General features: G+C 35.8%; 55 protein-coding genes (2 of these 55 running past the window's edge). 19 read left to right on the top strand and 36 right to left on the bottom strand.

From position 1 onward, the window contains the following. The 3 genes from argD to J3U66_RS01030 form a co-directional block, all read left to right on the top strand. Positions 1–132: the final stretch of a bifunctional acetylornithine/succinyldiaminopimelate transaminase gene (gene argD / locus J3U66_RS01040; RefSeq protein WP_323849493.1), read on the top strand. It extends 1,083 nt beyond the left edge of the window; 132 of the gene's 1,215 nt are visible here — the last part of the coding sequence; its start codon lies off the left edge, out of view; the stop codon is at positions 130–132. 67 nt (positions 133–199) lie between these two features. Beyond that, complete coding sequence (yihA, locus tag J3U66_RS01035; RefSeq protein ID WP_065798425.1) at positions 200–811, top strand: ribosome biogenesis GTP-binding protein YihA/YsxC; 612 nt, start codon at positions 200–202, stop codon at positions 809–811. A 12-nt stretch (positions 812–823) separates the two neighbouring features. Then, on the top strand, positions 824–1,810 hold the full coding sequence (locus tag J3U66_RS01030) for a serine/threonine protein kinase (protein ID WP_267347606.1): 987 nt from the start codon (positions 824–826) through the stop codon (positions 1,808–1,810). A gap of 74 nt (positions 1,811–1,884) precedes the next feature. On the opposite strand, the gene J3U66_RS01025 is transcribed toward J3U66_RS01030, so the two are convergent. Further along, positions 1,885–2,181, bottom strand: a complete 297-nt coding sequence (locus J3U66_RS01025; RefSeq protein ID WP_065633856.1) for a GIY-YIG nuclease family protein — start codon at positions 2,179–2,181, stop codon at positions 1,885–1,887. A gap of 185 nt (positions 2,182–2,366) precedes the next feature. Between J3U66_RS01025 and J3U66_RS01020 the strand changes: the two genes are divergently transcribed. Continuing rightward, positions 2,367–3,071 (top strand): lipopolysaccharide core heptose(II) kinase RfaY, encoded by a 705-nt coding sequence (locus J3U66_RS01020; protein ID WP_065633857.1) that lies wholly within the window; start codon positions 2,367–2,369, stop codon positions 3,069–3,071. Between the two features lie 200 nt (positions 3,072–3,271). Continuing rightward, positions 3,272–3,859, top strand: a complete 588-nt coding sequence (locus tag J3U66_RS01015) for a hypothetical protein (RefSeq protein WP_267343947.1) — start codon at positions 3,272–3,274, stop codon at positions 3,857–3,859. 175 nt (positions 3,860–4,034) lie between these two features. Here J3U66_RS01015 and J3U66_RS01010 read toward each other — a convergent pair whose 3' ends face one another. Next, positions 4,035–4,694: an alpha/beta fold hydrolase gene (locus J3U66_RS01010; RefSeq protein ID WP_267347604.1), complete on the bottom strand. Its 660-nt coding sequence runs from the start codon at positions 4,692–4,694 to the stop codon at positions 4,035–4,037. Between the two features lie 223 nt (positions 4,695–4,917). On the opposite strand from J3U66_RS01010, the gene J3U66_RS01005 reads away from it, so the two are divergent. From J3U66_RS01005 to J3U66_RS00965, 9 genes are all read left to right on the top strand, one after another. After that, on the top strand, positions 4,918–5,970 hold the full coding sequence (locus tag J3U66_RS01005; protein ID WP_323849532.1) for an ABC transporter substrate-binding protein: 1,053 nt from the start codon (positions 4,918–4,920) through the stop codon (positions 5,968–5,970). Between the two features lie 9 nt (positions 5,971–5,979). Beyond that, positions 5,980–6,993 (top strand): FecCD family ABC transporter permease, encoded by a 1,014-nt coding sequence (locus tag J3U66_RS01000; protein ID WP_267347603.1) that lies wholly within the window; start codon positions 5,980–5,982, stop codon positions 6,991–6,993. 1 nt (position 6,994) lies between these two features. Then, on the top strand, positions 6,995–7,759 hold the full coding sequence (locus J3U66_RS00995; RefSeq protein ID WP_267333534.1) for an ABC transporter ATP-binding protein: 765 nt from the start codon (positions 6,995–6,997) through the stop codon (positions 7,757–7,759). Further along, positions 7,746–8,501 (top strand): molybdate ABC transporter substrate-binding protein, encoded by a 756-nt coding sequence (modA, locus tag J3U66_RS00990; protein WP_267347601.1) that lies wholly within the window; start codon positions 7,746–7,748, stop codon positions 8,499–8,501. Before J3U66_RS00995 ends, modA begins: the two co-directional genes overlap by 14 nt. Positions 8,502–8,597: 96 nt before the next feature. Continuing rightward, entirely contained in the window at positions 8,598–9,917 is a 1,320-nt protein-coding gene (locus J3U66_RS00985) for a 2-hydroxycarboxylate transporter family protein (protein ID WP_267333536.1), read from the top strand. A gap of 125 nt (positions 9,918–10,042) precedes the next feature. Continuing rightward, positions 10,043–11,203: an NAD(P)-dependent malic enzyme gene (locus J3U66_RS00980; RefSeq protein ID WP_267333537.1), complete on the top strand. Its 1,161-nt coding sequence runs from the start codon at positions 10,043–10,045 to the stop codon at positions 11,201–11,203. Between the two features lie 125 nt (positions 11,204–11,328). Beyond that, on the top strand, positions 11,329–12,948 hold the full coding sequence (dcuS, locus tag J3U66_RS00975; protein ID WP_267333538.1) for a DcuS/MalK family sensor histidine kinase: 1,620 nt from the start codon (positions 11,329–11,331) through the stop codon (positions 12,946–12,948). Then, complete coding sequence (locus J3U66_RS00970) at positions 12,948–13,619, top strand: response regulator (protein ID WP_267333539.1); 672 nt, start codon at positions 12,948–12,950, stop codon at positions 13,617–13,619. Before dcuS ends, J3U66_RS00970 begins: the two co-directional genes overlap by 1 nt. Before the next feature lie 122 nt (positions 13,620–13,741). After that, entirely contained in the window at positions 13,742–16,195 is a 2,454-nt protein-coding gene (locus J3U66_RS00965; RefSeq protein ID WP_267347600.1) for an autotransporter outer membrane beta-barrel domain-containing protein, read from the top strand. Positions 16,196–16,277: 82 nt separating this feature from the next. Here J3U66_RS00965 and yfbR read toward each other — a convergent pair whose 3' ends face one another. The 21 genes from yfbR to J3U66_RS00860 form a co-directional block, all read right to left on the bottom strand. Then, positions 16,278–16,865, bottom strand: coding sequence for a 5'-deoxynucleotidase (gene yfbR / locus J3U66_RS00960; RefSeq protein ID WP_065633868.1), 588 nt, complete (start codon positions 16,863–16,865; stop codon positions 16,278–16,280). Positions 16,866–16,952: 87 nt separating this feature from the next. Beyond that, complete coding sequence (gene lpxC, locus J3U66_RS00955) at positions 16,953–17,867, bottom strand: UDP-3-O-acyl-N-acetylglucosamine deacetylase (protein WP_267347598.1); 915 nt, start codon at positions 17,865–17,867, stop codon at positions 16,953–16,955. Positions 17,868–17,932: 65 nt separating this feature from the next. Further along, positions 17,933–19,060, bottom strand: coding sequence for a cell division protein FtsZ (ftsZ, locus tag J3U66_RS00950; protein ID WP_416379582.1), 1,128 nt, complete (start codon positions 19,058–19,060; stop codon positions 17,933–17,935). A 93-nt stretch (positions 19,061–19,153) separates the two neighbouring features. Next, entirely contained in the window at positions 19,154–20,407 is a 1,254-nt protein-coding gene (gene ftsA / locus J3U66_RS00945) for a cell division protein FtsA (protein WP_267333542.1), read from the bottom strand. Between the two features lie 21 nt (positions 20,408–20,428). Beyond that, positions 20,429–21,262: an FtsQ-type POTRA domain-containing protein gene (locus J3U66_RS00940; RefSeq protein WP_267347596.1), complete on the bottom strand. Its 834-nt coding sequence runs from the start codon at positions 21,260–21,262 to the stop codon at positions 20,429–20,431. Between the two features lie 13 nt (positions 21,263–21,275). Further along, a complete protein-coding gene (locus J3U66_RS00935) occupies positions 21,276–22,184 on the bottom strand; it encodes a D-alanine--D-alanine ligase (RefSeq protein ID WP_065633873.1) in 909 nt (302 codons plus the stop codon). Between the two features lie 5 nt (positions 22,185–22,189). Beyond that, the gene (gene murC / locus J3U66_RS00930) at positions 22,190–23,635 is read right to left on the bottom strand and encodes a UDP-N-acetylmuramate--L-alanine ligase (protein WP_416379699.1); all 1,446 of its coding nucleotides are present in this window, start codon (positions 23,633–23,635) and stop codon (positions 22,190–22,192) included. 168 nt (positions 23,636–23,803) lie between these two features. Further along, a complete protein-coding gene (gene murG / locus J3U66_RS00925; protein ID WP_267343955.1) occupies positions 23,804–24,856 on the bottom strand; it encodes an undecaprenyldiphospho-muramoylpentapeptide beta-N-acetylglucosaminyltransferase in 1,053 nt (350 codons plus the stop codon). After that, complete coding sequence (gene ftsW, locus J3U66_RS00920) at positions 24,856–26,007, bottom strand: cell division protein FtsW (RefSeq protein ID WP_267333545.1); 1,152 nt, start codon at positions 26,005–26,007, stop codon at positions 24,856–24,858. The genes murG and ftsW overlap by 1 nt, the downstream gene beginning before the upstream one ends. Next, the gene (gene murD, locus J3U66_RS00915; protein ID WP_267347594.1) at positions 26,004–27,338 is read right to left on the bottom strand and encodes a UDP-N-acetylmuramoyl-L-alanine--D-glutamate ligase; all 1,335 of its coding nucleotides are present in this window, start codon (positions 27,336–27,338) and stop codon (positions 26,004–26,006) included. The genes ftsW and murD overlap by 4 nt, the downstream gene beginning before the upstream one ends. Before the next feature lie 22 nt (positions 27,339–27,360). Then, positions 27,361–28,443: a phospho-N-acetylmuramoyl-pentapeptide-transferase gene (mraY, locus tag J3U66_RS00910; RefSeq protein ID WP_267333547.1), complete on the bottom strand. Its 1,083-nt coding sequence runs from the start codon at positions 28,441–28,443 to the stop codon at positions 27,361–27,363. 15 nt (positions 28,444–28,458) lie between these two features. Further along, positions 28,459–29,820 carry a UDP-N-acetylmuramoyl-tripeptide--D-alanyl-D-alanine ligase gene (gene murF, locus J3U66_RS00905; protein WP_267333548.1) on the bottom strand — a complete coding sequence of 454 codons (1,362 nt, stop codon included), beginning with the start codon at positions 29,818–29,820 and terminating at the stop codon, positions 28,459–28,461. After that, complete coding sequence (murE, locus tag J3U66_RS00900; RefSeq protein WP_267347593.1) at positions 29,817–31,370, bottom strand: UDP-N-acetylmuramoyl-L-alanyl-D-glutamate--2,6-diaminopimelate ligase; 1,554 nt, start codon at positions 31,368–31,370, stop codon at positions 29,817–29,819. Before murE ends, murF begins: the two co-directional genes overlap by 4 nt. Before the next feature lie 13 nt (positions 31,371–31,383). Next, complete coding sequence (gene ftsI, locus J3U66_RS00895) at positions 31,384–33,159, bottom strand: peptidoglycan glycosyltransferase FtsI (RefSeq protein ID WP_267333550.1); 1,776 nt, start codon at positions 33,157–33,159, stop codon at positions 31,384–31,386. After that, a complete protein-coding gene (gene ftsL / locus J3U66_RS00890) occupies positions 33,159–33,536 on the bottom strand; it encodes a cell division protein FtsL (RefSeq protein ID WP_065633882.1) in 378 nt (125 codons plus the stop codon). Before ftsL ends, ftsI begins: the two co-directional genes overlap by 1 nt. Next, a complete protein-coding gene (gene rsmH / locus J3U66_RS00885) occupies positions 33,526–34,464 on the bottom strand; it encodes a 16S rRNA (cytosine(1402)-N(4))-methyltransferase RsmH (protein WP_267347591.1) in 939 nt (312 codons plus the stop codon). Before rsmH ends, ftsL begins: the two co-directional genes overlap by 11 nt. A 23-nt stretch (positions 34,465–34,487) precedes the next feature. Next, positions 34,488–34,934, bottom strand: coding sequence for a division/cell wall cluster transcriptional repressor MraZ (gene mraZ / locus J3U66_RS00880; protein WP_267333552.1), 447 nt, complete (start codon positions 34,932–34,934; stop codon positions 34,488–34,490). Between the two features lie 394 nt (positions 34,935–35,328). Then, the gene (gene pgl / locus J3U66_RS00875; protein WP_267333553.1) at positions 35,329–36,027 is read right to left on the bottom strand and encodes a 6-phosphogluconolactonase; all 699 of its coding nucleotides are present in this window, start codon (positions 36,025–36,027) and stop codon (positions 35,329–35,331) included. Positions 36,028–36,041: 14 nt separating this feature from the next. Next, on the bottom strand, positions 36,042–37,502 hold the full coding sequence (gene zwf / locus J3U66_RS00870; RefSeq protein WP_267333554.1) for a glucose-6-phosphate dehydrogenase: 1,461 nt from the start codon (positions 37,500–37,502) through the stop codon (positions 36,042–36,044). A gap of 182 nt (positions 37,503–37,684) precedes the next feature. Then, a complete protein-coding gene (gene rplY, locus J3U66_RS00865) occupies positions 37,685–37,969 on the bottom strand; it encodes a 50S ribosomal protein L25 (RefSeq protein WP_267333555.1) in 285 nt (94 codons plus the stop codon). A gap of 183 nt (positions 37,970–38,152) precedes the next feature. Further along, positions 38,153–39,028 carry a D-hexose-6-phosphate mutarotase gene (locus tag J3U66_RS00860; protein WP_267333556.1) on the bottom strand — a complete coding sequence of 292 codons (876 nt, stop codon included), beginning with the start codon at positions 39,026–39,028 and terminating at the stop codon, positions 38,153–38,155. 196 nt (positions 39,029–39,224) lie between these two features. Here J3U66_RS00860 and hemW point away from each other — a divergent pair, with 196 nt between their 5' ends. After that, positions 39,225–40,358, top strand: a complete 1,134-nt coding sequence (gene hemW, locus J3U66_RS00855) for a radical SAM family heme chaperone HemW (RefSeq protein ID WP_267347589.1) — start codon at positions 39,225–39,227, stop codon at positions 40,356–40,358. 231 nt (positions 40,359–40,589) lie between these two features. Here hemW and J3U66_RS00850 read toward each other — a convergent pair whose 3' ends face one another. Together J3U66_RS00850 and J3U66_RS00845 are read right to left on the bottom strand one after the other, a co-directional pair. After that, positions 40,590–41,552, bottom strand: a complete 963-nt coding sequence (locus J3U66_RS00850) for a sugar kinase (RefSeq protein ID WP_267347588.1) — start codon at positions 41,550–41,552, stop codon at positions 40,590–40,592. Position 41,553: 1 nt separating this feature from the next. Further along, positions 41,554–42,381 carry a DeoR/GlpR family DNA-binding transcription regulator gene (locus tag J3U66_RS00845; protein WP_267333559.1) on the bottom strand — a complete coding sequence of 276 codons (828 nt, stop codon included), beginning with the start codon at positions 42,379–42,381 and terminating at the stop codon, positions 41,554–41,556. Positions 42,382–42,721: 340 nt separating this feature from the next. Between J3U66_RS00845 and J3U66_RS00840 the strand changes: the two genes are divergently transcribed. The 4 genes from J3U66_RS00840 to J3U66_RS00825 are packed head-to-tail and all read left to right on the top strand — an operon-like array spanning position 42,722 to position 46,437. After that, positions 42,722–43,576, top strand: a complete 855-nt coding sequence (locus tag J3U66_RS00840) for a tagatose bisphosphate family class II aldolase (RefSeq protein WP_267347586.1) — start codon at positions 42,722–42,724, stop codon at positions 43,574–43,576. A gap of 12 nt (positions 43,577–43,588) precedes the next feature. Further along, positions 43,589–44,509, top strand: a complete 921-nt coding sequence (gene pfkB / locus J3U66_RS00835) for a 1-phosphofructokinase (RefSeq protein ID WP_416379583.1) — start codon at positions 43,589–43,591, stop codon at positions 44,507–44,509. Between the two features lie 13 nt (positions 44,510–44,522). Beyond that, positions 44,523–45,941 carry a PTS fructose transporter subunit IIC gene (locus J3U66_RS00830; RefSeq protein ID WP_267333562.1) on the top strand — a complete coding sequence of 473 codons (1,419 nt, stop codon included), beginning with the start codon at positions 44,523–44,525 and terminating at the stop codon, positions 45,939–45,941. A 55-nt stretch (positions 45,942–45,996) separates the two neighbouring features. Then, a complete protein-coding gene (locus J3U66_RS00825) occupies positions 45,997–46,437 on the top strand; it encodes a PTS sugar transporter subunit IIA (RefSeq protein WP_267347584.1) in 441 nt (146 codons plus the stop codon). A 116-nt stretch (positions 46,438–46,553) separates the two neighbouring features. On the opposite strand, the gene J3U66_RS00820 is transcribed toward J3U66_RS00825, so the two are convergent. The 11 genes from J3U66_RS00820 to J3U66_RS00770 all read right to left on the bottom strand — a co-directional run. Beyond that, on the bottom strand, positions 46,554–47,027 hold the full coding sequence (locus tag J3U66_RS00820; protein WP_267347582.1) for a hypothetical protein: 474 nt from the start codon (positions 47,025–47,027) through the stop codon (positions 46,554–46,556). A gap of 42 nt (positions 47,028–47,069) precedes the next feature. Further along, complete coding sequence (gene ribD / locus J3U66_RS00815) at positions 47,070–48,197, bottom strand: bifunctional diaminohydroxyphosphoribosylaminopyrimidine deaminase/5-amino-6-(5-phosphoribosylamino)uracil reductase RibD (RefSeq protein ID WP_267347581.1); 1,128 nt, start codon at positions 48,195–48,197, stop codon at positions 47,070–47,072. 8 nt (positions 48,198–48,205) lie between these two features. After that, entirely contained in the window at positions 48,206–48,658 is a 453-nt protein-coding gene (gene nrdR / locus J3U66_RS00810) for a transcriptional regulator NrdR (protein WP_065633897.1), read from the bottom strand. A gap of 238 nt (positions 48,659–48,896) precedes the next feature. Next, a complete protein-coding gene (gene thrC / locus J3U66_RS00805) occupies positions 48,897–50,186 on the bottom strand; it encodes a threonine synthase (protein WP_267333566.1) in 1,290 nt (429 codons plus the stop codon). A 96-nt stretch (positions 50,187–50,282) separates the two neighbouring features. Continuing rightward, the gene (thrB, locus tag J3U66_RS00800) at positions 50,283–51,221 is read right to left on the bottom strand and encodes a homoserine kinase (protein WP_065633899.1); all 939 of its coding nucleotides are present in this window, start codon (positions 51,219–51,221) and stop codon (positions 50,283–50,285) included. Then, positions 51,222–53,678 carry a bifunctional aspartate kinase/homoserine dehydrogenase I gene (thrA, locus tag J3U66_RS00795; protein ID WP_267347580.1) on the bottom strand — a complete coding sequence of 819 codons (2,457 nt, stop codon included), beginning with the start codon at positions 53,676–53,678 and terminating at the stop codon, positions 51,222–51,224. Positions 53,679–54,024: 346 nt separating this feature from the next. Then, positions 54,025–54,354: a hypothetical protein gene (locus tag J3U66_RS00790; RefSeq protein ID WP_065633901.1), complete on the bottom strand. Its 330-nt coding sequence runs from the start codon at positions 54,352–54,354 to the stop codon at positions 54,025–54,027. 140 nt (positions 54,355–54,494) lie between these two features. Next, positions 54,495–55,250, bottom strand: a complete 756-nt coding sequence (locus J3U66_RS00785; RefSeq protein ID WP_267347578.1) for an SDR family oxidoreductase — start codon at positions 55,248–55,250, stop codon at positions 54,495–54,497. 183 nt (positions 55,251–55,433) lie between these two features. Then, complete coding sequence (gene uspA / locus J3U66_RS00780; protein ID WP_267333569.1) at positions 55,434–55,886, bottom strand: universal stress protein UspA; 453 nt, start codon at positions 55,884–55,886, stop codon at positions 55,434–55,436. 65 nt (positions 55,887–55,951) lie between these two features. Beyond that, positions 55,952–57,466 (bottom strand): inorganic phosphate transporter PitA, encoded by a 1,515-nt coding sequence (gene pitA, locus J3U66_RS00775; protein WP_267333570.1) that lies wholly within the window; start codon positions 57,464–57,466, stop codon positions 55,952–55,954. A 68-nt stretch (positions 57,467–57,534) separates the two neighbouring features. Further along, positions 57,535–57,671, bottom strand: the 3' portion of a protein-coding gene (locus J3U66_RS00770) for a bile acid:sodium symporter family protein (protein WP_267333571.1). It continues 835 nt past the right edge of the window; 137 of the gene's 972 nt are visible here — the last part of the coding sequence; the start codon falls outside the window, past its right edge; its stop codon occupies positions 57,535–57,537.

Here is a 57,671-nt window from a genome sequence, read left to right as displayed (position 1 = left end):
TTTAACGTTATGATTTTAAATGCGGGCACCAATGTACTAAGATTTACACCTTCACTAATCATCTCTGAAAATGAAATACAAGAAGGCATGATGCGCTTTGCTAAAGCCGTCGAAAAGGTTGTCAACGCTTAAGTTTTTCTATACAGTAACGGCATTTTAATCAATTAGGTGCCGTTATGCACTTAAAGGATACTTTGTTATGACCGATATTCGCCCTTTAAATTACGCAAAAACACACTTTATTCTAAGTGCGCCAGATATATCACACCTACCAAGTGATAGTGGCGTTGAAGTTGCTTTTGCCGGTAGATCTAACGCAGGTAAATCCAGTGCGCTCAACACGCTAACTAATCAAAAAACGTTAGCCAGAACCAGTAAAACACCAGGCAGAACCCAATTAATTAATCTTTTTGAAGTAGAAGAAAATTGTCGTTTGGTCGATTTACCAGGCTATGGTTATGCACAAGTGCCTGAAGCAATAAAACGAAAATGGCAAAAATCACTGGGTGAATATCTACAAAAACGAGAAAGCCTAAAAGGGTTAGTCATACTGATGGATATCAGACATCCACTCAAAGATCTCGATCAACAGATGATTGATTGGGCTGTATCGGTTGAAATTCCGGTGATGTTATTGCTAACTAAAGCCGATAAGCTTGCGTCTGGCGCGTTAAAAAAACAAGTCAATATGGTTAAAGAGGCAATCCTACCTTTTCAAGGTGATATTACTGTTGCGCCTTTTTCATCACCTAAACGAATTGGATTAGATGCATTAAAGCAAAAACTAGATCAATGGTTTAATCAACAGTAAGGAAACCATTTGATGAGTCAATTAGATTTTTCATTTCAATCATTATCACCGGAATTGATCATCGATAGTTTGGCAACTATTGGTATTGAGGTTGACTCAGGCTTAACAGCACTCAATAGTTACGAAAATCGCGTCTACCAATTTATGGATGAACAACGTGCTCGCTATGTAGTAAAGTTTTATCGACCCAATCGTTGGAATCGGCAGCAGATCCTTGAAGAGCATGAATTTACTAAGCAACTAGTTGACGCAGAAATTCCAGCTATTGCACCATTAACACTCAATGGCTGTACATTACATGAAAATCAGAACTATTTGTTTGCTGTTTTTCCTAGCGTGGGTGGTCGGCAATATGAACTGGATAATATTAACCAAATGGAATCGGTTGCCACCTTACTTGCACGGATTCATCAAATTGGCGCAAAACAACGGTTTTTACATCGTCCAACTATCGGATTAGACGAGTATTTATATCACCCGAAAGAAATCCTATTATCAAGTAATTTAGTCCCCAATAAAGTACGATTAGAACTTAATGAAACGTTGTCTACATTAACCCAAACCATCGAACAGCATTGGCATAACGATTGGCAACCTATTCGTATTCACGCCGATTGTCATCCTGGTAATATTTTATGGCGTGATAATGCTATGTTTGTTGATTTTGATGATGCGCGAAACGGACCAGCAATTCAAGATATGTGGATGCTACTTTATGGAACCACGCAAGAACAACGGCTACAATTAGATACCTTAGTTGAAATCTATCAAGAATTTTATAATTTCGACACTGCACAGCTTAAATTAATCGAGCCATTAAGAGCAATGCGTATGGTGCATCATCTAGCTTGGATTATAATGCGATGGCAAGATCCCGCTTTTCCACCCGCGTTTACATGGATAACAGATGAGGATTTTTGGCATCAACAATTAGCAACATTTAGACAGCAAATTACTGCTATCCAATCACCCGCAATTCAATTGCTATCGGTTAGATAAATAAATTAGGTAAATAAAATAGGTAAATAAAATAGACAAACTAAAATTAAAAAACAGCTAGTGTAACTGTAATGTTAAAGTCCTAACTTCTCTAATAACACCTCTAAACTAGGCTGAAGTTGAACTAATTGTTCTTTTTTGGGTTTGGAAAGTTGTTTAATACGATACTCAAGCCTTAAAGCTGTTGATCTATCACCTACACAAACTTGATACACAATGGCAAGATCTTGATGACCTTTTAAATGCTTTGCGCCCTTACCGCTTTGGTGTTGATGTAAACGTCGGCTCGTATCGGTTGTGATACCGGTGTACAATGATTGTTTAGCGGTTCTAATAATATATAAAAACCACATAACTGATTTACTATTCATAGTTCTCTCAACGTGATAAATTCATTTATCTTTTATAGTTTATCATTATTAATTCATTATATGCATGTGCCTATTTGCGTGAATTTTGTTAGAATAGTCACTTAGGTAAGATTACTACTTCTTTTACTTTATTTAACTTACTGTTCTAGATAGTCCCCATGTTATATATTTTGAGGCGTTAAAATTTGAATAACTTTGCAAAAATTATTGAAGTTGAACGTGGCGATATGAAATTCGCTTATGTTGATAATGATGAAATTAATTATTTAGACCTTTTTGACCAATTTCTGGCAGAAGAAGGGCATCGCGAACTCCTCGACCCCAGTGATAAACTAGAGCGATATACTTATTTGATCAATCACAATCAAAGCAAATTTATCTTCAAAATTGATGGTGGGATCGAACATCGTTTAGAGCGTAAGCTTATTGCCAAAATTACGGGCGATTTTTATTTCAACCTTATTCGAAAGTTGGCAAAAATATCATTAGATAAATGTGATATTGCTTATGAGCTTTATTTGGTTGCTTTTGACAAAAAAACACAGCGCCATTATATGATTTTCAATTTTATTGAAGGCCGCTCATTAAAATGGGAAGAAATGGAGCAGTATGGCGATCAAATAAAAGACTGTATTGAAAAATTACACAGTTATAATTTAGTCTCTAATGACGTACATGGTGGAAATTTTATTTTAACACCTGACGGCAAAATTAAAGCGATTGATTTAACTAATTCTGGTTTTATTTGGTTAACGAAAGCGAATGATGCTATTGAATTAAAAGAACGCTTCAATATCAAAATCAAAGTCCCTGTTTTAGCAATGGCAATTAAAAAATTTACCCATGGCTTTAAAAAATTATCACGAAAAATACGTGGTAAAAAAGATTAAATTAACCAGATGAGAGAAGGTCAAACTTCTCTCTTAATTTAGTAATACATACTGTTGCCTTTGAAGACTTAATTAGTAAAAATTAGCCCTCCATCTAGTTTATAGATTATCATTTTATTCGTTTTTCAAACCATAGAAACACTAGCAAATCTATGTATAACCAGCTAGAATTAATCAGTTAATTCTAATAAGGGTGTGGTATGAAAAAGTTAATTGGTATTGTGACAATATTTACGATGCTAACAGGGTGTACATCTCAAAAGATGATGTCAATTTATCAAACGCAAGGTGTAGAAATCGGTCAAAATTCATCTGGTGTTGATATAGTGAATAAATATACTACCTCACGCCCTATTACTGCCCTTCACTCCTCTTTAGCACTGTGTATAGCTCAAGAACTTGATAATAGCCCTGTGGTATTAACCAGTGATAACTATTTTGGTTCACGCTGGTGGTCATACTATAACATGCCAGTTCAACAACAGGCCGTCACAGTCAGTGGTGGTGATACAATTAAATTAGTTGAAGGAAATAGTGTTGTCGCTAACGCAGTTACAGACTACGAATATTATATTAAGTATTTTGTTAGTTATACCCTGACAACAACGCGCAATCAAAATGATATCCGTTATCTGTTTAGTAATATTAAACAAGCCCAGCAATTTACTGGTTCAGTGGCCAATGACGGTTTTGAAAACGTAAAAACACTTGAAAGCGCGCATCCAAACTTAGTTATTGATGCATTAAACAAAGAAGTTGATAAAATTCAAGCTTGCTTACTGCGATAATACAAAATTAAGCAATATTCTTAATCTTGTAAGATGTGTTTTAAAGATTATACCTTTCAACATATTTTGTAACAAAAATAACTAGTCATTATTCGATATTGACTAGTTTTATTCAAGTAAACATTGACTTACTATTTTTTAAAACGTCCAATCATCTATTTTAACTAATGAGATCTTAATCTATTTCAAAAAATTTAACCAAATCAGGATATAACATATCATTATTAATGATATAGCTACCATGATCATGGTTTGTCATAATTTTCAATTGCGAGTTAGGTATATTGTCAGCAACTTCAACAAACATTGCAGGATTATAAATATCATTTTCTGCACCAATAATTAAAGTTGGGATCGTAATTTTCGTTAACGAACTTACTTCGATATTAGGTTGTTCAAGCATCATTTTAAATAATGGATCGTTTGTTTGTTCATAGTGCTGTAGTACGTATTGATAGCTTTGTTGCGTAAAATCAGATGGTTTTAAATTCACCCCCAATAATGCCATTTTTTTAATCATTTCTTTACCGCGTAAAGCTAACAATAATGCAATAATGGCGCCATCACTAAAACCTATAATATTAACGGATTTAAGATGTAATTTGTTAATTAACGCCTCAATATCATCAGCCATAACGTTATAATCATAAACATCAGTCTTATCACTGCGTCCATGATTACGACTATCCACTGCATAAATAGTATAATGTGATGTTAATTTGGCGATGAGTGGTAAAAAAACTTGATGATCTTCACCATTACCGTGCAACAGCATCAAAGGCTCACCTTTACCCGTTTTTAGATAGTAAAGGTTTACTCCGTTAACACATAGCATAATTCACCTTAATGACAGTTAGTTGATGTCAAAACAGTATAATTTTGATTTAATTTTTCACCTATCTAAACATAAATAATTTTCATAAACCACTCTAACCGGTCATTAATAAATATTAATTGTTAATAGACTAAAATTTCGCTATATTTAAAATTACATAACGAATATAATTTCAAATTAATTAATTATTAATTAACACATTATATGTCTATTAGGATGAACGATGGAAATTTATAAAAAGTTTTTACTACTAGTTGGATTGTTTTTATCACAATGCTTAATTTTTACTTGTGAAGCTAAACAAGTGACTGATCAACTTAACCGTACTGTTCAAATCCCTGATAAAGTGGAAAGAGTAGTCGTTTTGCAACATCAAACATTAAATCTAATTGTACAACTAAACCGTCAACAAACCCTTGTGGGTGTTTTGTCTTCTTGGCAAAAATTATTAGGAAAAGACTTTGTCAGATTTGCTCCAACTTTGTCTAACCTACCGACACCGGGCGATCTAACTTCGGTTAATATCGAAAGTTTACTTGCTCTCAAACCACAAGTTGTCTTTGTCACAAACTACATGCCCAAAGCAGTTATCGATCAAATTGAAAAACTCAACATTCCAGTTATTGCTATCTCGTTACGCAAAGATATAGCCTCACAGGCAGATAAAATAAATCCCATTATGGTTGATGAAGAGACAACTTACAATGAAGGATTAAAACAAGCAATACGCCTAATTGGTGACGTGCTTGATGCTAACAATGAAGCCGAGGACTTAATCAACTATTCTTTTGAGCATCGAAAAATTGTCACAGATCGATTACAACGTATAGCACCTGAAAAACGCATACGCGTTTATATGGCTAATCCAGATCTCACCACCTATGGTTCGGGCAAATATACTGGATTAATGATGGAACATGCAGGTGCCATTAATGTTGCTGCAGCAACGATTCAAGGCTTTAAACAAGTTTCGATAGAAAATGTCATACAATGGAATCCACAAGTAATCTTTGTGCAAGATCGATATCCACAAGTCGTTCAAACAATTTTATCCGATGATTTATGGAAAAATATTGATGCCGTTAAACAAAATAAAGTCTATTTAATGCCTGAATACGCAAAAGCATGGGGATACCCTATGCCTGAAGCTTTAGCCATCGGTGAGCTTTGGATGGCAAAAAAACTTTACCCAGATTTGTTTAAAGATATCGATATGCAAAAACAAGCCAATGATTATTACTGGCGATTTTATCGCGTCAACTATCATGGGGAATAACAATATAATATGATCAGCTTTTCCTATCACCATTTACATGTTGGCCTGATTATATTAACCATAATATTAATAGTTGTTTCATTAATTATTGGACACTATTCAATATCTGTTAGCCAAGTTATCCATGTATTGCTTTCATTGCCAACATCACAAATAGATCAAACAATGGTGGTTGATAATCAAGTCATTTGGCAAGTAAGATTACCACGAATTTTATTAGCTTTTCTTGCCGGTGCAGGATTAGCAATTTGCGGCGCCGTATTACAAGGGTTATTTTATAACCCGCTTGTTGATCCTCATGTCATTGGCGTAACATCAGGCGCGGCTTTTGGTGGGACTTTAGCCATTTTGTTAAATTTTTCAACCTTTGGACTGATGGTTTCAGCTTTTTCATTTGGGCTATTAATACTAGTTTTAATCTTATTATTAACTCACGTTATTAAACAAAACAATGTGCTAGTTCTAGTATTAGTTGGATTAATATTAAGTGGTTTTTTTAACGCACTGGTGAGTTTAATACAATACTTGGCCGATAGTGAAGAAACACTCCCCAATATTGTATTTTGGTTATTAGGTAGTTTTGCCACCGCTAATTGGGATAAATTAATGACATTAGCCATTCCAATTGTTATTGCTAGCTATTTACTAATCCGGCTAAGTTGGCGAATAAATATTTTATCATTAGGGGATAGTGAAGCTAAAAATTTAGGTATATCAATTCTTTTTTCTCGATGGTTAATTTTAATTTTGTGTACCTTAATTATTTCTATGCAAGTGGCAGTAAGTGGTTGTATTGGCTGGGTAGGATTAATCATTCCTCATGCCGCGCGATTATTGGTCGGTAGTAATCATCAACGACTACTGCCGATAACATTCTGGTTAGGTGGTGCTTTTATGATTATTGTTGATGATATTGCACGAACCCTCAGCACGGCTGAAATACCACTCGGTATTATTACAGCGCTGGTTGGTGCGCCTTGTTTTGTTTTGTTATTACGACATCAAATTTTACAGAAATCCTAAAATGACATCAGCGATTATAACAACACATAACTTAATTTGTGGTTATCAACAGAGTAAACCCTTAACTACTGCGATAAATATTACAATTCATACCAATGATATTATCGCTATTCTTGGCGTGAATGGCCGAGGAAAAAGTACTTTGCTTAATACGTTAATGGGAACGCTTAAGCCTTTAAGTGGCACTATTAACAATCCTCATTGTTGCAGCTTTGTCCCACAAAATTTTATGCCTAATATAGATTATAAAGTATGGGAAATTGTGGTAATGGGAAGTGCTAAAAAATGGGGATTATTTGGAAAACCCGATCGACACCTTTTGCAGTTAGTTGAAGATAAGTTAGCCCAATTTGGATTAGCACATTATAGTCATCACCTATTTTCACAGCTTTCTGGCGGTCAAAAACAGTTAGTGCTTATTGCCCGTGCATTAATGAGTGAATCGAAAATTTTATTACTCGATGAGCCAACAAGTGCATTAGATTTACATAATCAACATAAAGTGTTAAACATTCTGTCCTCATTAGTACAGAAACAAAATTTAACTATTGTGTTTACAACGCATGATCCAGCTCATGCAATGAGTTTAGCTAACAAAGTATTATTACTTGATGAAACAGGTTACCAATATGGTCTTACCCAAACGTTGTTAACCGAGACACAATTAACCCAGTTATATAACATCACAATGAAAAAAATAGTTTTTTCTGACTGCCAAACCATCATTCCCCTTTACACAATGGGTAATCATTATGACAACACTTAATATTTATGCAGCGGGAAGTTTACGTATTGCATTTCCTGCATTAGCCGAACTATTCAAACAAAGCTTTTCAACCGAAATTCATATAAAATTTGGACCGGCTGGATTACTATGTGAAAAACTATTGCAGAAAACGCCTGACGATAATATTCATTTATTTGCATCGGCTAACACGTTGCATCCTAAAACACTCATAGATCACGGAAAGGCTATATCTGATTATGTTTTTGCCCATAATCGCTTATGTGTCACTGTCAGAAATGAATCAAAATGGACATCAAGCGATATCATCAAATTATTATTACATCCTGAAACACGTATTGGGATGTCTACTCCGCAAAAAGATCCTTCTGGGGATTATACTTATCAGCTATTTGATAACATAGGTGCCAGCTATGCGGGTATGAATGAACAATTAAAACACCGCGCCAAACAATTAGTCGGGGGATCACTAGAGAGCAATATCCCTAAAGCGATGCATCCGGCTGAATATTTTTTATTAAACAATACCGTTGACGCCTATATCGGTTATGCTAATTATGCACAAACAATTTTACAAAATCCGAAATTAGCTATGATTAATTTGCCTGACAAGTTTAATCCTGCTATAGATTACAGTATTGCCTTACTTAAACCAGCTCATAAAATGGCGAAGTTATTTATTGGTTTTTTACTTAGTGAAAACGGTCAAAACTGCTTGATGGCTAACGGCTTTGGTAAAATAACGAACATAAAAACAAATTAACTACTTACATTAATTACAAAACGAGTTAGATAAGTTTCATATTCTTCTGATTTCGAACTGTATAACTATACTACTGTTATTTAGAGAAATAATAAAATGACAGAAAGGAGAGATACAGTTATGGGCATGATGCAGAAAATACAAGAAAATAAAATTTATATTGGTTCGTTACCCTTACCAATTTTTATTGTGTGCTCAATTATTGTTATCATTGCAGCCCAGTTAAACATGTTACCTAAAACATTAATTGGTGGTTTTGCGGTGATTTTACCCCTTGGATGGTGTTTAGGCACTATTGGGCAAAATATTCCCTTTTTTAAAAAATTTGGTGCACCAGCTATACTTTCCTTAATTGTGCCTTCAATCCTTGTATATTATGGCGTTTTTGATGAAAACACATTAGCCGCCACAAAAATGTTAATGAAGGATTCTAATTTCCTGCTGTTTTATATTGCGAGTTTAGTTTGTGGTAGTATTCTTGGTATGCATCGAGTCATTTTGATTCAAGGTTTTATTCGTATGATGATTCCTATGCTGCTTGGCATGTGCATCGCAGCTGTTGTAGGCGTTGCAGTTGCTGTCGCTTTTGGTGATACATGGGAACATGCATTTTTCTACACAGTATCCCCTGTGATGGCAGGCGGAATCGGTGAAGGTGTGTTACAGCTATCTAATGCTTATAGTAATATCCTTAATCAAAATTATGATTCCTTTGTGAGTGCATTAATCCCAGCAACCGTTGTAGGTAACTTTTTTGCTATTACTTTCACCGCTATTATGAGTCGAATCGGTGAGTTAAAACCACAGTTAAGTGGTCATGGTCAGTTAGTCAAAATTGAATTTGATGGACTTGCCGACGCATTAAAAGAAGATAAAACACCATTAGATGCTAGAGCCATGAGCGGTGCGATAATGATTTTAGCTACCTTATTTATTTTCGGTATGATTTTAGAAAAGATAACTCACTTCCCTGGACCAGTTTTAATGATCATTGCTACTGCAATAGTGAAATACTTCCGTTTGCTACCTGAAAGTGTAGAACGGGGTAGCCAGCAATGGTATAAGTTTATTTCTGGCAATTTTACCTTCCCATTAATGGCAGGATTAGGGTTGTTGTATATTGATTTAGGTAGTGTAGTCAATGTATTAACCGTGCCTTATTTTATAACCATCATTTCGGTTGTATTAACTGTTTCGATGACCGGTTTTGTATGTAGTTTCTTCCTAAAAATGTACCCTGTTGAAGCCTCGATTATTTCATCTTGTCAAAGTGGTATGGGGGGAACAGGCGATGTTGCGATACTTTCAACCGCTAATCGAATGAATCTAATGCCTTTTGCGCAAGTCGCAACGCGATTAGGAGGCGCATTAATGGTGATATGCACAACAGCACTATTAAGATATTTACATATGTAGTCGCAAAAAAGATGAGTTAAAATAATTAATAATTATCATGTTACATGATTAGGTTAACAGTTTAGATATCCAATTATCTAACCTCTTATAAAAAATTGATTGAGTATAATTAAAAAGGAATAATTATGACAACAGTGCAAGAAAAAGCCTTAGCTATCAGTAAACAAATGCATGGCAAATTTGAAATAAATGCTAAAGTCCCGGTTAACTCTATGTCGGATTTGAGTGTGGCTTATACCCCTGGAGTTGCTGCAGTGTGTACTGAAATTGCTAAAAATCCTGAATCAGTTTATGAGTATACCAGCAAACGCAATCTGGTTGCGGTTATAACTGATGGTTCAGCGGTATTAGGGCTAGGAAATATAGGGCCTGAAGCAGCAATACCCGTCATGGAAGGCAAAGCGATATTATTCAAAAAATTTGCTAATGTTGATGCCATTCCATTATCACTCAATACGCAAGATCCTGATGAGTTAGTTAAGCATATTGCAGCATTAGCCCCATCTTTTGGCGGAATTAATCTTGAAGATATTAGCGCGCCAAGATGTTTTGAGATTGAGAAAAGATTGCAAGAAATATTAGATATCCCTGTTTTCCATGATGATCAACACGGCACAGCTATTGTTGTTTTAGCCGCGTTATATAATGCTTTAAAAGTGGCGGGTAAAACAATTGAATCGGCCAAAGTTGTTATTAACGGCGGTGGAGCTGCTGGTTTAGCTATTGCCGATATGCTTTTAGCGGCAGGTGTTACCGATCTAAAAATCGTCGATAAAATTGGCATTTTATCTGAAGATGATCAAAGCCTACCACCTCATCATTTAGCGATAGCCAAAAGAACAAATAAATCAAAACAAAAAGGTACACTTGAAGATGCAGTAAAAAATGCCGATGTTTTTATTGGCGTATCTGCACCTGGGGTTTTAAAAGCCGATTGGGTCAAAACCATGGCAGAAAAATCAATTATTTTTGCAATGGCAAATCCGACACCCGAAATTTTTCCTGATGAAGCAAAAGCCGCTGGCGCTTACATTGTCGGAACAGGGCGCAGTGATTATCCAAATCAAATTAATAATGTACTGGCTTTTCCAGGCATCTTTAGAGGTGCACTTGACGCGAGAGCCAAAAATATTACATTAGCCATGCAGTTAGCGGCAGCTAAAGGTTTAGCCAACATTATTACACCCGATAAATTATCTGTAGAGTGTATATTACCCAACGCTTTTGAACCTAATGTCGCCAAAGTCGTGGCCGAAAGTGTGAAAAATGCGGCTAAAAGTGAATAAGTAATAGAGGATCAATAACTAAACTTAACAATCAAAACCTACTATCAAAATAATTGGGTAGTAGGTTTTTACCATTAATAAGTTAATATAATCAGTCTATTAATGATTTAGCATGAATGATGAATATGAAGTATCTTTTTAATCGATTAACACTAAAAATTAAATTAATTAGCTTAATTTGTTTGGTATTTATACTATCGGTTATTGCCCAAAATATTTATATTGTACATGTTGTTAATGACGAATATTTAATGCATTCACGTCAAGGGGTTGAAAATATTGCTAATATCATCTCAACATCCGATGACATCATCCATAAAATGCAAACCCCAACACCAGAACATTTAGCCTCCATTCAAACTATTGCTGAACAAGCACGGATAATGACTCAAGTCGATTTTGTGGTTATTTTTAATATGCAAAGCATACGCCTTTCCCATCCAGATAAAAACAAAATTGGGCAACTTATTGTTGGCGGCGATGAGCAACCGGCATTAAAAGGCGAATCCTATTCATCCATTGCTAAAGGAACCCTAGGCGATTCAGTGCGTGCTTTTAGACCTATTTTCAATCAATTACACCAGCAAATTGGGGGGGTTCTAGTTGGACAAACGCTAAAAAAAATTAATCATTCAGCAGCCAAAACCAGTCAACCTATTTGGTTATCATTAGTCGCATCATTAATCATCGCCATTATCTTAGCGTCTTTACTTTCCCGAAACATAAAAAAAATATTATATGGACTCGAACCATTAGAGATGGCTCACTTATTTGAAGAACGAAATGCAATTATACGAACAGTTAAAGAAGGTATTGTGGTTGTTAATCGTGAAGGGCTGATAACCCAAATCAACGACGAAGCGAGAAGAATATTACGTTTACCAGATAGCAAAGATAATATTATCGGCTATCCAATTGCAAAGATTATTCCTAATACTCGATTGTGTGATGTCATGATGACAGGTATTCCTGAATATGATTGTGAACAAAACATCAATGGCGTTGTTATTTTAACTAACCGAACACCATTATTTGTAAAAGAATCACTTGTTGGCGCGATTGCCTCATTTAGGGATATGACAGAAGTACGACAATTAGCCGAAAACCTAACGGGGGTGAATCGTTATGCTGATGCATTACGTTCACAATCTCATGAATTTAATAATAAATTACATGTTATCTATGGGTTAGCCTTTAATGATAATAAACAAGAGTTAATCGATTATCTTGAAGAGATAATAGGTAACAAACAAGCCGAATCTAAGCTAATTAGTCAAACAATAAAAGATCCTATTATTGCGGGATTTTTAAATAGCAAATTTAGTCGAGCTCGTGAGCTCGGTATATCATTATCTTTAAATGTTAAAGGTGAATTAAAACTCATCCCGAATATCTCTGTGACCCACAGTTTAATTACCATTCTTGGCAATCTCATCGATAATGGATTAGATGCTATTCAATTTTTAGATGATAAACAGATCATTATTAATTTAGTGATAAGTCATGAAATTTTTGAAATTGAAGTCATTGATAATGGTGAAGGTATTGCACAAGAAGATATACAATATATCTTTAACAAAGGCTATTCAACCAAAGGAGATAACCGAGGTATAGGACTTTATTTAGTATTAGCTAGTCTTGATGAACTTGGTGGGCATATTCAATTGTGTGATCCAATTAATAAAAAAGGGGCTTGTTTTAAAGTATCATTACCACTTTGTGAACTTTATAGAGAGAAAGAGTAATGGTTGATGTATTGATTGTTGAAGACGATCCAATGGTGGCGGAGTTAAATAAAAAATACCTACAAAGGATGACAGGATTTCATTTAATTGCCAATGTGAGTAATGGCGAACAAGCACTCCATTTTATTCATGACAATCATATAGATCTTATTTTACTCGATGTCTTTATGCCTAAACTTAATGGGCTTGAGTTGTTACAACATATTCGTATCAGTTATCCACAAATTGATATTATTATGGTGACAGCGGCATGTAATACCAGTGATATCCAAACAGCATTACGTTTGGGCGTAATTGATTATATTGTCAAACCATTTACCTTTGAACGTTTAAGAACTGCACTTATTTCATATCAAGAACGAGTACGTTTATTGTCGTCATCAAAAATACTTAATCAACATCAATTAGACGATCGTATTTTTGCCAAACCATCGATAAACCATAAAGAGTTACCCAAAGGAATTGATAGCCAAACATTAAAAAAAGTCCGTGAAACTATTATTCACTATAATCATGAATTTTCGATGAGCGATATTGTCGAGTTAATACCATTATCGCGCATATCATTAAAAAAATATCTTGATTACTTAGAAGAGCGTGAAGAGCTTGAAAGTCATTTGACCTACTTATCCATTGGTAGACCAGTAAAACGTTATACTTATCAGAATTAATTTGTGATTATTTTTAATTAACATATTGATTATAAAATAATAACAGTCAAGAAATAAAAATTATTGATTATTATTATTGATGGTTTATTATCCTCATTTTTAAAAGGATTTTTGAATAAACCATGAAACTCAAATCAATTTCTTTATTAATCATCACAGTATTTAGTGCCAATCAAGCACAAGCTTATAACTATGTCGCTTCTTCTGATGTCATTTTACCTTTTAACCAGATTAATGAACGTTATTTCATAACTAACAGTACTACTAATGCGGTTAATATTAACGTTTCTGACGGTTTGACTGTTAATAGTGATGGTTCATTTCACTTAGGTTTTAGTGGTAAAACCGATAGTGAAACAGCTTCACTTGCCGCAGGTGATATCAATATGAATATCAATGGTAACTTTCAAATTCATAATGATACATGGATTGGTAAATTTGATACAAAATTCTTTACTCAATATTTAGGATTGCATAAAGATTATCCATATAACCCTATCAATCAAGACATTAACGTTCATGTAACAGGCGATATTAATGTTGAATTAGGTGCAGATAAAGAAAGAGGCGGACTCATGATTTTGGCTGGTAATGTCATGGGAACAGGCGTAAATACGACAGGTAAAACCACCGTAAAAGTAGATGGCGATACCAATATTCGAAGTGGCGATAATCATTTAGCCGGTACCGCTCTAGCACCAGCTAAGTTAATCACTCGTAGCTTTAATTTAACTGGTGGTGATATTGAAATCATCGGAGCAAAAACAGTACTAGAAACGACCAATAACGATATCAATAAGTCTTCTGTGACCATAGGTAAGACCGGTAAAATGATCATTATGCGAGGAGGGACTGTTGATGTCAGCCTTGGTGGTAATTTCAACGTGATTGATCAAGGTATTTTAAGTGCTAGCCGAGGTAATGGTTTTGTCAAACTGGCATCAAATGGACAGGTATATATCGGTAAAAATGCGACAATCGAATCCTCTAAAGGCTCTCTTTTCATTAGTGATCAAACTAACCGAACATCACAATTAAATATTGATGGCATTATCAGTTACGGGGTTTCTGATACTAAACAGATTAATGAAATTAATGGTGATAATGTTAATGTTAATACAACAGCAAAATTTTCTGCAACAGATGACTTTTTAAAGAACGCATTTAAATATACCTCTTCTGAAGCTAATGCCACCGTATTATCAGCAAATAATTCTTTGAAAATTGCTAATATTCAAAATAATGAAACAAAAGCACTTATTCAAAACATTTATGGCGATCTGAACTTTAAATTAACAGGCAATGAGTTAAAATTTGTTAACGCGACTAATGTCACTGACTTTAGTAATGCCGCTCAAACAAAAGCTGCTGCTGATCGTCAAATTTCCCGTTATTATCAACAAGTCGGTACTAATTCAAAAAATGTAGCAAAACGATTTGCACAAAATGTAGCTAAAGTTTCGTATGAATCATTCTATAATCCGACTAATAAAGGCAGTGTTATTTCTGATAAATCGTTAGCTGGCGATTTAAACTGGGCAATATTAAGCGCAATAGGACGAGGTAATTTAGCTATTGAAAATCGTGGCACGAGTTTACAATTTAATCGCACCTTAGCTGGATTATATAATAATAATCAGGGTTTACACTTGTCTGAAATTGCACTTAACAACTTCAATTACACGAAATCAATCTTAGACAAACAAGTTGGACAATATTTTCAAAATAAAAAATTAGCTGGTAATAATGATAATTTATGGATAAACCTTACCCATCATGATGAAAATACCGATAACCATGATGGTATTTCTGGTTATAAATACTCTTCTAACGGATTTATGATGGGATACGACAACGAGTTGCTAGATAACCTACTGGTAGGTTCAGCAATCGGTTATTCGTCAGGTGATTATAAAAATAAAGCAGCTTCATCCAATGATTCAGATATCAATAATTATCAAATTCAGCTTTATTCTACTTATAAATCACCAACAAATATCATTGCATCAACTTACGCCGGCTACTCTTATGGAAAAAACCGATTAAAAGCAGACGACAATCACAATACTATCAAAGAAAAATTCCATAGTAATACGTGGAATATTGGTGGTTCGATTGGTTATGACTGGCAAAGTACTGATCAATTAACATTAACACCTGCGATTGGTTTAACTTATGTGCATACTGAAAATAGCGCACATAATGTCAGTTATAACAGTATTGATTTAGTTAAATATGCTAAATCATCTAACTCATCATTATTGATTCCTGTCGATTTAACAGCGAATTATTTAGTTTGGCAAAATCAGGATAGTCAATTATTGTTAACCGCAAAAACAGGTTATGCATTTAATTTGAGTAATGATGAATTTGATAGTGATATCACTATTAATGGCATTGATAATTTATCTAAAATGCGTGCCTACTCATCCAACCGTAGCAAAAATCAATATAACTTTGCTAGCGGCATCACCTATAAATATAATTTAGTTGATGTAAATATTAATTATCAATACTTTGGTGAGAGTAAAAGAAATTCAAATTATATTACGGCTCTTACAAAAATTAGTTTTTAATCACTGAAACTAACCAGACAAAGATGATGCTCTACTGTTTTTTCAAAAAAGAGCATCATCAAATCGACATAGCAATAATTCTCTATGCAGTGATCTCATCTAAAGAAAGATTAAAACTCGGTACAAAAACATCTAAAAAGTAATCCATTTCAGGGCTGCTTCGCTCAGATAAAGTTTTTTTAAGGCGCTGTTTTGCCAGTTTAAACTCGTTATTACCCGCACTTAACTCTTCAATTGTTTTAAGATATGCACATAAAGCATCAGCTTGTTTCACAATGCTTTTTTCTTCTTCAGTATAAAAATCATCATCAATTAGGCATCTAAAATCGTCTTGTAACTCTTTGGGTAACATATTAATGAGTTTATTTTGTGCTATTTTTTCAATTTTTTTATATTCAACCGTTATTTGTGGATTGTAATATTTGGTTGGTGTGGGTAAATCGCCCGTGATAACCTCTGATGCATCATGATACATAGCTAATAATGCAATTCGTTCCGGATTAACATTACCATTAAATCGTTTATTTTTAATAATAGCTAAAGCATGCGCAACAAAAGCCACTTGCAAACTGTGTTCAGATACATTTTCAGTTCTCACATTACGCATTAAAGGCCAGCGATTAATCAATTTTAATCGTGACAAATGAGCAAAAAAATGACTAGTATTCATAGGGAAAACTCTTTCTGATTTAAAAATAAAAAACGCTTCCATTACTGTATGGAAGCGCTTATTAGATAAATAAATGTATTTAAATTTTTAAGCTAAAACAAGTTGCTGCGTACCTAAAGCAAGTGGAACAGTTTGCTCTTCGGTAAAAGTGACATATTCCCACGCATCTTGTTTTGCTAATAAAGCTTGTAATAATTGATTATTTAAAGCATGACCAGATTTATAACAAATGACTTCGCCAATCATATTATGGCCACACATATATAAATCACCGATAGTATCGAGCATTTTATGACGAACAAATTCATCTTCAAAACGCAAGCCATCTTCGTTAAGGACTTTATAGTCATCAACCACAATTGCACAATCTAAACTACCACCTAAACACAAACCTTTTGATTGTAATGCTTCAATATCACGCATAAAACCAAATGTTCTTGCTCGGCTAATTTGACGAATAAATGATTCAGACGAAAAATCCAACTGATAACGTTGTGAACTACTATCAATTGCCGGATGATGAAAATCGATAGTAAAATCTAATCTAAACCCATTATATGGTCTAACTTCAGCCCATTTGTCACCATTTTCAACGCGAACAGTTTCTTTAACGCGTAAAAATCGTTTAAGTGCATTTTGCTCGGTAATACCTGCATCAAGCAGTAAATAAACAAACGGACTTGCACTACCATCCATAATTGGGATTTCAGGCGCATCAACTTCGATAATAATGTTATCGATGCCAAGACCTGCTAGCGCTGAGTTAATATGCTCAACAGTTGAGATACGAACGTTATCTTCATTCACTAAGCATGTACAAAGCATAGTATCACGCACTGATTTTGCATCCACCGGAAAATCAACATATGGATTCAAATCAGTACGACGATAAATAACACCTGTATTTTCAGGCGCAGGGCGTAACGTCAAAGTAACTTTTTTGCCGGTATGCAAACCAACACCTGTTGCTTGTATTGTCCTTTTTAATGTTCTTTGTTTCACTTTACACCTACTATTCTATTTGTTTCTATTGACATTAGACAATAAAAAACCAAATAAGTTCAACACTAATTCGCTTGCTTACGGATAAAAGCAGGAATATCTAAAATTTTATTTTCTTCCAGAGGAGAAATGCTTTGCTCATTAACCACTTTAGCTAATTTCTCTTCTTGATGTCCTAAATTACTGCTTTGACCAAATAGCGAGTTTTGTGAAATTGGTTTAGCAATTTTAACTTCTGGACGCTTATCCATACCAATGCCTGTTGCAACAACAGTAACTCGAATTTCATCTGACATATCAGGATCAAAAGTTGTCCCGACAACAACAGTGGCATTATCAGAAGCAAATGCTCTGACTGTACTACCCACTGTTTCGAATTCTTCTAAGCCAAGATCTAAACCGGCGGTAACATTAACTAAGACGCCGCGCGCACCAGATAAATCAATATCTTCTAATAATGGGCTAGAAATGGCCATTTCAGCAGCTTCTTCAGCTCGATTATCACCACTTGCACGACCTGATCCCATCATGGCATATCCCATTTCTGACATCACTGTTCTAACGTCGGCAAAGTCCACGTTGATATGACCAGGTTTAGTAATTAATTCTGCAATACCTTGTACCGCACCTTTTAATACACCATTTGCTGCCGCAAAAGCATCTAATAACTTAACGCCTCTACCCAATACTTTTAGTAATTTATCATTTGGTATAGTAATAAGTGAATCAACATGCTTAGCTAATTCAGCAATACCTTGCTCAGCAAAAGCCATACGCTTTTTACCTTCAAAACCAAATGGTTTTGTCACTACAGCAACGGTCAAAATACCTAACTCTTTAGCGATTTCAGCAACGACTGGGGCAGCACCTGTTCCTGTTCCACCACCCATTCCCGCTGCGATAAATACCATATCAGCGCCTTCAATAGCACTACGAATGACCTCACGATCTTCCTCGGCAGAATTTCTACCCACTTCAGGATTAGCACCAGCACCAAGTCCTTTGGTTACATTGGTACCGATTTGGATAGTTTGACCTACCTTAATTCTTTTTAATGCTTGTGCATCTGTATTTGCCGCAAAAAATTCTACACCTTCAATATGTTCAGCAATCATGTGTTCAACGGCGTTACCACCGCCACCACCAACACCAATAACTTTAATGACTGCTGCTGGTTCATCATCTGCAACCATAGGCTCAAACATAACTTATCTCCAATTATACGATCTTAGAACATTGTACAGATAACCGTCTACAATGTCCACGAAGTTCTTGAAATATATTAGCTAAAATTCTTTTTTAAACCAACCGGTCAAACGTTTAGCTATCCCTTTTAATGATGATTTGTCACTATCTTTGCCATCATCATTTAATAAACTCTGTTTCCCATAGTGTAATAACCCAACTGTCGTTGAACAATAAGGTTTTTGTACATAATCAGTTAGGCCCGAAATATTTAAAGGTTGACCTATACGTACTTGATTTTGAAAAACTTTTTCCGCACACTCAACCATACCTTTAATTTGAGCTGCACCACCAGTTAATACAATACCGGCTGCGAGTTGATATTTGACATTTTGTTTTTTTAGTTCGTCTTGTAGCGAAAGTAATTCTTTTTGAACTAAGGAAAGAAGTTCAGAATAACGAGGTTCTATGACATCAGCAAGTGTCTGTCTTTGTAAAGAACGAGATGGTCTACCGCCGACACTCGGTACATCGATGACTTCATCTTTACCAATTAATGAACCGACAGCACAACCATAGCGAATTTTAATATTTTCAGCATCCATTGGCGGGGCACCAAAGGCATAAGCGATATCGCTAGTAACAACATTTCCCGCATAAGGAATGACAACAGAATGACGTAAAGCACCACCTGTATACACCGTCACATCCATTGTGCCGCCGCCCATATCAATAACACAGACGCCTAATTCCTTTTCATCATCAGTCAATACTGCATAACTCGATGCTAAGCCAGAAAAAATAAGCTGATCAACTTTTAAACCACAACGTTCAACCGCTTTTACAATGTTTCTGGCCATATCATTATGGCAAGTGACTAAATGCACTTTAGCTTTCATACGTACGCCAGACAAACCAATCGGATTTTTTATTCCTTCTTGTAAATCAATGGAATATTCTTGGGCAATAACATGTAAGATTCGATGTTCATCTAAAATTCTGACTGATTTTGCTGTATGCACCACATTTTCAACATCTTCGGCGGTCACTTCCTCATCGGCAATTGGCACCATACCAATTTCATTTTGACAACGAATATGTTTGCCAGAAAGACTTAAATAAACCGAAGATATTTGGCAATCTGCCATTAGCTCAGCTTGATCAACAGCACGTTGGATTGATTTCACCACAGATTCTAGATCGTTAACACCACCTTTATCAACGCCTTTTGATGGGCAGTGCCCTACACCAATGATATTAATAATACCATCGGGAAGAACCTCACCAACAAGAGCAAGTACTTTTGATGTACCAACTTCTAGTCCTACAACCAATTTTTTTTCTGTTGCTTTCATACTTCAGCCTTTATTTATTCCTTACTGCGCTATTTTTTCTCTTTGTACTGAAATACCATTTTCATAACGTAAATCAGCGACCGTTATTCTTTCATTTGTTGGTATTCTTGATTGTATTTCAGGAAATAATTTCATAAATAGTTGATAACGCTCTTCGATGTTTTCACTTCCTAACACCAATTTTATTTCCTGATCTTCAACACATATACCAGCAATACATTGTTTTACCATCAGTTGCCAAGCATTTCGCTCATCGGATATTGCCGCGTCAATCTTTAATGCCAACTGATTATTAGCCAGTTTTTTAGATAAATTATCTAATTTATAATATGTTTCGAGTACTGATTTTGCTTTACCTTCAGGTCCATATAGCCTTGGTAATTTTAAATTGTTAATACGATCCAAAGGTACACTAAATACAACGCCATTTTCATCAAGTAAAAATAAATCATTCCAATAAAATGCCGGTTTATACTCTTCGACATGAACAATCAATCGATCCGGCCACTGTTTTCGTACACTGGCATGCTTAACCCATGGAAAGCGCATGACTTCTTGCTGAATATCATCAACATCTTGTCCAATATAAGTATTTGGTAAACCTAAACCTAAAATCGCTTCCCTAAGGTCATTTTCCGTTGTATAAGTATGTTCTCCGCTCAATGTTAACTGAGACAATACCATTTGTTCTGGATCATCCATCCACTCTTTAATACTTTGCACAATCCAAGTGCTAATTAAAATAATCATAATAAAGAACAAAAATCCCATGAATTGTTCTGTATTACGAAAAATAAGCAGGCGCCTTTTTTTTCTTTCTTCTCGTCGATGTGCTGCTTGCCTAACTTGTTTCATAAAAATAGGGCCATTATATAGTTGCCAGTTTTAAAATTCGTGTAACTAGTTCACTAAATGACCAACCGTATTGCTTGGCTGCCATTGGCACTAAACTATGATCTGTCATACCTGGAGCGGTATTGACTTCAAGTAAATAAGGATTTTGATTATCGTCAAACATAATATCTACCCTTCCCCACCCTCGACATCCTACTGCTTTATAAGCATCAAGGGCCAATTTACGAATTTCCTGTTCTTTATTTTCGGGTAAACCGCTTGGGCAAAAGTATTGTGTTGAGTCAGATAGATACTTTGCATCATAATCATAAAATTTGGTAGCGGGTTTAATGTAAATTGCGGGTAAAACTTCTTCACCAACAATTGCTACTGTAAATTCCGGTCCAGATAAAAATGACTCAACCATCACCGCATCATCATATTGAAAAGCAACATCTATAGCATCTTTCAATTCAGAGATTTCATTAACTCTTGCCATCCCAACGCTTGATCCTTCATGAATTGGCTTTACAAATAGCGGTAAACCAAGTTGTTTAACAATAGACTCAACATCAACAGGTTGGGTTTTATTAACCATAACATAATTGGCAACCGGCAAATCCATTGCTTTCCAAATTAATTTGGTTTTTAATTTATCCATTGTCAGTGCAGATGACAACACATCACTGCCTGTATAAGGAATATTTTGATAAGTTAAAATGGCCTGAACAATACCATCTTCACCTCCACGTCCATGCAGTATGATGAAAGCTTTATTAAAACCTTGTTGCTTTAGATCCGTAATAGCATGGTCTTTAGTATCAATAAGATGGGCATCAATCCCACTGGCCAATAATCCGGCTAGCACTGCACGACCAGATTTAATCGACACTTCACGTTCCGCAGAGGTACCACCATATAATACAGCTACTTTATCGTTCATGATTATTATACCTCTTTTGAATATAATTGAGCACTGGCTAATTGTCGAGCAATACGACCTACACTACCAGCACCTTGTGTTAATAATAAATCCCCACCTTGCAATAATTCCTGCATAATCTCAGGTAGAAGATCTAAATCGGAAACATAAATTGGATCAACTTTACCGCGATTACGAATCGAACGACATAAAGATCGACTATCCGCTCCCGCAATGGGTTGCTCACCGGCCGAATAAACATCCAACATAACCAGCGCATCGACTTGAGAAAGAACTTGCGCAAAATCATCAAATAAATCCCGAGTTCGAGTATATCGATGGGGTTGAAACAACATGACTAATCGACGATCGGGCCAACCATTTCTTGCTGCCTGTATTGTTGCATTAACTTCACTTGGATGATGACCATAATCATCCACCATCATAATATCGCTGCCATTGACATGCGGGAAGACCCCCAATAAATCAAACCGTCTACTGGTGCCCGCAAATTTAGCTAAGGCATGAATAATTGACTCATCGTCAATACCATCTTCAGTGGCAGCAATAATTGCAGCAGCTGAATTTAACGCATTGTGTTTTCCTGGTGCATTTAATTCTATCTGTAAATCTTCATGATTTGGTCGGCACACCGTGTAATAGCTGATACCTTGTTCCTGACGATAATTTTTAATGACCACATCCGCTTCTTCACTAAATCCATAAGTGATAATTTTACGCCCGACAATAGGTAATAAATCACGATTAAATGGATCGTCATAACACATTATTGCTAAACCATAAAAAGGAAGATTACGTAAAAACGAGATAAATGTCTGTTTAAGATTTTCGACATTACCCTGATAAGTATCCATATGATCAGGTTCAATATTGGTGACAATCGATACCATTGGTTGCAAATGAAGAAATGAAGCATCACTTTCATCTGCTTCGGCAATAAAATAACGGCTGCTACCTAATTGCGCATGTGTGCCAGCTGCTTTAACCAATCCCCCATTAACAAAAGTCGGGTCAAGTTTTGCTTCAGCATAGATAGCTGTAACCATGGCTGTTGTTGTGGTTTTACCGTGTGTACCGGCAATGGCTATACCATAGCGAAAACGCATTAGTTCGGCTAACATTTCTGCCCGTTGAATAACTGGAATACGCGCTTCACGTGCCGCAACAACTTCTATGTTATCTTGCGAAATAGCTGAAGATATCACAACAACACTTGAACCGAGTATATTTTCGGCCGCATGCCCAATAACAATTTTTGCACCTAATGCCTCTAAATGTTGTGTTACCGCGTTTTCAGCAATGTCCGAGCCACTAATTTGATAACCTTCATTAGCCAAAACTTCGGCAATTCCTCCCATGCCAGCGCCACCTATCCCAACAAAATGGATATGTTTGACACGTTTCATTTCGGGAATAATTGCTCTTAATTCAGCTAATTCCTTCGTATTCACAATCGAACTCCTAATTATACTGTTTTTATTTACGTGTTATGCCTTAACTTTATTGAGTATTCTATTATGCTTATTATTAATGAACTCAATAATTGATATGTCATAACGATATTATTAATCTTAAACATCTTAAGTAAGATGATTACATCACATTATATAAAAAATTAATCATTTTACTACTGAACACAAGGTTTGAGCCACTCTTTCTGTCGAATTCACAATGGCTAAACTTTTAGCCTTAACGGCCATATCTATTAACTCCGATCGATTTAAATTTTCAAGTAAATGAGAAAGCGATGCAACATTAAAATCGGGTTGCTCAATAATAGTTGCAGCACCAATATCGGCTAAAGATTTTGCATTCCAATATTGCTGGCGATCTTTATGCATAAATGGCACGAAAATCGCCCCTATACCGACCACTTCAATTTCACTTACTGTTAGTGCTCCACTTCGGCAAATGACAATATCCGCCCAATTATAAGCCTCGGCAACATCAGAAATAAATTCAGTAATTTTATTGTTTGTCATATCACAATCTTGATAAGACTGAGAAACTGATTCTAGCATTCCTTTTCCTGTTTGATGCCAAACTACATATTTATCGGACAATTTGGTTATCACTTTAGGCACAATATCATTAATCACTTTAGCACCTTGACTACCTCCCATTACTAATACTCGAATTGGACCTTGTCTATCTTTCAATCTTTCACTAGGATCAGCTAGTTGCAATAAATCATTGCGAACCGGATTACCCACTACCTCAGCATGGGGGAAAGCAGTAGGAAAAGCTTGAAGCACTTTAGTTGCAATTTTCGCTAACCATTTGTTAGTTAAACCAGCAATACCATTTTGTTCATGTAATACAATAGGTATACCTAAAGTTTTAGCTGCAATTCCACCTGGACCTGATACATATCCCCCCATACCAAGCACTACATCAGGACGATAAGCTTTCAAAATTTTTCTTGCTTGCAAAACCGCTTTAACAATTTTATAAGGTGCTTTTAATAAAGCGCTTATTCCTTTTCCACGTAAACCTGATATTTGGATAAAATCAATATCAATTCCATTTTCAGGAACTAAATGCGCTTCCATTCTATCTGCTGTACCAAGCCACCTAACTTGCCACCCTTGTTTCATCAAATAATGCGCAACGGCAATACCTGGAAATACATGACCGCCTGTGCCACCAGCCATCACTAATAATTTTTTCATTATTTTATTGACCTTATTCTTGCTTGTGCTTGTTTTTGTCTAAACTCATAGTCTATTCGCAGTAATATAGCAACAGCAATGCTCATTACAATAAGACTTGAACCACCGTAGCTAATAAATGGTAATGTTAACCCTTTAGTTGGTAACATGCCTGATGTTACGCCTATGTTAACGAAAGTTTGAAAACCAAACCAAATACCAATTTCACAAGCTAAATAACCTGAAAACTGCGAACCATCATTAAGTGCTCTATATCCAATAGCTAATGCTTTAAATGTTAGAAAAAATAACAACATCAATAAAGCAACAACCCCAAGATAACCATACTCCTCAGAAATAATGGAAAAAATAAAATCTGTATGACATTCGGGTAAATAGCCCAATTTAAGAATTGAATTGCCCATTCCTTGACCAGTAATACCACCACTACCAATGGCCATCAATGAAGCAACTAACTGATAGCCCGATCCTGTTGCGTCTTGCCAAGGATCGAGAAAGGTTAATAAACGGGTTAAACGATAAGCTTCATATAAAATCAAACATATCACAGCACCAACACCCGTCAACAAAATAGCAATAAATTGCCACAACTGAGCACCGGCAATAAATAAAATACCAATGGTTACCATAAACAGCACAATAACGGTACCTAAATCGGGTTGTTTTAAGAGTAGAATTGATAAAACAGCCATCACCACCATAGGTTTAAAAAATCCCCAAAAACGATTTTGCACTTCATCGGATTTGCGTGATAGATAGGCTGCTAGAAAAATAAATAAAGATAATTTGGCTAACTCAGCCGGTTGGAAGTTAAAAACACCTAATGGGATCCAACGCGATGCACCATTGATTGAAGAGCCTATGCCTAATACAATCACTAACATAATAATGGCAACAATTAAAAGAGCGGTACTAAATTGTTGCCAGCGCTGCATAGGAATATACAATGTTACAAACATTAAAAACAGGGACATAGCCAACTGAATTAATTCGCGCTGGGTATAGAAAAAAGGATTAGTTTCACTAAATGACATCGATGCCGATGTCACCATAATCAAACCAAAAATCATTAAACCAAACACTGTCCAGAGTAATGAATTATCAAACGGTATATTTGGATTTACCTGTTTTTTTATCCAAAAAAACGTCATTTTTCACTCCTTTGAGCATATTGCTTTGCCAGTTGAGCAAATTGATTACCTCGCTCAATATAATTTTTAAATTGATCTAAACTGGCGCACGCAGGGGAAAGCAATACCACATCATCCACCTTAACTTTATTCGCGATCAGTTGCATTGCATCTGCCATGGTTTCAGTCACAGTAGTTTTACTCGGTGCTAATTTTGCAAGTAATTGACGGTCTCGCCCAAAACAAAAAACCTCAATCTGGTTATTTTGTAAGTAAGGAATCAGAGGGGTAAAATCGGCAGATTTTCCATCACCACCTAATAGTAAATATAACTTTCCTTGGCACACTACACTATTTAACGCTGCCTCGGTGCTTCCAACATTGGTCGCTTTTGAATCATTAATCCATTTCACACCATTTTGTTGATATACCAATTCAAATCGGTGAGCTAAACCTTGAAAGGTTGCTATGGTTGCTAAACTTGACGTTCTGGAAATACCTAATCGATCACTAATAGCAAGCGCAGCCAACGCATTTAAATAATTATGACGCCCAATTAGTTTCATCTCTTTAGTCGATAAAACCACTTCATTTTGTGCAATTAAATGTTCACACTTATTATCTAAATGGTAATCGCCTTTATTTACCCCAAATGAGACACAATTTTGCTCATTAGACGCAGGTATTGTTAATTTATCATCGTGATTAAATACGCAATACTTTGCATTATGATAGATGCGTTGTTTAGCTTGAGCATATTGCATTAAACCTAGCGGATAGCGATCCATGTGATCTTCGGATATATTTAAAATCGTCGCTACAGTTGCTTGTAAACTAAAAGTTGTTTCTAATTGGAAGCTTGAAAGTTCAAGCACATACACATCAACATTTTGTTTTAAAAGTGATAATGCCGGCTCACCGATATTACCACCAACACCAACCTTAATACCTGATGATTTAACAATATCACCAACCAATGTTGTGACGGTTGTTTTACCATTGGCGCCGGTAATGGCAACTACTTGCTTATTGGCTTGCTTGTTAACCTCGCGGCAGAAAAGTTCTATATCGCCTATAATTTCAATACCTTGGTTTGCCGCTTGTTGTAATTGTGGCGTAGATAAAGCTATACCGGGACTTGCGATAATTAAATCAGCATCTAACAACCAATCAAGCTTTAGATCACCTAAATGGTATTCAATACGGCTGTCTAATAGTTCTAATCCTTGTGGCTTTAAACGTGTATCAATCACTTTTGGAATCACATTTTGAGCAAGAAAATAGTCCACACAAGAGAGCCCTGTGATGCCTAAGCCAATAATAACAACGTTTTTGCCCTGATAGCTAATCATGATTTAATCCTGATCTTATTAATTAACGTAATTTCAACGTTAATAACCCAATTAATACTAACATTAATGAAATAATCCAAAAACGAACAATCACCCGCGGTTCCGGCCAACCTTTAAGTTCATAATGATGATGTATTGGCGCCATTCTGAAAATTCTTTTACCTCGTAATTTATAAGAACCAACCTGTAAAATTACCGATAACGTTTCAATAACAAATATACCACCCATTATCAGTAATAAAAATTCTTGGCGTAATAATACTGAAATGATGCCAAACACACCACCTAACGCTAAAGACCCTACATCGCCCATAAATACCATAGCCGGATACGTGTTGAACCATAAAAAGCCAAGTCCAGCACCGACGATTGCAGTGCAAACAATCATGAGTTCTCCACTGAATTTAATATAGGGAATATGTAAATAAGCAGCAAAATTAACATTACCGGTAGCCCAAGATACTAAAGCAAAACCTGCTGCAACAAATACTGTTGGCATGATGGCAAGTCCATCAAGTCCATCCGTCAAATTAACCGCATTACCGGCACCAACGATGACCACATAGGTTAGCAAAATAAAGAATAATCCTAATTGTGGCATCACATCTTTGAAAAAAGGAACAACTAATACGGTTACCGCCGTATCTTTACCATAAGCATAAAGGCCGAACGCAACAATTAAGGCAATAACTGATTGCCAAAAGTATTTCCACCTAGCAATAAGGCCCGCTGTATTTTTACGAATAACTTTTAAATAATCGTCTGCAAAACCAACAATACCGTAACCAATTAAAACAAATAAGGTTACCCAGACATAAGGATTACGCAGATCTGCCCATAAAAAAACTGAAATCGAGATTGATGCCAAAATGAGGGTTCCTCCCATTGTTGGCGTCCCTTTTTTGCTTAAATGCGATTCGGGCCCATCATTACGAATGACTTGACCAATCTGCAATTTTTGAAGCCAATCAATGACCTTTTGCCCCATAATTAATGAAATAGCTAATGAAGTTAACAGCGCTAAGATAGCCCTGACCGTTAAATAAGAGATAACATTAAAAAAAGTAAAATATTTAACTAAATGTTCTGATATTAAAAACAACATAATTTTAATCCTGAATCAACATTGTTCGATTTGAATTTTTTCGATGAGCTCTTCCATTTTAGCGCTACGTGATCCTTTAACTAGTATGGTTAAAATTGGATGCTGCCGTAGTAACATTAACAGATAATTCACTGCATCTTGTTTATGATTAAAATGGTGGCCGACACCACTATACTGGCTAATAAATTGACTTAAATTACCGACACTAATGACACAATCAAGTTTTTCGTGATGAGCAAGCTCACCAATTTGTTGATGATATTTTTCGGCATCTTCGCCTAATTCAGCCATATCACCAACAACTAAAATTCGATAACCAGGTTGCTTTGCTAAAACCTTAATAGCTGCCGACATTGAACCAACATTAGCATTATAAGCATCATCCAAAATTAACTGGGTTTGATTTAATTGTATTGGAAACAATCGACCTTTTACCGGTTTTAAGGTAGCTAAACCTTGCTTTATTTGATTAAACGTTGCGCCTACAGAAATCGCTAAAGCTGACGCCGCAACCGCATTAGAAACATTATGTTCACCAATCAAGGGAAGTTCTAGTGCACATTGACCATTAGGTGTATGTAAGATAAATGAAGTGGTCTGAGCGATTTGAATATTACTGGCATAAAAATTAGCCGATGGATTAGATAATGAAAAAGTCCATACCGTTTTATTACCTAACGAATTAAACCACTTATCACTACAGCTATCTAAATTGATGATAGCAATACCATTATTCGCTAATCCTGCAAAAATTTCACCTTTGGCGGTTGCCACTCCATCAAGCGAACCAAAGCCTTCAAGGTGCGCCTGCGCAATATTATTAATTAGAGCACTTTGGGGTTTAACAATATTAGTTGTATACGCAATTTCACCAATGTGATTCGCGCCTAATTCTATTACTGCATATTGATCTTGCTCAGTTAGACGGAATAACGTTAACGGTACACCAATATCATTATTAAAATTGCCCTGAGTATAAAGTGTCTGACCACAATGTTGTAAAATTGCGGCAGTCATTTCTTTAACCGAGGTTTTACCCGAAGAACCAGTGAGCGCAACAATTTTAGCATGACTTAACTGACGAACCGCCGCCGCAATAAGCCCAAGTGCAATTTTTGTATCTTTAACGACAATTTGAGCAATAGCATTATTGTCAATTTTATGATCAACAATAACCACACTAGCGCCTTGTTCTATTGCTTGTTCAACAAAAACATGCCCATCAAAATGATCACCCACTAAGGCAATAAATACTGCATTTTTGATAATGTTTCTGGAGTCTGTACAAATAGCATCAATCATCATATCTTCGTTTAAGATATGATAAGATTGACCATTTATGACTTTTTTGATTTGTTTAATTTGTAATGGAATCATGATTGATTCGCTACTCCTAAAAGCTGTTTCACTGTTTCTTGATCGGAATAGTGATATTTGGTTTTACCTACAATCTGGTAATCCTCGTGCCCTTTGCCTGCAATTAATATTACATCATTAGATTTAGCTTGTTTTAGTGTATAAGTAATCGCTTGTTTTCTATCAGGGATGACTTTTACATGGGTACCATCATGTAACCCTTGTTGAATATCATGAATAATGTTCATTTCATCTTCAGTGCGTGGATTATCATTAGTTAGTACAATTTGATCAGCAAATTGTTCAGCCACTTCAGCCATTAATGGGCGCTTTCCACTATCTCTATCACCACCACAACCAAAAATTACCCATAACGTTCCTTTGCAGTGAATTCGGCTAGCTTGTAACGCTTTTTGTAATGCATCTGGCGTATGCGCATAATCGACAATAACTGTAGGACTATTTTTTTCGTGTAGAACTTCCATTCTTCCACAAATTGGTTTAAGAAAAGAGGCCATATTCACAACAGCAAAAAATGGGTAATCTAGTGTTAATAAAGTTGCAATAGACAAAAGTAGGTTAGAAACATTGAATTCACCTAATAAACGGCTATTGATAATGGCATTTCCCCAACTTGACTCCATATGAATTTTGGCGCCTTTATCGTGGTATTCAATCATCGATACGCCAACATAAGGTATATTTAATGCTTTTAAACGACGTAACGATTTAGGCTGGCAAGATACCGCTGTCACCTGTGTCAGTTTTTCAATCCATCGCTTGCCATATTTATCATCATAATTAACAATTGACTTGCCCGAATTTAGTACTTGCTTTTGCTTTTCTTCTGGAGTGAATAATGACCATTTTGCTTTCGCGTATTTACTCATAGTTTTATGATAATCAAGATGATCTCGACTGAGATTGGTAAATACGGTTGCGGCACAATTTAAACTTTTAACGCGGTCCATGGCTAAACCATGTGAAGAAATTTCCATTGCTACAACTTTGACATGCTTTTTCACAAAATCGGCTAATAAAGTTTGTACATCGATAGCTGATGCAGTGGTATTGGTTGATGGCTCGAGCTGATGATTATAAATACCATTACCAATAGTACCTAAAATAGCGGTTTTTTCATTTAATAACGTAGTACATTGAGCAATAAGTTGTGTCACTGTGGTTTTACCATTAGTGCCTGTTACTCCAATCACTGACAATTTTTTGGAAGGTGAATGATAAAAATCATTAGCAATCATCGACAAACGATGTGACAATTGAAAAATACTGATTTGTGGTATTACAGACTTATCATCTTGCTTAAGATAATCAATTTTTAAATTATTCGATTTTCGATTAGTTTCAATAAGTATCGCAACGGCACCTGCCAAAATGGCTTGTTCAATAAAATTACGACCATCTACGGCATGCCCTTTGATCGCAACAAACACATCGTTTTTTTCCACTTGACGACTATCGATACGTAAATGATTAAGCGGAAAATCGGCTAATTCTAATTTGCCAGTTCCACCTAATAATTCAAATAATGTTTTAAATGTGCTTGTAGACATCATTTACCACCTGTTAATAAATAATCATTTGCCCATCAACTTGACGATCTGGCTTCACATTCATTGTTCGAAGAACCCCCCCCATAATACGGCTAAAAACAGGTGCGGATACTGAACCACCATAATATTGACCGGCTTTCGGGTTATCAATAACGACAACTAATGAATATTTAGGACCGGTTGCCGGTGCAATTCCTGCGGTATAAGCTAAATATTGATTAACATAGCGTCCACCCGATAATTTTTTTGCAGTACCCGTTTTAACGCCAACACTATAACCAGGTACCGAAGCTTTAGTTCCCCCACCTGTCACAGCCACAGCTTCCATCAATTGCACGACTGTTTTAGCTATTTTTTCTTGTACTACGCGTTCACCTTTAACCGGTTCTGTAATTTTTAAGATAGAAACAGGACGATATATACCGTAACTACCAATAGTTGCATAAGCTCTGGCTAATTGTAACGGTGTGACACTTAAACCATACCCGAATGCAAAGGTGGCGCGCTCAATATCTGCCCATTTTCTGGTACGATCAGCAGCAATAGATCCACTCACTTCACCACCTAATCCTAATCCCGTTGGCTGACCTAAACCAAAACGACTATAAAATTCAACTAACTCGCCAGGCTGCATTTGTAATGCTAATTTACTGACCCCAACATTACTTGATTTTTCTAAAATGCCCGCTAGATTTAATGATTTTTGATACGACACGTCTTTAATTTCATACCGATTCACAAAAAATGGTCGGGTATCAATGATGGTATTCACATCTGCAATTTTTTTCTCTAAAGCTGCCATAACAACTAATGGTTTAACTGTTGAACCAGGTTCAAACGCATCAGTGACAGCTCTATTACGTAATAAATTATAATCAATAGAGGAACGATTATTAGGATTATAAGATGGGCTCGTTGCCATCGCTAAAATTTCACCTGTATGCACATCAATTAAAACAGCTGTTCCACTATCGGCTTTATTAAATTCAACCGCTTGACTTAATTCGCTGTACACTAAAGATTGCAAGCGTTCATCAATACTTAACGTTAAATCGGATGCGGCTTCACTATCAGTTCGTTCTAACTCTTCAATAACCCGACCAACTCGGTCACGTCTTACGACTCGTTGTCCTGATTCACCAATTAACCATTTATTGAAGCTTTTTTCTATCCCTTCAGAACCCCGTTCGGTGCCGTTATCGTCGATATCGGTTAAACCAATTAACTGCGCAATATTTTCAGCAGCGGGATAATAACGTTTGGATGTTTTAGCAAACGAAATACCCGGTAGTTTTAACTGTTTTAAATAATCCGCTATTGTTGGTGTAATTTGCTTAGTTAAATACACAAAACGCATAGATGGATTACTCAATTTTTGCTGTAAGGTTGACATTGATATATTGAGTGTTTTGGCTAAACCTTGCCACCTAATATCATCAGCCTTGACACCACCTTTTTGTACAACAATTTTAGGATCCGCCCACACATCAAACATTGGCACACTCACGGCAAGCGCTCGACCATTACGATCAGTAATCATGGCACGCGGTGCATCCATTTCTTGATGGCGAATGGATCGTTTATTACCTTCAGCAATAAGCTTATCTGGTTCTATTATCTGCAATATTGCCATTCGAATAATTAAACACACAATAGCAAATATAATAAAGCCATAGACGATATAAAAACGGTTAGGTGTAAAAAACTGTTTTTTGTTCGGTTTATTTGCTTTGTTTGTTTTTACAACCTTTTTAGTTTTATCTTTATTATTTTTCACTACAGGTTTCATTATTTACTCTTTATCACAATAACGGTTTCATTTTGAGGCGTCACATATGACATACCCAATTGATTTTTAGCTTTATCTTCAACACGTTTCGGATCGGCAAGTACATTTTCTTCAATAACTAAATTACGCCATTCGCTCTCTAAAACATCTTGTTCTAGTAAAAGTTGCTCACGTTCAAATAGTTGCTTACGAACTTGTTGCGTTGTGATTAATACGGCTCCAGCTGTAATAATGATAAGTATAAGTAATAATAATGAAATTTTTTGATGACCGAGCAAATCACCAACAATTAAGCCAAATAAACTTTTACTTGGTCGCTTTTGATTGTCGATTTCAGCATAAAAATTTTCGCTATCATTTGCTTGATTACTGTTCATTTTTCCTTTCAGCTACCCTTAATATTGCGCTTCTTGAACGCGGGTTGTGATTAATCTCATCCATACTTGGTTTTACCTTGCCAAGTGATTTTAACTCGGCACCACCATATTGTTTAATTTGTTGTTCAGTAAGTGGTAATCCTGCTGGCAACTCAGGTCCTTTACTCTGTTTGCTAATAAATTGCTTAACTATTCGATCTTCTAAAGAATGAAAACTAATTACGGCAAGCCGTCCTTGGTTGGCAAGTATCGACAAACTGGCGTTCAATGCTTGTTCAACTTCTTCAAGTTCGCTATTAATATATATACGAATTGCTTGAAAACTCCGTGTTGCTGGATGTTTATGTTTATCTTTTTTAGGTGTTGCTTGTTCAATTAAATTGGCTAACTCTAATGTGCGAGTAATCGGCATAATTTTGTTTTTTTCGACAATAGCTCGCGCAATACGTTTAGCAAATTTTTCTTCACCAAATGTTTTTAATACCCATGCTATATCGGCTTCATCACTATTTAATAGCCACTCACTTGCTGTCATGCCCTGATGATTATTCATCCGCATATCGAGCGGGCCATCACGCATAAACGAAAATCCTCTTTGCGGATCATCAAGTTGCGGAGAAGAAACCCCAAGGTCCAATAAAAAACCATCAACTTTACCAAGTAAGCCTAAATTATCAATATATTGATATACATTAGAAAACTCACCACGAATAAAGGTAAATCGCGGATCAATGATTTCACTCGCTGCCTGTTGAGCTTTGGCATCGCGATCAATGGCAATTAATCTTCCTTCATTACCTAGATGATTTAAAATTAAACGAGAATGACCGCCTCGACCAAAAGTTCCATCAACATAAATACCGTTTTTTTTTATATTTAATGCTGCAATAGCTTCATTTAGTAAAACAGTTGTATGTAGATAGCTCATTAGTCTTGTACTCTATTATTTAGTTAAATCGTTAAATTTTTTAAATTATCGGATAAGTTTGTAATATCAGCCGACAGCTCAGCAATATCTTCACTAATTTGTTGATACCAGATGACTTCATCCCAAATTTCAAATTTATTAGATTGACCTACAAACATGACATGTTTTTCTAATTTTGCGTATGTGCGTAATGTAGGCGGTAATAGAATCCGACCTGAATTATCCATAGGGCACTCAATTGCATAGCCTAGTAATAATCGTTTTATTCGACGCTCTGACTCAACAATAGTAGAAAGTGTTGATAGTTGCTTTTCAATACTTTTCCATTCAGAAATTGAGTAAAGTGACAAGCAAGAATGATATAAACCAATTGTGCAAACCATGCCTTCAGACAAAGCATCACGATAGCGAGTAGGAATAGCCATCCGCCCTTTACTATCTAAATTGACTGAAGTTGCACCACTGAACATGAAAGCACCGTTTTCTTTAAATTTTTATTATTTTTTTATTGATTAAAATCAGATGGTTAAATAATTCTTACTTTTTTACCACTTAAACCCACTTTTTACCACAAAAGTTACAAAAATAATAGGTATTTAATCAATTAATTTCGCGAATATTCATAAAAATAAGTGCACGCTATTTTTACTAAAAATAACTTCAGCTTTGAATATTTAAAATATTTATTTAAATCAATTTGTTAAATGATTTATTTTTTAAACGTTCATACTAACAATAGAAAAAATATGATTAAGAGATGATGTGAATAAAGTAATGAAGTTAAATATTACTCATAATGGATGAGTAATGATTGAGGCTTTAAAGAAAGATTGTGGCCGACATAAGTCGGCACAATCAATAGGCTTACGCAGCAGTCCAAAATATGGTCACATTAACTTTATCTTGCTGTAAAATTGCTCTAACTGGCATTTGGTTAATATCTTTACCTTGTTCGGCTTGTTCTAATACTGACATTTTACTATCACCCACTAAATGTAGATAGATATTGTGACTATTTAAAATAGTAGGCAGCGTTAAAGTAATTCGATCTAAAGGTGCTGTTAATGGTGTCATACCGATAACTTTACGGCCTGATTTCATATCTAAACCGGCAGCTAAATTCGCAGCGCCAGGGAATAATGACGCAGTATGACCATCTTCCCCCATACCTAGAATTAATACATCAAATGGCATTGGTACTTTGTCTAACTGTTTTTCAGTAATTGACGCGCCATCAAATGGATTATTACAGCTATTTTTTAAACCGATAAAATTAGCCAACTTTGCTTTATTTTGTAATAAGTAAGTCATGACCAATTTTTCATTACTGGCATCATCAGTATCATCAACCCATCTATCATCAACCAGAGTAATAAATACACGGCTCCAATCTAAATTTTGCTCACTAAGAGCAATAAATAAAGGAATAGGCGTTTTACCCCCCGATACAGCTATCGAAGCTTGTCCTCTAATTTGAATCGCTTTGGTAAGTTCATTCACGATGTGTGAAGTCAGGTCTTCAACTAATAACTCACTTGTTGCATATTTATTTAGTGTAACCATATTGGATATTCCTTTTATTCAAATTCATGCCATGAATAGCCATCTTTAGTAATTAAAGCGACTGATGCAACCGGTCCCCAAGTACCAGCTTGATAAGTTTTTGGTGTGTCATTATCAGCATCCCATGCATTGATAATAGAATCAACCCATTTCCAAGCAGCTTCAACTTCGTCACGATGAACAAATAGTGCTTGTCGTCCTCGCATCACTTCAAGTAGCAAGCGTTCATAAGCATCAGCACGATGTTGATGGAAAGTTTCACTAAAACTTAAATCAAGCTTAGTTGTTTGTAAAGTATGGGTACTATCTAACCCTGGCACTTTATTAAGAATTTCAATATCCATACCTTCATCAGGCTGTAATCGAATGGTTAACTTATTTTGTGGCAGCTCAGGATAAGATTCACTAAACAAATTCAGTGGTAATGGTTTAAAATAAACAACCACTTCTGAGCATTTGCTTGGTAAACGCTTACCAGTACGCAAATAAAAAGGGACTCCCGCCCACTGCCAATTATCAATATCGACACGAATAGCCACAAAGGTTTCAGTATGGCTGTCTGGGGTTGCACCATCTTCTTCTAAATACCCCGGTACATTAATACCGTTAACAAATCCTGAGGTATATTGACCTCTAACAACTTTATCACGAATATTGGTTTTATTAATTGGTCTAAGTGCATTAAGTACAGCGATTTTTTCATTACGCAAGCTATCATCACCAAGATTAGATGGTGGAGACATTGCAATCATAGTTAAAATCTGTAATAAATGGTTTTGTACCATATCACGCATTTGACCAGCTTTATCAAAATATCCCCAACGCCCTTCAATACCGACTTGCTCAGCAACAGTAATTTCAACATGATCGATTGAATTTCGGTCCCAAAATGAGGCAAATACAGGATTTGCAAAACGTAATGCTAATAAATTTAAAACGGATTCTTTACCTAAATAATGGTCAATACGATAGACTTGTGACTCATTAAAATATTTCGCAACAGAATCGTTAATTTCACGCGATGATTGTAAATCGGTACCGAGTGGTTTTTCCATAACAATTCGGTTTTGGATTTGATTTAATCCCGCTTCAGCTAAACCTTGGCAGATAGTACCAAACGCACCAGGATGCATGGCAAAATAAAAAATAGTTGGTCTGGTTTGGTCAAGTTCATCCTTTAATGCGCTAAAACCAGCAAGATTATTGACATCTAATTTATGAAAATTAAGTCGTTGACTAAATCGTTGCCAAATCGCGTCGTCGATAGGTTCTGGCATAAAAGTAGCCAATGCTTCTTTGGCTACTTCGCAATAAGCAGCATGATCCCAATCAGCACGACCTACGCCTAAAATTTTAGTCTGTTTTGGCAACTTACCATATTTTTCCAATTGATATAAAGACGGTAATAATTTACGTCTCGTTAAATCCCCTTTAGCACCAAAAATAACTAAATCGCAAACTGGGATATCAGACATAATTTTCTCCTAAAAAAAGCATATTATCTATTTTATTACGTTGTCCTACCTATGTACACTCAGTTAATAGAGCTAATCATAATAATAGGTATTTGCCTTATTTGATACGAAAACAAAAGGTCACCATGAAGGCGACCTTTTGCGTGGATTAGTAATTGGGTGTTACCCAATTGATGGATAATTTATACGCGCACAAAATCCATATGCACTAATTTTGGTTTGAATGGATGACGTTGTACTGCTTGTACTTTTGCTTTAACAGCTTTACCGTCAACTTCAATAGTTAATACTTCAGAATAAAATTCTGGTTTTTCTTGCATATTAAAAATATGGTTGTGATCAAGCACAACAGAAACTGCTGCTTCACTTCCACCATAGATAATAGCTGGGAATTGACCAGCGTGACGCAGGCGGCGGCTCGCACCCTTACCATGCTCTTTTCTAACTTCTGCTTTTAATGTAAACATTTTAATTTCTCTTAGTAATTTCAAATAAAAACCAATTACAGGCGACCCAGTAATTGGCTATCAAATAGTTGCTTAAAAAGCGCTAGCGATTATAAAGCGTTCTGCAATTTAACGCAATCAAATAATCATACTACTATTAATCAAAACCAAGTATCGATTAAGTTTGTAATACGAATTTACCGTTTACTTTATTAATTCTATCTTAAAACCATAAGACACTTTTTCTGTTGGCGAAAGTTTTAAAGGTTGAGTAATACACGCAGTTTCGACACAAACCATAGATTGATATTCATCATCAGCAAAATCAGCCATTGCTTTTGCTTTATCTACCCATGGATTCCATGTTACAACATCGGTCGAATGATTATTAGTTAACTCAATAGTACGTTGCCCATCTTTAATGATTAACTTATTATCGGCATGGGTGTAAATACGATCGACTTCTTGATTGAAAGTCAGCTGACCTACAGTAGTGGGTTTATTTTCATTTGCTAAACGTTCTTGATAGCTGTCTCCTAAACCTTTAACAAGCACATTGTTAATATTATCTACACCAAAATAGGTATGTAATGCACTTGTTGCTTCAAAATCGCCTTGGCAAGTTAACGTGACTTGGCAAGTATTACCAATATGAATCTGTAACCAAACGTGAAAAGGTTTTGAAAAAAACGGCTCAGTTTGTTGATTATTGGTTAACGATAAAACAAGATCAACGCCATCATTATCTTCGTTGCATGAATCTAGAGTCCACTGCACTATACGGGCAAAACCATGCATAGGATCACCTAATTTACCAAACCAAGGCCAACAAATAGGTACGCCACCACGAATAGCGGTACCTTTTTTAAATACGGCGTTGTTACTTAACCAAACGACTGGTGCAGTTTCAGTTGTCGGTTGCCAAAATAATAGATGCGCACCTTGTAGTGAAACCGCGGCTGTACAAGTTTGGTGATTAATGACTAAAATAGGTAATTCACCATAGGTAGTTTGTTTAACAGATGGGCTTAAAGACTGAGATTGTTTAGCACTATCCAATAGTTGTTTTAAAATACTCATAATTACTCCTATAATGTTTAATCTGATCGACAATCAATGTCATAAACTAAATCTAAAATTGTTTCTATTTTACGCTTTTTCACCACATTCTAGAAATAGAATAAAGGTAAAAAAGCTTTTTTTAATAAATACGAGTAATATAGCCAGCTCATTTAAACTTATTCTGCGTATTTGACAAAAATTTATGGAAAAGCATATGTTTGATTATAAAATTCCGCTTAGCTTATATATTCATATGCCTTGGTGTGTTCAAAAATGTCCTTACTGTGATTTTAATTCACATACGGTGAAAAAAACACCTGATTATCAAGCTTATATTCAACATCTTATTGAAGATTTACGGCAAGATGTCAAACTGTGTCCTGATCGCTCAATTCACTCTATTTTTATCGGTGGAGGCACGCCAAGTCTATTTTCAGCCGAATTGATTAATCAGTTATTAATCGACGTTAATAAAATTATTCCAATAGAGAGCGAGGCAGAAATAACAATTGAAGCAAACCCAAATTCTGTTGATGTAGAAAGGTTTAAGGGTTATCAGCAAGCAGGAATTAATCGTATTTCAATTGGCGTGCAAAGCTTTCAATCGGCTAAACTAGTAAATTTAGGACGCATACATAACCCTGAAGAAGCCATAAATGCAGGTACTCTTGCTCATAACCTAAATTTACATAGTTTTAATTTAGACTTAATGCATGGCTTACCGAATCAATCCATTGATGATGCATTGTATGATTTAAAGCAAGCCATTAAGCTAGCCCCCCCGCATTTGTCTTGGTATCAACTAACTATTGAACCCAATACATTATTTGGTTCCAAACCACCAATCTTACCTGATGACGATAACCTATGGGAAATTTATCAACAAGGGCATCAACTTTTAACTCAACAAGGCTATCAACAATATGAAACCTCAGCATATGCCAAACCCGGCTATCAATGCGAACATAATTTAAATTATTGGCGTTTTGGTGATTATTTAGGGATTGGCTGCGGAGCGCATGGTAAAATTACCCAATCGAATGGCAAAATTACCCGGACAGTAAAAACACGTCACCCTAAAGGGTATTTAGAAGGTCGATATTTAGAAAACGCTTATCAAGTAGCGTCGCAAGATCTACCCTTTGAATATTTTATGAATCGTTTCCGATTATTTGAAGCAACGCCCAAGCACGAATTTGAACAACGTACTTTTTTACCCTTGCAATCGGTAAGTAAGCAGATTGACCTTGCCATAGAGCAAAACTATTTGATTGAACATAAACATAATTGGCAAATAACCGAACGCGGTAAGCTGTTTTTAAACTCATTATTAGAGATCTTCTTATAGATAACACAATAAAAAATAATGAATTAGTGACGAGAATCAAGCCATTTACACTTACTTAACAAGATAGATACAATCTATTTAAGCAATCATTTAGTTATCTTTACATACATTTTTTAAAAAAAGGCGCATACTAACACTCGACAATGCATTTATTTCATTGTTTTCCTATTCCTTATGTTTTCCCAATAACCATGTTATTGGGATTTTTTTTGCAAATTTGTTCAACTGATTTTATTTATATTTAGAAATAAATTGTTTTAATTCATCTAATGTCGATGTCCCTTCCATTGGACCTTTTTTAGATACAGCTAGAGCACCGCTCGCATTCGCATAGCGCAAAGCCTGTTTGACAGAATATCCGGCTAACATCAAACTCACAAAGGTTGCACCAAAACAGTCACCCGCTCCAGTTGGATCAATGACGTTTGTGGCAAAACCGTCGACATGAAGTGTGTATAATTTATTTTTTTCATCGTGACCATAGTAGTCTGCACCATTACTACCTTTTTTCACCACAATATGTTTAATTCCTTTTTCGAGTAATGAAAACATGGTTTGTTGTTCACTCTCATCATGGCTATGGGCAAAATAACTGACCTCGCTTTCGCTTGGTAAAAATATGTCGGTATATTCCATGATATAATCAAACGATTGCTCCATTTCCTGGATATTAAACATCTCCTTACGCAAATTAGGATCAAACGAAATTGTGCCACCATTTCTTTTAATAATATCAAGTGCTTTACGCATAGCATCAATGGCGCGAAAAGAATAAAGTGAAGAGCCCATAACGTGTAAATGGGTACAATCTTTTAGTAAACTTTCATTTATATGATTGAACGAAAGTAGACCACAGGCACTATTTGGGATATTAAAGATAAAATCGCGCTCATTTAAGTCTTTATAGGTTACAAATGCACTACCTGTATTAGCTTTATAATGCGAGGTAATCCCCTCAATAATCACACCATCTTGTTTTAATCGCTTAGTGCACATGTGACCAAAAGCATCTTTGCCAACACAACCAAAAAAAATAACTGGAAAACCTAATTTTGCAACTTGATCAGCAAATATTGCTGGTGCGCCACTGACAAAAGGTCCGACAAACTCACCTGGTTCGTCAAAACGTTGGTTTTTCTGTTTAGCTAAAAACTCAACTAGCAATTCTCCTATAGTACAAATTTTAAATTGCATATTACATCCCCTTTGCATTACGATAGATCACGCAAAATTTGTTAACCACATCTTGTTTAAAATTAGAATCTAATAATTGTTGATGATATTCGGTGACAACTGGTCTTGATAATATAACCGTATCTAAATGCTTTAATTTTCCGATACTGTGTTCATCATTCATTACCAAGCGTTGAGGTAAAAGGCCAATAGTATGGTCAGCATTTTTAAATATTTGTTGATATGTTTTTTGTTGATCAATATTAGCAATAATTAAATGATTATTAGCATTGATAGCTGCCAATTCGACAATAAAATGGGTAATAGAAAATTGGTTAACAACCTCAGTTAGGGCATTATTATTTTGCAAAATATTACCTTCTAAAAGCACCCCCCCCACTAATATGACTTCGGCATCTGAAAACTCCTTAACCAATTGAGCATTTTGAATATCATTCATAATTAATTTTAAGGATTTTTTATTATGCAAAAAAGGAATGAGTTTTCGAATTAAAGTGCCATGACCTAAAAAAAGTGTATCGCCATCATTTATATAATCTAAACAATTTTTAACGATATCGATTTCACTGATATTTAAATTGATATTACTATAATTTACAGAGTCGAAAGAAGTTTGGTTAGCCAAACTTTCAGGTGGAATATAAATTGCTCCACCAAAGGATCGTTTTAAATAACCTTGTTGTTCTAAATATGTTAAATCTTGCCGAATGGTAACATTAGATACTTGAAGCTTGTCAGATAAGTCATCTACTTTTACTTCACCTTGTTTACGTACGATTTCGGCAATATCTAACCTACGTTTTAGTAGGGCTGAAGACGCTCTAGCCAAATTTTATTTCCTATATAACTGATAAATATCTAAAGATGATAATAAAATTTATCATACAAGTGGTCAACATCAATTAATGTGAAGAAATTTATTCCTAAACATGAATCAATGTTAATTATCGCGATTTAGTAGTCTTAAATCAGCCTTGACCAGTTAAACGTTAAAATGCAACTTTAGCAACAAGTTTATCTTGTTCGACATATTAAAATCTATTTTTGTGATCCACCTCACGCTATTAACACTAGTATAACTTTCGTTTTGCAATCATAATTTAAAAAAATAACTTTCAATTCGAAAGTTAAAAAATTAAGTAGTTAATAAAAATTTTAGGAGAAGTTATATGTCAATTATTTCTAGCCACAATATGTTAAAAAAAGCGCAAAAAGAGCACTATGCCGTACCCGCCTTTAACATCCATAATTTAGAAACAATGCAAGTCATTGTAGAAACAGTTGCTCAATTACAGTCCCCTGTGATTTTAGCAGGAACCCCAGGAACCTATAGTTATGCAGGAACAGAAAATATTGTCGCTATTGCTTATGAGTTGTCGAAAAAACATAATGTTCCTTTAGCGCTTCATTTAGATCACCATGAAGACTATGATGATATAACAGCCAAAATCAATGCAGGTATTCGCTCTGTGATGATTGATGGTTCTCATTTTCCATTCGCTGAAAATGTTGCCATTGTTAAACGTGTCGTTGAATATGCTCACCGTTACGATGTCAGTGTAGAAGCAGAATTAGGACGACTAGGTGGCGTTGAAGATGACTTAGTTGTTGATGCTAAAGATGCTTTATACACTAATGCTAAACAAGCAGTTGAATTTATAGAAAAAACAGGTATTGACTCACTGGCAATTGCAATTGGCACTGCGCACGGTCTTTATAAATCAGAACCCAAACTAGACTTTGATCGTTTATCGGAAATACGTTCAATGGTCGATATTCCACTAGTATTACATGGCGCATCGGGCGTGCCAGATAAAGATGTACGTGAATGCATTAAACGCGGTATTTGTAAAGTCAATGTAGCGACAGAATTAAAAATCGCGTTTTCTGATGCCCTCAAACAATATTTTATTGAACATCCTGATGCAAATGACCCTCGTCACTATATGAAACCAGCAAAAGCAGCAATGAAAGAGATCGTCAAAAAAATCATCACAACATGCGGATGCGCAGGAAAATTATAGAGGCTAAGCATGATGATCTATACCTTAACACTCAATACCGCCATTGATATGAATATTCGTTGCCAAGGGCTTTATCCCAATTGTGTCAATCGTACTTCACATACGGAATATAGCCCAAATGGTAAAGCTATCAATGTATCGATTGTATTACATAAATTCAATAAACCAACCTGTGCTTTAGGTTTCTTTGGTGGTTTTTCGGGTAAGTACATTGTTGATGAATTAACTAAATTGCAACTTGAAACCAAACCTTGCTTTATTGATGATATCACGCGTATCAATGTTTTTGTCAACGATGGGCATAATGAATATAAACTGGTGGGGAAAGGACCGTTTGTTCCTGATAACAAAAAAAGTGAAATGCTAGCGATTATTAGTTCATTAGCCAATGACAGTTATTTAGTGATCAGCGGAAGTCTGCCAAATAATATTGAACCAGATTATTATCAGTCTATCTTAGATTTATGTCTGTCCAAAAATATCCAAGTCATTCTTGATATTAGTCATCCCAAATTAAGTGAATTACTAAAGTATAAGCCATTATTAATTAAACCTAATGACGATGAACTAAAAGAAATTTTTGGACTTGAAACTAATACCCAACAGCAAATCATAACCGCACTTGAGGCTGTTCATTTAAAAGGCGCACAAAACATTTTATTAACAATGGGTGACAAAGGCATGTACTTTTCAGACGGCACGCATATTTGGTTTTGTAATGCGGTGAAAATAAATCTAGTTAGTTCGGCTTGTGCTGGTGACGCATCGCTTGCTGCATTTATTAGTGAGTGGCTTTTTGAACAACAAAATATTGAAAAAGCCATGAAAAAGGCCTCAGCAACAGGCGCTAATGTTGCCGAGTCAGATGGATTAGGTCAATTAGACAAAATTGACATTTATATGGGTCAAGTTGTCGTTACCCAAATCAAGTAAATAGGAGAGCATTATGAGAAAAATATTAGCTGTCACAGGATGTCCAACTGGTATTGCACATACATATATGGCGGAAGAAGCCTTAAAAAGCGCTGCCGAAAAAGCTGGCTTTGAAATAAAAGTAGAAACCAATGGCGCAGGCGGTGTTGATAACGCTATTACAGACGCAGATATTAGCGAGGCAATTGGGGTAATTATTGCTGCTGATAAAGATGTCAACCCTGACCGCTTTAATGGTTTACCTGTTATTGAAGTACCTGTTAAAGATGGTATTCATAAAGCTAAAGTACTTATTGAACAAATCACATCAGGCGCTGTTCCCATCCGTAAAGGCAAAAATAACAATTCAGACAAATCCAATTCATCATCTAACCAGATAGAAGTTAAAGAATCCATTGGTCGTCAAATTTATAAACACTTAATGAGCGGCGTTTCGAACATGTTACCTTTTGTGGTAGCTGGCGGGGTTTTAATTGCGTTATCGTTTTTATGGGGGATATATTCAGCTAACCCTGATAATGCTCAATATAATGAATTTGCCGCGTTATTAATGAAAATTGGTGGGCAAGCGTTTGGCATTATGGTTCCTATCTTTACCGGTTTCTTAGCGTACTCTATAGCTGGCCGACCAGGAATGGTTGCCGGATTTGTCGGTGGACTGATTGCTAATATCACCGGAGCTGGGTTCCTTGGTGGGATTATTGCTGGTTTTGCTGCCGGTTATTTAATGCTGTTTGTCAAAAAATTGTTAGATGGACTTCCACGTTCATTTGAAGGGCTTAAATCCATTTTCATTATGCCACTCATTGGCGTATTTGTGATTGGTGCAGGTATGTTTTTACTCGGTGGTCCGATTGCGACAGTAAATAATGCCATGAAGTCATTCCTTGAATCACTGCAATCTGCTAATCCTGTTTTATTAGGTATTGTTATTGGTGCGATGTGTTCATTCGACTTTGGTGGTCCAGTAAATAAAGCCGCTTACGTAACAGGTACCATGTTGTTAGGTGAAGGCAATTTCTATTTTATGGCTGGTGTCTCTGCAGCTTGTATTGCCCCTCCGTTTGTTATTGCTTTTTCAACAACAATCTTCCGCGATAAAGCCTTTACTGAAGAAGAGCGTGCAGCTGGTCTGGTCAATTATATTTTGGGTTCAACACACATTACAGAAGGAGCAATACCTTTTGCAGCAAAAGATCCATTGCGCGTGATTCCAATTATGATGTTATCGTCTGCTATTGCAGCTGTTTTAACCTTTTTATGCCAAATTCAAGTCCCTGCACCTCACGGTGGTTTTTTAGTACTGCCACTGGTCAATAAACCATTTTTATGGGTAGGTTGCATTTTCGCGGGCGCAATAGTTGGCGCTATTTTATTAGGTTTAGTTCGTATTGCACAAAACAAAAAATTAGCCAATAAAGCAACAGTATAATCAACAAATTAGTCTACCGCTCATCAGCGGTAGACTAACAAAATAAGGATAACAAATGAGCAATTTAAAACTTAATGTCAATGATATTTCAATCATAGATGGCTCTTTTTCTAAACAAGAGGCGATAAGAGCGGTATCTGAAAAGATGATTAACGCGGGATTAGTCAAAAATGATTATACTCAAGCAATGTTCGATCGTGATGCTCAAATTTCGACTTTTTTGGGTAATGGTATAGCAATTCCACATGGCACAACCGAAAAACGTGATAGTGTTATCGAATCAGGACTTAAAGTGATTTATTATCCACAAGGTATCAAGTGGGATGAAGATAATAATATTGCTTATGTTGTCGTTGGCATTGCAGCTAAATCAAATGAGCACTTAGATATCTTACGTAAATTAACACGTGCCGTAATTGCAGACGATACACTTGAGCGCATCTTAGCAGTAAAAACACCAGAACAACTATTAGCCATTCTTCAAGGTAATTCATGATAATCACCGAATCAAGTATTCGCATTTAACTCATAGAGGTATCGGCATCTTATTAACAATAGATGCCGTTACTCAACTGAGCACAGTTCGTTTTTGCAATAGAAAATACAGTTCATTTATGAATAAAAATTTTTCAGGCGATTATGGATAATTGTCTTATCTTTTACCATTTCGAATGAAACTAAAAATCCCTGCCAATTAATACCTAAAACAATTAACATCTCGTCAAAATCATAGTAATAACGCACCTGATCGTCATCAATAGAGTCTTTGAACTTAAAATTATGATTAAACTCATCTGTTAACTCAAACGGATGCCCCATTTTAAAATCAAAGCCTAGATAAGTTAAAATTTGATTAGCTTTATCACGTAAAAACGTGTTCTCCACCACATCTTCCAGTGATAATACTTCAACATGCCCCAAAATATAAAAAAACAGAATTTGATAACCACATACTTTTGCTATTCCAGATATATCCGCATAAATAAAATCATCGATAATTTGATACTCATCTAACGTAAAAAAATAATCGATATCCAGCTTGTTAAAGCTTGCTTTTTCATACAAAAGGCTCCGTTCGCTATTCAAATTAACGTTTTCCTTTTTTCAAAATAGGGAATTGAATTGTTATCAAATTGCAGATGATTTTCTTTTTAGAATAACGCGCATATCCTCACCAACTGCTGCAACTGATTCAAATTGAAATTGAGGAGCTAGGGATAATTTTTGCAAATTGGGTAAAATACACATATCGTTAGCATTATGGCCTAGCAATTTTGGCGCATAATAAATAATCAATTCATCAACTAAATTTTGTTCAATTAACGCACCAGCAAGGTGTGCGCCTGCTTCAACCCAAACACTATTTATCTGCTTTTGCGCTAAGTTTTCGAGTAAAACGTTTAAATCAATATACTGATTAGTTGAAGGCTCTACAATCAACGATGTATTAGGCATTGCAATCGATAAATTTTGCTTTCGTACAACCCAAGTTTCACCGGGTTGTTGGAAAATATTTTCATCGCCGGTTAGTTGATGTTGACCATCAATAATTACTCTAATGGGTTGTCTAATCTTGTCTACAGGGTAGATTTTCTGTATGTCATCGGGTAATTGGTGATATCTAACGGTTAAACTTGCATTATCGGTTTGTACTGTTTTACGGGTACTTAATATACAACTGGCTTGAGCACGAAACTGTTGTACGTCTTCTCTGGCTTTGTTTGAGGTTATCCACTTACTTTCGCCTGATGCCATGGCGATTTTTCCGTCTAACGAAGCAGCCAGTTTAAGTTGGACAAAAGGTAAGCCTGTGCGCATACGTTTTAAAAAACCTTGATTAATTGCTTCCGCTTGGTCAGCTAAAACACCGACAGTTACCGCTATACCAGCATCTTGTAAACGTTTAATACCATTACCGGCCACGTTAGGATTAGGATCTTGCATAGCAATCACAACACGTTTTATCCCTGATTTGATTAAGGCATCGGCACAAGGGGGAGTGCGTCCAAAATGACTACAAGGCTCTAATGTTACATATGCAGTTGCACCTACGGCATTAGCACCCGCCATTTGCAAAGCATAAACTTCCGCATGGGGTTGCCCCGCTTTTTGATGGTACCCCTTACCAATAATCTGATTATCTTTAACGATAATACAACCGACATTGGGATTAGGTGTTGTAGTAAAGCGACCAAGTTTAGCAAGCTCAATGGCTTGATTCATATAAAGTTGATCGGTATCGTAAGGCGTTGTCATAAGGGTCATTATTTTTGTTGTAATTTAGCAATTTCATTACTAAATTGTTCTATATCATCAAAACTAAAATAAACTGATGCAAAACGTATATAAGCGACTTTATCGAGGTTTTTTAACTCTTCAATAACGTAACTACCAATTAATTTTGCTGGCACTTCACGTTCACCGGTAGCTCTGATTTTTGATTTTATGCGCGTAATTGCATCTTCGATCGCATCAAAGCTAACTGGGCGTTTTTCTAGCGCTCGTTTTATTCCATTACGCAACTTATCTTCATTAAATGGTTCTCGAACTTTATTGCTTTTAATCACATTAGGCATAATTAATTCAGCCACTTCAAATGTGGTAAAACGCTCATTGCACTCAACACATTGACGACGACGACGGACTTGATAACCTTCACCAACAAGACGCGAATCAATCACCTTTGTATCATCTGCATTACAAAACGGACAGTACATAACAATATCCTTATAATGGCCTAATTGATATTACAATAGCTGAAAATAGTGATTTAAACAAGATATGTCTAAACAGCAAAATAAATACTATTGAATTGGTGTTTACTAAAATAATGTATATGTGATTGAATGTAAAAATCGTGAGGATAAATTTAATAGCAAAATAAATAACTGAAATTAGCTAAACCATATTTGATGATAAAGAATAATCCGCCACCGATTGGCAGCGGAACTAATTTTACCAAGATAAATTAATTAAAAAATCACGTAATTTGGCGAAATCATTTGGCATATGATGCGAAAGTAGTGTCATATCTGCACGTTCAGCTAATGCTTTAGGCAGTGGAATTGATTTACCAAGAATATCTTCAACCACCTCTTTAAATTTTGCTGGATGAGCCGTACCTAAAAACAATCCATATTCACCTGCTTGCAGCTGATCACGTAATGCCCGATAAGCAATCGCGCCATGAGGCTCAGACAAATAACCTTTTTTATCTAATTCTCTTACCGTTTGTGAAGCGACTTCATCAGACACCGCCGCATGCCCAAGTGATTTTAACACCCAGCCTTCGCGACGATAAATCTCTTCAATACGAGGCCAGTTATTCGGTTGACTCACATCCATAGCATTAGAAAGCGTAGCAACTGTTGCATGAGGCTCCCACTTTCCAGTTTCTAAATAGCGTGGCACCGTGTCGTTTGCATTCGTTGCAGCAATAAAACGTTTAATTGGTAACCCCATTGTTTTAGCCAATAAACCGGCTGTTAAATCACCAAAGTTACCACTAGGTACTGAAATCACTAATTGTTGACGTTGCGCTGGTGTCAGTTGAGCATAAGCTTCAAAATAGTAACAAATTTGTGCCAGTAAACGACTGATGTTAATCGAATTTGCAGAATTTAATCCAATTAGTGCTTTTAACTCTTCATCATCAAATGCTTTTTTAACTAAGGCTTGGCACGCATCAAAGTCACTTTTAATAGCGATAGTATGAATATTATCGCCCAAGGTGCAAAATAGCTTTTCTTGTAATGGACTAATTTTTCCTTCGGGATATAAAATGACAACACGAATATTAGGTAAATGATAAAAAGCATGCGCCACTGCGGCACCTGTATCACCCGAAGTTGCTGTTAATATCGTAATTTGTTTATCCGCAGCCACTTGCACTAACGCTTGTGCCATAAAACGTCCACCAAAATCTTTAAACGCAAGTGTTGGACCATGATATAACTCTAATGAACCAATATCTGCTTCAACCGATTTGACCGGCGCTGGAAATTGAAAAGCATTATTAACTAATCGATACATATCATCCTGACTAATTTCATCGCCAATAAACGCCGATAAAATTTTGGCGCTACGAGTTATAAAATCCAGTTTTAATAATGCTTCAATTTCATTTTCAGAAAATTTTGGTAATTCTTGCGGGAAAAATAGACCTTGCCCTCTTCCTAATCCTTGTTGCACAGCTTGGGAAAAGCTAACTTGCTGCGAATGATCTTTCAAATTGTACAATTTCATAATATGTTCCAGTTATATTTATGCTGTAATAATTTATTCGTTTTATTATCTATCAACCAAAAAAATAATTTTTTCAATTACGCTTTTTATAGGATTTTAAATAACTCTTGCACCTTGTGTATCTATTTTACAGATATGGGTAAAACCTTCATCATTTTGTAAATAATCACTTTTGAGTAATGCTTCAATTTGCTGAGCAATTTCAAGTTTATCAGCAATGACAAACATTGTTGGACCCGAACCCGAAATACCCGATGCTAACGCACCCAGCTGTTTAACACGTTTTTGCGTCTGATCAAAGTTAGGTAGTAACTGTTTACGATAAGGTTCAGCAATATTATCAACCAACATTGCCGCTGCTAATTTTGGTTGCTGAGTATAACAAGCATGCAAAAATCCACCTACATAGCGACCATGCGCAACACAGTCAGCTTTTTGATACTGAGCAGGTAAAATCGCACGCGCTTCAGCTGTCGACACTTTAATCCCCGGGTAAGCCATTACCCAGTACCAATCGTTAAAGTGCGGAATCGACTCACTGATTGTCCCGATTTCATCAATAATAAGTTGTAAACCACCTAAATAACAAGGCGCTACATTATCATAATGTACACTACCTGAAATTCGACCTTCAAGTTCACCCATCATTGACAACATTTGAAACTCGTTAAACGGTTTATCAAAAAATTCATTTAAAGCAACAAAAGCGCCAACGACAGAACAAGCACTAGAACCTAAACCAGAACCAATTGGCATATTCTTTTCAAGGGTCATATGCACGGGTAACGTTTTACCCATAGCTTGGCAAAATCGTTGCCAACATTGATAAACGATATTGTATTTTGGATCGCGCGGTAATTTTTTTACAAATTGCCCTTTACTGGTAAGAGTAAATTCTTCAGCGGGCGCAACAGTAATACAATCACCTAGCATCGCCCCACTAATGGGGTGAATTGCCGCACCTAAAATATCAAAACCTACACTAATATTTGCCATTGATGCTGGTGCATAAACCGTTAAAGATTGCTGTTTCATTTAGCCTCCAATCTTGCCTGATGTCGTACGTAAAATATCAGCAAAGACACCGGCTGCAGTTACATCATTGCCTGCACCATAACCCCGTAATACCAGTGGAATAGGTTGATAATAACGGGTATAAAATGCCAAGGCATTCTCGCCATTTTTCACTTTGTAAAGTGGATCATCACTATCAACAGCTTCGATTTTAACGCTACATTGATTATTTTCGATACTACCAACATAACGTAATACTTTACCTTGTTTTGCTGCTTGCTCGGCTTTTAATTTAAACTCAGCATCAAGTTGCGGTAATTTAGTCATAAATTCATCCACATTACCTTGTGCATATTGTTCTGGTAAAACGGATTCAACATTAATTTGATCAAGCTCAAGCTGCAAACCCGCTTCTCTGGCTAGAATCAATAATTTTCTTGCCACATCGGTACCTGATAAATCATCACGAGGATCGGGTTCAGTAAAACCTTTTTCTTTAGCAAGTTTTGTTGCTTCAGATAGTGACATACCCTCATCAAGCTTACCAAAAATAAAGGATAATGAACCAGACAATATACCTGAAAATCTAATTAGCTCATCACCGGCATTAAGTAGATTTTGTAAATTTTCAATAACAGGGAGTCCTGCCCCAACATTGGTATCATATTGGAATTTACGTTTACTTTTTGCGGCTTCTTGACGTAAACGTAAATAGTAAGCCATTGAACTGGTATTAGCCTTTTTATTTGGCGTAACAACATGGAATCCATTAGCCAAAAAGTCAGCATATTTATCAGAAACTTCACTGCTTGATGTACAATCAACTAAAATTGGATTGAGTAATCGGTTATTCTTAGCAAATTCAATTATGCTATCTAAAGTATAGCTTGTTTCACTCTGTTTTATTTGCTCTCGCCAATTTGTCAGATTGATGCCATCTCGATTAAGTACACCGTGCTTAGAGTTAAATAACCCGCAAACATGCAGATCAACTTGTTTATTTTTGAGCCACTTTTGTTGTCGCTCAATTTGATCAATAAGCGCACCACCCACGCCGCCAACACCAATTACAAAAACATCCAGCATTTTATCGGTACCAAATAACATTTGATGAGTAACTCTTACGCCCATCACTGCAACATCATTATCAACTACAACCGAAATTGAGCGCTCGGATGAACCTTGAGCAATGGCAACAATATTAATATTGGCGCGAGCCAATGCTGTAAAGAAATTAGCAGAAAGTCCACGTAAAGTGCGCATTCCATCACCCACAACTGAAATAATCGCTAGTTTTTCGATGACTTCAATTGGCTCTAATAATCCATCTTTTAATTCTAAATAAAATTCATCACCTAATGCTTCTTCTGCTCGATAGAGCTCTGCTTGTGGTACACAAAAGCTAATACTATATTCTGAGGAAGATTGAGTAATGAGAACAACAGAAATACCCGCGTAAGACATAGCCGAAAAAACACGCGCCGACATACCAACCATACCTTTTAAGCCTGGGCCTGATACGTTAATCATCGCCATATTATTTAAATTAGTGATGCCTTTTACTGGGGTTGTTGAATCAACAACATTTGCACCGATGAGTGTGCCGGGTGCATCTGGGTTATTGGTATTTTTAATTAAACATGGGATTTGGAATTGTGCAATCGGCAAAATGGTTCTAGGGTGAAGCACTTTAGCACCAAAATAAGACAGTTCCATCGCTTCTTGATAAGACATGGTTTTAAGCAATTTAGCATCTGGCACAATTCGCGGATCACAGGTATAGACGCCATCTACATCGGTCCAAATTTCACAACAACTTGCACGCAAACAGGCGGCTAATACTGATGCGGAATAATCTGAACCATTACGACCAAGCACAACAAGTTCGCCTTTATCATTCCCAGCGGTAAAACCTGGCATTAAAATAATATGATCTTGTGGAATATGCATTTCGCTAATGCGATGTGAGGATTCTGCTATATCGACGGTAGATTCTAGATAACCGCCTTCAGCAATGAGCATTGCGACAGGATTAATTACTGTGACTAAGTGCCCTTTTGCCTTGAGCAACTCTTGCATGATAGCAATTGATAGTTTTTCGCCTCGGCAAATAATTGAAGCGTTAATGCTATCTGGACATTGCCCTAATAAACGAATGCCTTCTAATAATTGCTTGATATTATTTAATTCATCTAAAGCAAAACTTTTCATTTTATCGTAGGCAAAATTAGGGTGTTTTTTTGCGATACCGGCTAATAGATCAGCAAATATTTTTTCAGCATCATAAATATTATTCTGTATATCTTGCCCTGCTACGGTTTTTTCAACCATCGCAACCAGATGATTAGTAATCTTAGCTGGTGCAGATAAAACTGTTGCAGTTTGTTCTTGCTTAGCATTATTTTCAATAATTTCTGCAACTCGCAAAAAACGTTCTGCGTTAGCGACAGAGGTCCCGCCAAATTTCAAAACTTTCATATCACACCTTTACTTATTATCCTAATTTATGCCAATTAAAATTCAAAATACCCGTTTACCTAAACCACTGAATAGTTTTTGAAAACAGGCGTATCATTTTGAACTATATTATTTTTTTCAAATGCCTATTTTTAAGGTTCTTGAACATGTTTTATATAAACTAAAAACCCGCTTTTTTCAGCGGGTTTTTTATATTTTTTTAAGGAAAAATCAACCCGCCCTATAGTGAATAATAGTGCCTAAGGTGCCAATAATGCCTGAAATGATCATTAACATTGTCATCATTTTTCCTAATTAGTTTTTACTCTAAACAAAACAGCCCGACACTTTCATGTCAGGCTGTTATTTAAAATACTTTTTTGCTATTTTCGTACTCATTAACTACCTTATTCAAAGCTTGATAAAGAGTTTTAGCGTCTTGTTTTTTTAACGCTTCATCAAGAATATTAAGATAAGATAGCATAACTTTTTGATTCTCTTCGGCGAATTTTGGTGAAACTTCCTGATCTTCATATAACATGACATAAGTACGCGCAAAACCAAAGATCAAAAAATAAACTGAAGCATTGTTTGGATCTTCTTGAATCAATGTACGCATAGCTTTACGCAGTTTTACATAACTATCTGTACCCGGCAAGCTTGTCGCAAATGTTTTCGTTACTTCAGTAAATGTCATTACCATTAACCTCAATCAAAATTACAAGGGAAAAGGATAGCAATCCATTGACAGAAGTGCAAGTCTATTTTGTTAACCATATCTATTTTTTTAACATTAAACCGCGTCGATATTGTTTATTCAATATCGACGTCAATTATCTATTTAGTTTCTTTATAAACGACTAATCCAGCAGAAGCTTGAGCAACTGGCATAATTTCGAGTGCATTGACATTAAAATGTGTTGGTGTGTTAACCAGCCATGAAACAGTGTTAGCAATATCTTCAGGTGTTATATAGTCAACCCCTTCATACACGGCTGCTGCTTGTTCATCATTACCATGAAATCTGACATTAGAAAATTCAGTCCCACCACACAATCCAGGCTCTATATTTGTGACTCTAATTTTTTTGCCTAACAAATCTGTACGTAAATTCGCACTAAATTGTTTAACAAAGGCTTTTGTTGCGCCATAGACATTTCCACCTTTGTAAGCATAAGTCCCTGCGACAGAGCCAAGATTAATTATGTAACCAAAGTTTCGTTCAACCATGCCAGGTAAAAGATGGTGAGTCAAATGAATTAAGCCAACTATGTTAGTTTGAACCATTGTTTCCCAATCTTCATAATTAGCTTGATAAGCGGGTTCTAATCCCAAGGCTAATCCTGCATTATTTATTAAAATATCGATAGGTTGAAACTCTTTAGGCAATTGTAACAAGATTGATTCTACGGCATCTTTTTTAGTGACATCTAAAGGCAATGCACAAAAATTAGCACCTAATTCTTCTGCTAACTTTTGTAATTTATCTGCGCGCCTTGCCACACCAATGACTTTATATCCATCATCAATCAATTTACGACAAATAGCCTGACCAAATCCAGAAGAGGCACCGGTAACTAATGCGATATTCATAATAAATCTCCTTATATTCTAAATATTAAATCTGAGTATATTCTTTAAATTATTAAATGAATAGACAAAAAGTGGCAATTAAATAAATAGATTAAGCCGTATTTTTAAAAAAATTTGTTTAAGATAAAAGGATTGTTAAAATATAAAAAAACCCGCTAGTTAAGCGGGTTGATATTTAGCGGTTCATTTGGCTGTTTCTTCAGAAGGCTCTTCATCTTTTAGAGGAACTATCAATGTATCAATATGGGTATTGTTGATAAGCTGACGAGCAGAAGACATTAACTTGCTCCAAAAGTCTTGGTGGTGACCACAAACGACCAAATCAATACTATATTCATGAATAGCTTCAATTAAGACTTGACCAAACTCGCCATTTCCAGAAAGAGTATGTGCAATCGGGTATCCAGCATCATCGGCTAATTTATTCAATGCAAGATGCGCATCTTCAGTAATACGATCTTTCATATCATTCATATTGATATCAACTAAACCAGTGTAAAGATCTGAATAGTTAATACCAACATGAATTAAGGATACTTGAGCATTATATGGTCTAGCCATAGAGACTGCTTTTTCGACAAGAACCTCACTTTCAGGTGATAAGTCAACTGCGACTAATATATGTTTATAAGCCATGATACTTTACTCCTTCTTATTGTTAACGTCCTAGTTAAGTTAAAATCAGTACTCTATTTTTACTACTAAATTAATTTTTGAGCAAGCCAAAAAAGTGAGCCAGATAACAAAATCGATATTGGTAGGGTTAATATCCAAGTTAATGCAATATTTTTAATCGTTTTACTTTGCACACCACCACCATCAACGATCATTGTACCTGCAACAGAGGAAGAAAGTACTTGAGTAGTTGAAACTGGCATACCGGTATAACTCGCAATACCAATAGATAATGCGGTAGTAATTTGTGCTGATACGCCTTGTGCGTAAGTCATACCTTTTTTACCAATTTTTTCACCAATAGTAATAGCGACACGTCGCCAACCAATCATTGTTCCAACCGCTAATGCAGACGCTACAGCAATAATTATCCAAATTGGTGCGTATTCAATAGTTTTAAGTAAATCATCATTTAATGATTTTAAATATTGTTTATCTTGTGAAGAGACATTGGGTTGCTTAGCCACGTGAGAAACCGTATCAGATAAGCATAATAATATACGTCGGGTTTGTGAACGTTGCTCGACGGTTAAGGATTCATAATCATTAATTTTATTGAATAAATTATTAGCAATGCCTAAAGTGATAAATGAACGGGAATAATCACAATGGTACTTATTCAGGTCGCCTTCAGGAATACTAGTATCTAAAGCGGGTTGTTTACCAATAACATTCATCAGATCATCATTATGTGTTACAAAGTACTCTTGAATATTATGAATCGCATTACGGGTATTGGTAATTTCATAAGTAGATGCGCCCATATTAACAATAAACCCAGCAGGAGCAATGCCCATTAAGACCAGCATTAATAAACCAATACCTTTTTGCCCATCGTTAGCGCCATGTGAAAAACTTACACCAGCGGCAGATATAATAAGCATTATGCGGATCCAGAATGGTGGTTTTTTCTTACCGTAAAGTTTTTCACGTTGTTCTGGCGTCATAAAGATACGTTCACGTTTTTTACTGCTTTTTTTACTTTGGCTTTTACGAGTCCAATACTTTCGCAGTAAAAAAATCATTAATCCTGCAAGCACAAGCCCAACAACAGGAGAAATAATTAAGGACAAGAAGATTTGTAACATTTTCGGAATATTTAATGCATCAATAATTGAGGTATCCATAATAAATGCATTTGCAATTGCCACACCAATAATTGAGCCTATCAGCGTATGTGAACTCGATGCTGGAAGCCCAACATACCAGGTACCTAAATTCCAAAGGATAGCGGCAAATAGAATAGAAAACACCATCGCAAGCCCATGTAATGAACTTACATTAAGCAATAAATCAGTTGGTAATAGGTGCACTATAGCATAAGCGACACTAAGACCACCGAGCAAAACACCAAAAAAATTAAACATACCTGCCATAAAAACGGCAAGCTGTTCTTTTAATGCTCTAGTATAAATGACTGTTGCAACCGCATTAGCTGTATCATGAAAGCCATTAATTGCTTCATAAAAAAGCACAAAAAATAGCGCCAAAACTAGTAATACAATGGTGGAAAATTCTAAATCAGCAAATAGATGTAACATAATATATCTTTCTGTTGTTAATAGCGCTTCTATTATCCTTGAGAATTAAGCAATGAGCAAAACAATTTTTATATTTTTCGTTTGGCATAGCGAGCAGCTAATACTGCACAAATCATTAATTGAACTTGGTGAAAAATCATCAATGGTAAAATCATTATTCCCATAACAGAAATAGGAAAGATAACGCTTGCCATAGGAATACCAC

The organism is Gilliamella sp. B2969, from assembly GCF_026536195.1.
Classification (GTDB): domain Bacteria; phylum Pseudomonadota; class Gammaproteobacteria; order Enterobacterales; family Orbaceae; genus Gilliamella.
The sequence above is the reverse complement of the archived record's forward strand: the minus strand, read 5'-3'. Positions and strand labels throughout refer to the sequence as shown.

What these genes read in the sequence shown, in the direction of transcription:
- yihA (WP_065798425.1), top strand. Translation starts at nt 200, where the DNA reads ATGACCGATATTCGCCCTTTAAATTACGCAAAAACACACTTTATTCTA.
- J3U66_RS01030 (WP_267347606.1), top strand. Translation starts at nt 824, where the DNA reads ATGAGTCAATTAGATTTTTCATTTCAATCATTATCACCGGAATTGATC.
- J3U66_RS01025 (WP_065633856.1), bottom strand. Translation starts at nt 2,181, where the DNA reads ATGAATAGTAAATCAGTTATGTGGTTTTTATATATTATTAGAACCGCT.
- J3U66_RS01015 (WP_267343947.1), top strand. Translation starts at nt 3,272, where the DNA reads ATGAAAAAGTTAATTGGTATTGTGACAATATTTACGATGCTAACAGGG.
- J3U66_RS01010 (WP_267347604.1), bottom strand. Translation starts at nt 4,694, where the DNA reads ATGCTATGTGTTAACGGAGTAAACCTTTACTATCTAAAAACGGGTAAA.
- J3U66_RS01005 (WP_323849532.1), top strand. Translation starts at nt 4,918, where the DNA reads ATGGAAATTTATAAAAAGTTTTTACTACTAGTTGGATTGTTTTTATCA.
- J3U66_RS01000 (WP_267347603.1), top strand. Translation starts at nt 5,980, where the DNA reads ATGATCAGCTTTTCCTATCACCATTTACATGTTGGCCTGATTATATTA.
- J3U66_RS00995 (WP_267333534.1), top strand. Translation starts at nt 6,995, where the DNA reads ATGACATCAGCGATTATAACAACACATAACTTAATTTGTGGTTATCAA.
- modA (WP_267347601.1), top strand. Translation starts at nt 7,746, where the DNA reads ATGACAACACTTAATATTTATGCAGCGGGAAGTTTACGTATTGCATTT.
- J3U66_RS00985 (WP_267333536.1), top strand. Translation starts at nt 8,598, where the DNA reads ATGACAGAAAGGAGAGATACAGTTATGGGCATGATGCAGAAAATACAA.
- J3U66_RS00980 (WP_267333537.1), top strand. Translation starts at nt 10,043, where the DNA reads ATGACAACAGTGCAAGAAAAAGCCTTAGCTATCAGTAAACAAATGCAT.
- dcuS (WP_267333538.1), top strand. Translation starts at nt 11,329, where the DNA reads ATGAAGTATCTTTTTAATCGATTAACACTAAAAATTAAATTAATTAGC.
- J3U66_RS00970 (WP_267333539.1), top strand. Translation starts at nt 12,948, where the DNA reads ATGGTTGATGTATTGATTGTTGAAGACGATCCAATGGTGGCGGAGTTA.
- J3U66_RS00965 (WP_267347600.1), top strand. Translation starts at nt 13,742, where the DNA reads ATGAAACTCAAATCAATTTCTTTATTAATCATCACAGTATTTAGTGCC.
- yfbR (WP_065633868.1), bottom strand. Translation starts at nt 16,865, where the DNA reads ATGAATACTAGTCATTTTTTTGCTCATTTGTCACGATTAAAATTGATT.
- ftsZ (WP_416379582.1), bottom strand. Translation starts at nt 19,060, where the DNA reads ATGGTTGCAGATGATGAACCAGCAGCAGTCATTAAAGTTATTGGTGTT.
- ftsA (WP_267333542.1), bottom strand. Translation starts at nt 20,407, where the DNA reads ATGAAAGCAACAGAAAAAAAATTGGTTGTAGGACTAGAAGTTGGTACA.
- J3U66_RS00940 (WP_267347596.1), bottom strand. Translation starts at nt 21,262, where the DNA reads ATGAAACAAGTTAGGCAAGCAGCACATCGACGAGAAGAAAGAAAAAAA.
- J3U66_RS00935 (WP_065633873.1), bottom strand. Translation starts at nt 22,184, where the DNA reads ATGAACGATAAAGTAGCTGTATTATATGGTGGTACCTCTGCGGAACGT.
- murG (WP_267343955.1), bottom strand. Translation starts at nt 24,856, where the DNA reads ATGAAAAAATTATTAGTGATGGCTGGTGGCACAGGCGGTCATGTATTT.
- ftsW (WP_267333545.1), bottom strand. Translation starts at nt 26,007, where the DNA reads ATGACGTTTTTTTGGATAAAAAAACAGGTAAATCCAAATATACCGTTT.
- murD (WP_267347594.1), bottom strand. Translation starts at nt 27,338, where the DNA reads ATGATTAGCTATCAGGGCAAAAACGTTGTTATTATTGGCTTAGGCATC.
- mraY (WP_267333547.1), bottom strand. Translation starts at nt 28,443, where the DNA reads ATGTTGTTTTTAATATCAGAACATTTAGTTAAATATTTTACTTTTTTT.
- murF (WP_267333548.1), bottom strand. Translation starts at nt 29,820, where the DNA reads ATGATTCCATTACAAATTAAACAAATCAAAAAAGTCATAAATGGTCAA.
- murE (WP_267347593.1), bottom strand. Translation starts at nt 31,370, where the DNA reads ATGTCTACAAGCACATTTAAAACATTATTTGAATTATTAGGTGGAACT.
- ftsI (WP_267333550.1), bottom strand. Translation starts at nt 33,159, where the DNA reads ATGAAACCTGTAGTGAAAAATAATAAAGATAAAACTAAAAAGGTTGTA.
- ftsL (WP_065633882.1), bottom strand. Translation starts at nt 33,536, where the DNA reads ATGAACAGTAATCAAGCAAATGATAGCGAAAATTTTTATGCTGAAATC.
- rsmH (WP_267347591.1), bottom strand. Translation starts at nt 34,464, where the DNA reads ATGAGCTATCTACATACAACTGTTTTACTAAATGAAGCTATTGCAGCA.
- mraZ (WP_267333552.1), bottom strand. Translation starts at nt 34,934, where the DNA reads ATGTTCAGTGGTGCAACTTCAGTCAATTTAGATAGTAAAGGGCGGATG.
- pgl (WP_267333553.1), bottom strand. Translation starts at nt 36,027, where the DNA reads ATGGTTACACTAAATAAATATGCAACAAGTGAGTTATTAGTTGAAGAC.
- zwf (WP_267333554.1), bottom strand. Translation starts at nt 37,502, where the DNA reads ATGTCTGATATCCCAGTTTGCGATTTAGTTATTTTTGGTGCTAAAGGG.
- rplY (WP_267333555.1), bottom strand. Translation starts at nt 37,969, where the DNA reads ATGTTTACATTAAAAGCAGAAGTTAGAAAAGAGCATGGTAAGGGTGCG.
- J3U66_RS00860 (WP_267333556.1), bottom strand. Translation starts at nt 39,028, where the DNA reads ATGAGTATTTTAAAACAACTATTGGATAGTGCTAAACAATCTCAGTCT.
- hemW (WP_267347589.1), top strand. Translation starts at nt 39,225, where the DNA reads ATGTTTGATTATAAAATTCCGCTTAGCTTATATATTCATATGCCTTGG.
- J3U66_RS00850 (WP_267347588.1), bottom strand. Translation starts at nt 41,552, where the DNA reads ATGCAATTTAAAATTTGTACTATAGGAGAATTGCTAGTTGAGTTTTTA.
- J3U66_RS00840 (WP_267347586.1), top strand. Translation starts at nt 42,722, where the DNA reads ATGTCAATTATTTCTAGCCACAATATGTTAAAAAAAGCGCAAAAAGAG.
- pfkB (WP_416379583.1), top strand. Translation starts at nt 43,589, where the DNA reads ATGATCTATACCTTAACACTCAATACCGCCATTGATATGAATATTCGT.
- J3U66_RS00830 (WP_267333562.1), top strand. Translation starts at nt 44,523, where the DNA reads ATGAGAAAAATATTAGCTGTCACAGGATGTCCAACTGGTATTGCACAT.
- J3U66_RS00825 (WP_267347584.1), top strand. Translation starts at nt 45,997, where the DNA reads ATGAGCAATTTAAAACTTAATGTCAATGATATTTCAATCATAGATGGC.
- ribD (WP_267347581.1), bottom strand. Translation starts at nt 48,197, where the DNA reads ATGACAACGCCTTACGATACCGATCAACTTTATATGAATCAAGCCATT.
- nrdR (WP_065633897.1), bottom strand. Translation starts at nt 48,658, where the DNA reads ATGTACTGTCCGTTTTGTAATGCAGATGATACAAAGGTGATTGATTCG.
- thrC (WP_267333566.1), bottom strand. Translation starts at nt 50,186, where the DNA reads ATGAAATTGTACAATTTGAAAGATCATTCGCAGCAAGTTAGCTTTTCC.
- thrB (WP_065633899.1), bottom strand. Translation starts at nt 51,221, where the DNA reads ATGAAACAGCAATCTTTAACGGTTTATGCACCAGCATCAATGGCAAAT.
- thrA (WP_267347580.1), bottom strand. Translation starts at nt 53,678, where the DNA reads ATGAAAGTTTTGAAATTTGGCGGGACCTCTGTCGCTAACGCAGAACGT.
- J3U66_RS00790 (WP_065633901.1), bottom strand. Translation starts at nt 54,354, where the DNA reads ATGACATTTACTGAAGTAACGAAAACATTTGCGACAAGCTTGCCGGGT.
- J3U66_RS00785 (WP_267347578.1), bottom strand. Translation starts at nt 55,250, where the DNA reads ATGAATATCGCATTAGTTACCGGTGCCTCTTCTGGATTTGGTCAGGCT.
- uspA (WP_267333569.1), bottom strand. Translation starts at nt 55,886, where the DNA reads ATGGCTTATAAACATATATTAGTCGCAGTTGACTTATCACCTGAAAGT.
- pitA (WP_267333570.1), bottom strand. Translation starts at nt 57,466, where the DNA reads ATGTTACATCTATTTGCTGATTTAGAATTTTCCACCATTGTATTACTA.